General features: G+C 73.5%; 43 protein-coding genes (1 of these 43 only partly in view). 23 read left to right on the forward strand and 20 right to left on the reverse strand.

All coding sequences use genetic code 11. The annotated features are described in order from the left end of the window. On the reverse strand, positions 1-246 hold the start of the coding sequence (locus ACFVU7_RS30440) for a MerR family transcriptional regulator (RefSeq protein ID WP_387821215.1). It extends 621 nt beyond the left edge of the window; only the first 246 of its 867 coding nucleotides appear in the window; the start codon lies at positions 244-246; the stop codon falls past the left edge of the window. A 296-nt stretch (positions 247-542) separates the two neighbouring features. Between ACFVU7_RS30440 and ACFVU7_RS30445 the strand changes: the two genes are divergently transcribed. Further along, positions 543-4400, forward strand: coding sequence for a phosphodiester glycosidase family protein (locus ACFVU7_RS30445; RefSeq protein ID WP_388048263.1), 3858 nt, complete (start codon positions 543-545; stop codon positions 4398-4400). A gap of 80 nt (positions 4401-4480) precedes the next feature. On the opposite strand, the gene ACFVU7_RS30450 is transcribed toward ACFVU7_RS30445, so the two are convergent. Beyond that, positions 4481-5266, reverse strand: coding sequence for a pyridoxamine 5'-phosphate oxidase family protein (locus tag ACFVU7_RS30450; RefSeq protein ID WP_388048265.1), 786 nt, complete (start codon positions 5264-5266; stop codon positions 4481-4483). Positions 5267-5749: 483 nt separating this feature from the next. Here ACFVU7_RS30450 and ACFVU7_RS30455 point away from each other — a divergent pair, with 483 nt between their 5' ends. The 3 genes from ACFVU7_RS30455 (at position 5750) to ACFVU7_RS30465 (ending at position 10519) form a co-directional block, all read left to right on the forward strand. Beyond that, the gene (locus ACFVU7_RS30455; protein ID WP_388048267.1) at positions 5750-7003 is read left to right on the forward strand and encodes a phosphatidylserine decarboxylase; all 1254 of its coding nucleotides are present in this window, start codon (positions 5750-5752) and stop codon (positions 7001-7003) included. Between the two features lie 53 nt (positions 7004-7056). Next, a complete protein-coding gene (locus ACFVU7_RS30460) occupies positions 7057-8418 on the forward strand; it encodes a hypothetical protein (protein ID WP_388048269.1) in 1362 nt (453 codons plus the stop codon). Between the two features lie 250 nt (positions 8419-8668). Beyond that, positions 8669-10519: a serine/threonine protein kinase gene (locus tag ACFVU7_RS30465; RefSeq protein ID WP_388048271.1), complete on the forward strand. Its 1851-nt coding sequence runs from the start codon at positions 8669-8671 to the stop codon at positions 10517-10519. Positions 10520-10669: 150 nt separating this feature from the next. Here the strand turns inward: ACFVU7_RS30465 and ACFVU7_RS30470 are convergent, their stop codons facing one another. Then, positions 10670-11227 carry a hypothetical protein gene (locus tag ACFVU7_RS30470; protein ID WP_388048272.1) on the reverse strand — a complete coding sequence of 186 codons (558 nt, stop codon included), beginning with the start codon at positions 11225-11227 and terminating at the stop codon, positions 10670-10672. A gap of 134 nt (positions 11228-11361) precedes the next feature. Next, entirely contained in the window at positions 11362-14385 is a 3024-nt protein-coding gene (locus tag ACFVU7_RS30475; RefSeq protein ID WP_388048274.1) for a BTAD domain-containing putative transcriptional regulator, read from the reverse strand. 142 nt (positions 14386-14527) lie between these two features. On the opposite strand from ACFVU7_RS30475, the gene ACFVU7_RS30480 reads away from it, so the two are divergent. Beyond that, positions 14528-15310, forward strand: a complete 783-nt coding sequence (locus tag ACFVU7_RS30480; protein WP_388048276.1) for an alpha/beta fold hydrolase — start codon at positions 14528-14530, stop codon at positions 15308-15310. Between the two features lie 109 nt (positions 15311-15419). Next, positions 15420-15725 carry a hypothetical protein gene (locus ACFVU7_RS30485; protein WP_117485076.1) on the forward strand — a complete coding sequence of 102 codons (306 nt, stop codon included), beginning with the start codon at positions 15420-15422 and terminating at the stop codon, positions 15723-15725. A 176-nt stretch (positions 15726-15901) separates the two neighbouring features. Here ACFVU7_RS30485 and ACFVU7_RS30490 read toward each other — a convergent pair whose 3' ends face one another. Both ACFVU7_RS30490 and ACFVU7_RS30495 read right to left on the reverse strand, forming a co-directional pair. Further along, entirely contained in the window at positions 15902-16804 is a 903-nt protein-coding gene (locus ACFVU7_RS30490; RefSeq protein ID WP_074005327.1) for a hypothetical protein, read from the reverse strand. 340 nt (positions 16805-17144) lie between these two features. Next, positions 17145-18092 carry a D-alanine--D-alanine ligase gene (locus ACFVU7_RS30495; protein WP_074005328.1) on the reverse strand — a complete coding sequence of 316 codons (948 nt, stop codon included), beginning with the start codon at positions 18090-18092 and terminating at the stop codon, positions 17145-17147. A 131-nt stretch (positions 18093-18223) separates the two neighbouring features. On the opposite strand from ACFVU7_RS30495, the gene murF reads away from it, so the two are divergent. After that, positions 18224-19621 (forward strand): UDP-N-acetylmuramoyl-tripeptide--D-alanyl-D-alanine ligase, encoded by a 1398-nt coding sequence (gene murF, locus ACFVU7_RS30500; RefSeq protein ID WP_049653214.1) that lies wholly within the window; start codon positions 18224-18226, stop codon positions 19619-19621. Here the strand turns inward: murF and murC are convergent, their stop codons facing one another. After that, positions 19622-21049 carry a UDP-N-acetylmuramate--L-alanine ligase gene (gene murC / locus ACFVU7_RS30505; RefSeq protein ID WP_074005329.1) on the reverse strand — a complete coding sequence of 476 codons (1428 nt, stop codon included), beginning with the start codon at positions 21047-21049 and terminating at the stop codon, positions 19622-19624. It lies immediately after the preceding gene. A gap of 363 nt (positions 21050-21412) precedes the next feature. On the opposite strand from murC, the gene ACFVU7_RS30510 reads away from it, so the two are divergent. From ACFVU7_RS30510 to ACFVU7_RS30530, 5 genes are all read left to right on the forward strand, one after another. Then, complete coding sequence (locus tag ACFVU7_RS30510; RefSeq protein ID WP_049653211.1) at positions 21413-22384, forward strand: helix-turn-helix domain-containing protein; 972 nt, start codon at positions 21413-21415, stop codon at positions 22382-22384. Continuing rightward, positions 22381-22944 (forward strand): peptide deformylase, encoded by a 564-nt coding sequence (locus ACFVU7_RS30515; RefSeq protein ID WP_074005331.1) that lies wholly within the window; start codon positions 22381-22383, stop codon positions 22942-22944. Before ACFVU7_RS30510 ends, ACFVU7_RS30515 begins: the two co-directional genes overlap by 4 nt. A gap of 425 nt (positions 22945-23369) precedes the next feature. Further along, positions 23370-23804: a hypothetical protein gene (locus ACFVU7_RS30520; protein ID WP_049653206.1), complete on the forward strand. Its 435-nt coding sequence runs from the start codon at positions 23370-23372 to the stop codon at positions 23802-23804. A 2-nt stretch (positions 23805-23806) separates the two neighbouring features. After that, positions 23807-25861: a hypothetical protein gene (locus tag ACFVU7_RS30525; RefSeq protein ID WP_074005332.1), complete on the forward strand. Its 2055-nt coding sequence runs from the start codon at positions 23807-23809 to the stop codon at positions 25859-25861. Next, positions 25858-26679, forward strand: coding sequence for a hypothetical protein (locus tag ACFVU7_RS30530; protein ID WP_049653200.1), 822 nt, complete (start codon positions 25858-25860; stop codon positions 26677-26679). The genes ACFVU7_RS30525 and ACFVU7_RS30530 overlap by 4 nt, the downstream gene beginning before the upstream one ends. A gap of 345 nt (positions 26680-27024) precedes the next feature. Here the strand turns inward: ACFVU7_RS30530 and ACFVU7_RS30535 are convergent, their stop codons facing one another. Beyond that, positions 27025-27471, reverse strand: a complete 447-nt coding sequence (locus tag ACFVU7_RS30535; RefSeq protein WP_049653198.1) for a hypothetical protein — start codon at positions 27469-27471, stop codon at positions 27025-27027. 359 nt (positions 27472-27830) lie between these two features. Between ACFVU7_RS30535 and ACFVU7_RS30540 the strand changes: the two genes are divergently transcribed. From ACFVU7_RS30540 to ACFVU7_RS30555, 4 genes are all read left to right on the forward strand, one after another. After that, complete coding sequence (locus ACFVU7_RS30540) at positions 27831-29210, forward strand: alpha/beta fold hydrolase (protein ID WP_388048279.1); 1380 nt, start codon at positions 27831-27833, stop codon at positions 29208-29210. A gap of 291 nt (positions 29211-29501) precedes the next feature. Beyond that, positions 29502-29930: a peptidase inhibitor family I36 protein gene (locus ACFVU7_RS30545; RefSeq protein ID WP_388048280.1), complete on the forward strand. Its 429-nt coding sequence runs from the start codon at positions 29502-29504 to the stop codon at positions 29928-29930. Between the two features lie 68 nt (positions 29931-29998). Then, the gene (locus ACFVU7_RS30550; RefSeq protein WP_074005336.1) at positions 29999-30439 is read left to right on the forward strand and encodes a peptidase inhibitor family I36 protein; all 441 of its coding nucleotides are present in this window, start codon (positions 29999-30001) and stop codon (positions 30437-30439) included. A 56-nt stretch (positions 30440-30495) separates the two neighbouring features. Further along, positions 30496-30930, forward strand: coding sequence for a peptidase inhibitor family I36 protein (locus ACFVU7_RS30555; RefSeq protein ID WP_387821283.1), 435 nt, complete (start codon positions 30496-30498; stop codon positions 30928-30930). A gap of 97 nt (positions 30931-31027) precedes the next feature. Here the strand turns inward: ACFVU7_RS30555 and ACFVU7_RS30560 are convergent, their stop codons facing one another. The 4 genes from ACFVU7_RS30560 to ACFVU7_RS30575 all read right to left on the reverse strand — a co-directional run bounded on the left by ACFVU7_RS30560 (position 31028) and on the right by ACFVU7_RS30575 (position 36473). Next, positions 31028-32197 (reverse strand): hypothetical protein, encoded by a 1170-nt coding sequence (locus tag ACFVU7_RS30560; protein ID WP_388048282.1) that lies wholly within the window; start codon positions 32195-32197, stop codon positions 31028-31030. A 206-nt stretch (positions 32198-32403) separates the two neighbouring features. Then, complete coding sequence (locus ACFVU7_RS30565) at positions 32404-33132, reverse strand: heparin lyase I family protein (RefSeq protein ID WP_388048284.1); 729 nt, start codon at positions 33130-33132, stop codon at positions 32404-32406. A gap of 154 nt (positions 33133-33286) precedes the next feature. After that, positions 33287-34717: a uracil-xanthine permease family protein gene (locus ACFVU7_RS30570; RefSeq protein WP_388048286.1), complete on the reverse strand. Its 1431-nt coding sequence runs from the start codon at positions 34715-34717 to the stop codon at positions 33287-33289. 226 nt (positions 34718-34943) lie between these two features. After that, positions 34944-36473, reverse strand: a complete 1530-nt coding sequence (locus tag ACFVU7_RS30575; protein ID WP_388048288.1) for a helix-turn-helix domain-containing protein — start codon at positions 36471-36473, stop codon at positions 34944-34946. 181 nt (positions 36474-36654) lie between these two features. Here ACFVU7_RS30575 and ACFVU7_RS30580 point away from each other — a divergent pair, with 181 nt between their 5' ends. The 4 genes from ACFVU7_RS30580 to ACFVU7_RS30595 all read left to right on the forward strand — a co-directional run bounded on the left by ACFVU7_RS30580 (position 36655) and on the right by ACFVU7_RS30595 (position 41515). After that, positions 36655-37401 (forward strand): DUF4232 domain-containing protein, encoded by a 747-nt coding sequence (locus ACFVU7_RS30580; RefSeq protein WP_388048290.1) that lies wholly within the window; start codon positions 36655-36657, stop codon positions 37399-37401. Between the two features lie 148 nt (positions 37402-37549). After that, the gene (locus ACFVU7_RS30585; RefSeq protein ID WP_388048292.1) at positions 37550-40582 is read left to right on the forward strand and encodes a BTAD domain-containing putative transcriptional regulator; all 3033 of its coding nucleotides are present in this window, start codon (positions 37550-37552) and stop codon (positions 40580-40582) included. 148 nt (positions 40583-40730) lie between these two features. Next, complete coding sequence (locus ACFVU7_RS30590) at positions 40731-41216, forward strand: hypothetical protein (protein WP_053112619.1); 486 nt, start codon at positions 40731-40733, stop codon at positions 41214-41216. After that, on the forward strand, positions 41213-41515 hold the full coding sequence (locus ACFVU7_RS30595) for a hypothetical protein (protein ID WP_074005344.1): 303 nt from the start codon (positions 41213-41215) through the stop codon (positions 41513-41515). Before ACFVU7_RS30590 ends, ACFVU7_RS30595 begins: the two co-directional genes overlap by 4 nt. A 97-nt stretch (positions 41516-41612) precedes the next feature. Here the strand turns inward: ACFVU7_RS30595 and ACFVU7_RS30600 are convergent, their stop codons facing one another. Continuing rightward, complete coding sequence (locus tag ACFVU7_RS30600) at positions 41613-42263, reverse strand: CatB-related O-acetyltransferase (RefSeq protein WP_387975193.1); 651 nt, start codon at positions 42261-42263, stop codon at positions 41613-41615. A gap of 280 nt (positions 42264-42543) precedes the next feature. Between ACFVU7_RS30600 and ACFVU7_RS30605 the strand changes: the two genes are divergently transcribed. From ACFVU7_RS30605 to ACFVU7_RS30615, 3 genes are all read left to right on the forward strand, one after another. Continuing rightward, positions 42544-45663, forward strand: a complete 3120-nt coding sequence (locus tag ACFVU7_RS30605; protein WP_388048294.1) for a phosphocholine-specific phospholipase C — start codon at positions 42544-42546, stop codon at positions 45661-45663. 126 nt (positions 45664-45789) lie between these two features. Next, positions 45790-47124: a M14 family zinc carboxypeptidase gene (locus tag ACFVU7_RS30610; protein WP_388048296.1), complete on the forward strand. Its 1335-nt coding sequence runs from the start codon at positions 45790-45792 to the stop codon at positions 47122-47124. 211 nt (positions 47125-47335) lie between these two features. Next, positions 47336-48379, forward strand: a complete 1044-nt coding sequence (locus tag ACFVU7_RS30615) for a hypothetical protein (RefSeq protein ID WP_388048298.1) — start codon at positions 47336-47338, stop codon at positions 48377-48379. Between the two features lie 63 nt (positions 48380-48442). On the opposite strand, the gene ACFVU7_RS30620 is transcribed toward ACFVU7_RS30615, so the two are convergent. The 7 genes from ACFVU7_RS30620 to ACFVU7_RS30650 all read right to left on the reverse strand — a co-directional run bounded on the left by ACFVU7_RS30620 (position 48443) and on the right by ACFVU7_RS30650 (position 57403). After that, positions 48443-50677: an MMPL family transporter gene (locus tag ACFVU7_RS30620; RefSeq protein WP_388048300.1), complete on the reverse strand. Its 2235-nt coding sequence runs from the start codon at positions 50675-50677 to the stop codon at positions 48443-48445. 218 nt (positions 50678-50895) lie between these two features. After that, on the reverse strand, positions 50896-52884 hold the full coding sequence (locus ACFVU7_RS30625; protein ID WP_388048302.1) for an NHL repeat-containing protein: 1989 nt from the start codon (positions 52882-52884) through the stop codon (positions 50896-50898). 144 nt (positions 52885-53028) lie between these two features. Next, the gene (locus tag ACFVU7_RS30630) at positions 53029-54048 is read right to left on the reverse strand and encodes a TIGR03571 family LLM class oxidoreductase (protein ID WP_074005349.1); all 1020 of its coding nucleotides are present in this window, start codon (positions 54046-54048) and stop codon (positions 53029-53031) included. A gap of 71 nt (positions 54049-54119) precedes the next feature. Continuing rightward, positions 54120-54956 carry an aldo/keto reductase gene (locus tag ACFVU7_RS30635; protein ID WP_074005350.1) on the reverse strand — a complete coding sequence of 279 codons (837 nt, stop codon included), beginning with the start codon at positions 54954-54956 and terminating at the stop codon, positions 54120-54122. A 50-nt stretch (positions 54957-55006) separates the two neighbouring features. Further along, on the reverse strand, positions 55007-55441 hold the full coding sequence (locus tag ACFVU7_RS30640) for a heme-binding protein (RefSeq protein ID WP_375876209.1): 435 nt from the start codon (positions 55439-55441) through the stop codon (positions 55007-55009). A 73-nt stretch (positions 55442-55514) separates the two neighbouring features. After that, a complete protein-coding gene (locus tag ACFVU7_RS30645) occupies positions 55515-56717 on the reverse strand; it encodes an MFS transporter (protein WP_049659333.1) in 1203 nt (400 codons plus the stop codon). A gap of 218 nt (positions 56718-56935) precedes the next feature. Next, positions 56936-57403, reverse strand: a complete 468-nt coding sequence (locus ACFVU7_RS30650; protein WP_049659084.1) for a MarR family winged helix-turn-helix transcriptional regulator — start codon at positions 57401-57403, stop codon at positions 56936-56938. Between the last annotated feature and the right edge of the window lie 268 nt (positions 57404-57671).

Below are 57671 nucleotides of genomic sequence, written 5' to 3' on the forward strand. Positions count from 1 at the left end.
CGCGTCGCCGTCCGACTCGGCCGCGTCCAGCACCGCCGCGATCCGCGCCAGTGGCAGCCCGGCGGCGCGCAGCAGCGCGATCCGCCGGGCCCGCTGGACCTGCGCCGGGCCGTACCGCCGCACGCCGGTGCGCGGGTCGACCAGGGCGGGCGGCAGCAGCCCCCGCGCGCCGTAGAGCCGCAGGGCCTTGAGGCTGAGCCTGGTCCGGGCGGCGAGTTCGCCGATGGTGATCGTGTCGTCCTGCACGCCCGCCACTGTGCCCCCTGCCCCAGGGGGAGGGGCAAACGGCCGAACGCCGAGGGGGCGAGCCGCACCCCCTTTATGGCGGTACGTCAGCCTTCCCACCGGATCCGCCCGCCTGTTCGCGGCGCCGAGCGGGCCGGTTCACCGGCGCGTGAACTGGAGGCCGTCCGTGCACGGTTGACTTCCCGCGGCCTGGGAGGAAACGCCCCCGGGCCGCACCGTCCGCAGGCGAACGGCACTTCCGGCGCCCCGCACGCCGCCGGAGACGCCCGAGCCCGCCGCCGCACGAGGAGACCCCCATGCCACCCCCGCCCGCCGGCACCCGCACCCGCACCCGCCGCCGCGCCCTGGGCGCGCTCGCGCTGGCCACCGCGCTGGCCGCCGGCCTGCCCGGCCTCGCCGCACCCGCCTGGGCCGCCCCCGCCCCCACCGACGCCCCCGCGCCGAGCCGGGCGCAAGCCGACCCCGGCCTGGTCCTGGACCGCCCCGGGGAGTCGGTGGTCACCCGCCGCGAGGTCACCCCCATCGCCCCCGGCCTGACCATGACCTCCTTCGACCGCCTCGGCGGCCCGGGCTGGATCCGCGGCAAGGTCCTCGTCGCCGACCTGGACACCGAGGGCCTGAGCGTCGACTACCTGTCCTCCGGCAAGGTGACCACCCGCCAGAGCGTCACCGACATGGCCCGCGGCGCCGGAGCCGTCGCCGCGATCAACGGCGACTACTTCGACATGAACGCCTCCGAGGCCCCCCTCGGCGTCGGCGTCTCCCGCAAGGACGGCCTGGTCCAGGCCCCCGTCGAGGGCTGGAACCAGGCCGTCACCGTCGGCACCGACGGCCTCGCCCGGATGGCCCAGGTCTTCCTGGAGGGCCACGCGAGCCTGCCCGGCGGCCGCGAGCTGACGCTGAACGGCGTCAACACCTACGGCCTGCCCGCCGACGGCGTCGGCGTCTTCACCCCCGCCTGGGGCGACGCCACCCGCGGCAACGTCGCCAACGGCTCCGCCGAGGTCGCCGAGGTCGAACTGCGCGACGGCCGGGTCACCGCCGTCCGCGACACGCTCGGCGCCGCCGTCCCCGAGGGCGCCACCGTCCTGGTCGGCCGCGAGGCCGGCGCCCGCGCCCTGCGCGACCTCGGGCCCGGCGACCGGGTCTCCGTCGGCTACCGTCCGCGCGCCTCCTTCGGCGAGGTCGCCGTCGCGGTCGGCGGCTACCAGGTCCTGGTCGCCGACGGCGTCGCCCAGCGCTCCGGCGAGAACGACGGCAACGAGCTCAACGCCCGTACGGCCGTGGGCTTCTCGGCCGACAACCGGCGCATGTACCTGGTCACCGTCGACGGCCGGCAGGCCGACAGCCCCGGCATCAGCCTGCCCGACCTCGCCGTCCTGCTGCGCGACATGGGCGCCCACAACGCGCTCAACATGGACGGCGGCGGCTCCGCCGCGATGGCCGCCCGCCTGCCCGGCGCCGAGCGGGCCGGCACCGTCAGCAGCCCCTCCGACAACGGCGGGGAGCGCGCCGTCGCCAACGGCCTCGGCCTGTTCTCCACCCCCGGATCCGGCCAGGCCAAGGGCTTCCGGCTGCGCCCGGCCCCGGCCGTGGACACCGCTGCCCGCCTCTTCCCCGGCCTGCACCGCACCGTGCGCGCCCTGCCCCACGACGAGGCGTACGGCGCCGTCACCGCGACGCCGCCCGCCACCGCGTGGTCCACCGCCACCGGCGCCACCGTGAGCGTCGAGGGCCTCGGCCCGGACGCCGTCGTCACCGGCCGCGCCCCCGGCGCCGCCGAGGTCGCCGTCACCGCCACCGGCGCCGCGAAGGCCGTCCTGCCGCTGACCGTGCTCGGCCCGGCGGTACGCGTCAGCGCCGGCAGCGCGCCGATCGCCCTCGAAGGCGCCGGCGCCACCGCCCGCCTCACCGTCACCGGCTACGACGCGCTCGGCCACACCGCACCCGTCGAGGCCGCCGACGTCAAGGTCACCGGCGGCGAGGGCGTGGTCGAGACGAGCGCCGCCCCCGACGGCACCATCGCCCTCAAGGCCCTGGCCGACGGGAAGTCCGCCACCCTCCACCTGGCCGTCGGCACCCTGGAGAGCGCCGTCGCCGTCACCGTCGGCATGACCGAGAAGCCGTTCGCCGACTTCTCCGACGCCGCCGCCTGGAAGTCCGGCAACGACCGCGCCCCCGGCGGCTCGACGGCCCCCGCCCCCGGCCCCGACGGCACCCACGGCCTGCGCCTGGCCTACGACTTCACCCACTCCACCGGCACCCGCGGCCAGTACGCCATCGCCCCCGAGGGCATCGTGCTGCCCGGCCAGCCCCGCTCGATCACGATGTGGATCGAGGGCGACGGCAACGGCGCCTGGCCGCGCGTCCAGTACCGCACCGCCGCCGGCGTCACCGCCAACCTCGACGCCCCGATGGTCACCTGGACCGGCTGGCGCAAGGTCGAGTTCCCCGTCCCCGCCGGCGTCCAGTACCCGCTCACCTTCCAGCGCTTCCGCCTGATGGAGACCAGCGCCGCCCGCTCCTACACCGGCGCCCTCACCCTCGCCGACCTGCGCGTCAAGGTCGCCCCCGACGTCGAACTGCCCGTCCAGCCCAAGGTCACCGACCCCGTCGTGCTCACCAACGGCACCGTCGACGGCCGCCCGCTGCGCGTCGCCGTCATGTCCGACGCCCAGTTCATCGCCCGCAGCCCCGACAGCGACATCGTCCAGGCCGCCCGCCGCACCCTGCGCGACATCGCCGCCGCCAAGCCCGAACTCCTCGTCATCGACGGCGACTTCGTCGACGAGGCCGCCCCCGCCGACTTCGCCCTCGCCCGCACGCTCCTCGACGAGTTCGACCAGCTCACCGGCCACACCGTCCCCTGGCACTACGTGCCCGGCAACCACGAGGTCATGGGCCCCGGCACCATCGACAACTTCAAGGCCGCCTTCGGCGACACCACCCAGGTCTTCGACGTCAAGGGCACCCGCTTCGTCACCCTCAACAGCTCGCTCGGCACCCTGCGCGGCAGCGGCTTCGACCAGATCGCCACCCTGCGCACCGCCCTCGACGGCGCCGCCCAGGACCCGTCCGTCACCGGCCTGCTGCTCTTCGAGCACCACCCCACCCGCGACCCGCTGCCCGACCAGGGCAGCCAACTCGGCGACCGCAAGGAGGCCGCCCTCGTCGAGCAGTGGCTCGCCGACTTCCGCACCAAGGGCAAGTCCGCCGCCATGGTCACCGGCCACGTCGGCGCCTTCCACGCCCAGAGCATCGACGGCGTCCCGCACCTGATCAACGGCAACTCCGGCAAGGGCCCCGCCGCCGAACCCGACCGCGGCGGCTTCACCGGCTGGACGATGCTCGGCGTCAACCCCGCCGCCGGCCGCGTCACCGACCCCTACGCCACCGCCGACGACGCCTCCGCCTGGCTGCGCGCCGAGGTCCGCGCCCGCGCCGACACCGTCGACCTCCAGGCCCCCACCGCCCTCGGCCTGCTCGAAACCGCCCCCGTCCACGCCACCTTCACCCAGGACGGCGAGCGCACCGTGCCCGTCGCCTGGCCCGTCACCGCCCAGTGGGGCGGCACCGCCGTGCACATCGGCACCGCCGCGAGCGCCCCGCGCACCGCCGTCGCCGCCTACGACCCGGCCACCGCCACCCTGACCGGGCTGCGCCCCGGCAGCGGGACGCTGAGCGTCACCGTCGGCGGGGTGAAGGCCGAACAGCCGCTCACCGTCGGCGCGTTGCCCGCCTGCACCACCACCGTGCGCGGCCGGCACTCCTCGCTCGCCGTCACCTCGGGCGTCACCTGCCTCCAGGGCGCCGCCGTCGACGGCCCGGTCCTGGTGCAGCCCGGAGCCTCCCTGGTCGCGCTGGACTCCACCCTGTCCGGCCCGCTCTCCGCCCGCGGCGCGACCACCCTGGTGCTGAGCGACACCACCGTGAACGGCCCGGTCGCCGTCAGCGGCACCACCGGCACCACGGCGATCCTGCGCGCCACCCTGTCCGGCCCGCTCCACCTCGCGCTCAACCGGGGCGCCACCCTGCTGGCCGGCACCACCGTGCGCGGCCCGCTGGACTGCTCCGGCAACACCCCGGCCCCGGTGAACGGCGGCCTCGCCAACACGGCGAGCGGCCCGAAGGGCGGCCAGTGCGCGAAGCTGTGACCGACCGTCGGTGATACGCCGTCAGTGACCCACCGCAGGCCCGGACCGTGACGCACGGTCCGGGCCTGCGGTGCCGTGTCCTACGTGGCCCGGTGGCGCTTGACGAGGTCCTGCACGGACGTGGGGACGGGGGTGCCCGGCGGGACGTGCTTGTCGGGGACGGGATCGCCGTACGTCTGGCGCACGGTGAGGACGCCGCCCCAGGCGTGGGGGTAGTCCAAGTCCCGCTGGGTCTCGTGTTCGGGCCCCTCGGGGTGGGTCGCGATCTTGGCGTGGACGGTCGTCTCCTTCTCGTCGAGGTCGACGGAGAGGACCCCGATGGTGGGGTGATTCTGCCCGTCCGTGTTCAGGTCGGTGTCGTCGATGGGGCGCAGCTCGCTCCAGCGATTGGGGATGACCTGGTCGCTCAGCGCGTGGAAGGTCTTCGCGCGGGCGGAGGGGTCGACCTTCCTGGCGACGCCGTTGACGACGACGGAGCGGTAGTCGAGGGAGGTGCTGATGGCCGCGCGTCCGACGACGAGGCCGTCGACGACGGTGGCGGTCAGGCTGACGGACACGCCGTCATCGCTCCACAGGTGCTTCAGTGAGACCGGGATCCAGTCCGGGTAGTAGATGGACCCGTGCAGGTAGAGGAGCCTCCTGCCGTCTTCCTCGTGGTAGGCGTAGACCATGGGGACGCATCGGGGCCTGATCGTCAGCTGGCCGTCCAGGGTGGTGATCTCGAGGTGCGCGACGGTGCAGACGAAGCCCGCCTTGAGGATGGGGACCCAGTCGTTCGGGTCGGTGCTCACCTGAGTCCTCTTGGCGAACGCCGCGGCGTCCGACGACCCTGTGACGGTGCCCGGTTCCTGGGACATGGCGGACATGGCGGTTCCTTCGCGACGGGGGGCGGGGGAGGGGCCCGGCTCCGCGGGTGACGGGAGCGGGCCCGGGACACGGGTCATGCCTACGGCACGGCGGGCGCTCGACGGGCCCCAACGTGCGCACGGCGGTGGCGGATCACCCCGCCAGAGCAACGGCCCCCGCCGGTCGCGACCGCGGGACGCCGGGGCGTTCCGATGCGCCATCCGGCCGTCCGCCGTTGGAGCGGGAGCGCCCCGCGGCCGTGGCCGGCGGCTTCGGCCGGTCGGCTGACGGGGGCCGGTCGAGGCGGCCGGAAGAACGTTTCGGCTTTTCCGATCGATTGCGGGAGGGGTAATTCCTCATACCGGCAAGGGGATTCACGGACCGGTGACGCCCATGCGTGTCCGGTCGGCGGCGGGCCGGGGCAGAACCATACTCGTGGACGCCGAGACCGGAGAGGCGATCCGAAAGGGGACGCCTCCGCGGCGGATGCGAAAGGGAGAGTCATGCCGGACAACGACGAGTACCCGAAGCCCCTCAAAGATTTCCTCGACAGGATCGACGACTGGTACCGCACCAATCACGAGGGCTTCAAGACCCTGTTCGACGCGACGATCGCCAACGTGGTGAAGTGTCCGGCCGACCCGACCGATCCCGATGGAAAGAAGGTGTACTACGACTGGCGGGGGAAGGGCATCGAGGATCTGAAGAAGTTCTTCGCGGAGTGGTACACCAACTGGACCACGACGAAGCCCAACGACGGCCTGGACTACATCGAGAAGTTCAGCTGGCTCACCTACGAGAACGACTACGGGATGGTCTTCGTGACCTGCGGTCCCGGCCTGGAGATGACCAAGGACTTCACCAACCTGCAGGGCGACCAGATGGACGACACGGGGAAGGACGGGCAGAAGCTCATCAAGCTCTGGGAGAGCGAACTCGGCACGAGGATGGAGGACTTCGAGGACGGCCCCTGGGCCACCTTCAACCAGTTCTTCATCCGGGAGCTGAAGGACGGCAAGCGCCCGATCGACGCCCAGGACGACAACAGTGTGGTGGTCGCCCCGACCGACTGCGTCATCAACATGATCGTCGACGACCTGGCCGAGGAGACGCCGATCCCGGTCAAGACGGTCACCATGAACGTCAAGCAGCTGCTCGCCGGTTCCGAGTACTACAAGAAGTTCGTCCCCAAAGAGGAGGACGGCAGGACGGTGCCCGGGGGCACCGCCGTGTCGTGCATCCTGATGCCCGACACGTACCACTGGTACCACGCGCCGGTGGAGGGCGAGGTCGTGGAGTCCCACGACGACGTCCACGGAATCTACTACGGGATGCGGGACTTCCCCGAGCTCCTCAACAAGGGGAACGTCGGCTACGGGTTCGACTACGAGATGTTCGACACCTTCCGCCGCGGTTACCTCGTCTTCAGGACGAAATTCACCGATCCCCAGATGCGGGAGCACGAGACGTTCGTGGCGATGGTGACGGTCGGCCTCAACTCGATCGGCTCCGTGCAGTACGAAGCGGAGTTCAAGAACCCCAAGAAGCCCGTCCCGGTGACGAAGGGGCAGAAGATCGGGAACTTCCAGTACGGCGGCTCCCTGAACATCCTGCTGTTCGAGCACGGCCGCTTCCCGGCCCTGCAGCTGCACATGGGTCAGCGCATCGGAACCCTCGAGGCCCCGGAGCGGACGAAGGGCCTCTTCAGCCACCCCCACCACGCGCAGTCCCGCCGGGGCATCCCGTTCGCCCGGTGATCCTGCTGATCCCGTCGATCCCGTTGATCCGCTCCCGAACGAAGGACTGAACCATGGACCCGGACGATCTCGTCACGTCGATCCCGGCGAACCTCCTCGACACCAAGAGCCTCGAGCTGGGGATCCGCTCCTACGCGGGGCGCGTACAGCTCGACGGCACGGGCACCGCGAAGAACAACCTCTTCTACTGGTTCTTCGAGAGCCAGACCTGCAGCCCCCACGTGCCCGTCGCCGACCAGCAGGACCTGATCAGCGCCACACCGCTGGTGATCTGGCTCAACGGAGGCCCCGGCGCCTCCTCGCTGATCGGGCTCTTCCTGGAGAACGGCCCGCTGACCATCACCGAGGACACCGTCGGGACCGTGTCGCTGACCACCACCAGCTGGAACCAGGAGGCGCACCTCCTCTACTGGGACCAGCCCCTGGGCGCCGGGTACAGCCACTCCGACGACCCCAAGCACGACGAGTACGTCGAGGACGAGGCCGAACTCGGCCACATGTTCTGGCAGGCGCTCCAGAAGTTCTTCCAGCTGCACCCCGAGTACGCGAAGTGCCCGCTGTACGTCTGCGGCGAGAGCTACGCCGGCAAGTACGTGCCGGCGATCGCCCTGGAGATCGACAAGCAGAACGGGCGGAAGGCGGGACAGCACATCGACCTGCGCGGGATCGCGGTGGGCAACGGCTGGATCACCCCCGAGCTCTCGCTGGGCCTCATGATCGACTACGTCTACACCACCGGGTTCATCGGCCTCGGCCAGCGCGAGGAACTGCTCCGGGACTACGCGAAGGTCCAGGCCGAGATCAAGGAAGGCAGCATGGTCCAGGCCACCAAGGACGGCAACGCCCTGGTGGACAAGACCCTGGCCTACGGCGGGAACTTCGACATCTACGACGCCCGGGGCTGGAAGGGCCTGCCCTGGGAGACGCTGAAGGCGTACCTGAACACCGATCCCGTCAGGAAGGCCCTGCACGTGCCGCTCGGGCTCGAGTGGACGTGCGAGGACAACAGCGGCCCGGTGGCTGATGCCCTGGTAGAGGACAACATGGCGGACGCGTCCGACAAGTACGGCGCGCTCATCGACAGGAGCGACGGGGGCATCAAGCGCTACAAGGTGCTGCTCTACACCGGGAACTTCGACACCGCCTGCGGCTTCCGGAGCACCGAGGAGATCCTCGACAGGCTCATGCGGGACCGCGACCCGGAGTGGCACGGCGCGCCCCGTCTGATCTGGCAGCAGCCGCCGGGCGACCCCAAGGGCTTCGTCCGTCAGCGCGGCAACCTGACGCAGGTGTCCATCCCCGACTCCGGTCACGAGGTGCCGGCGTACCAGCCGGAGAGCTGCCGGGAGATGCTCTACAACTGGCTCTTCGAGCGTCCCTTCCACGGGCACGACCCGCAGGGGCCGCTCGTGTAGCGGACCGGCGACGGCGCCGGGGAGTTGATCGGACGGCGGGGCGGCACTGCGGTGCCGCCCCGCCGTTCGTGGTGCCGCGGGCGCGGGGTGGTGATGGCCCGAGCTGAACATCATTCATATGATGGCAAGTCAGTAACTATCAGCCGGTGCCACGATCCTCGGAGGGCGTCCCGGACCAGGGCGCGCCCAGGGGACCGGGCCGGCCCCCGGATCCGCTCCGGCCCCCTCGGGCTCGATTCAGGGAGAAGCATTGCGCGGCACCGTGCTCGCCGACCGCTACCGGCTGGTGGACTGGCTCGGCGGCGGGTCGATGGGCGACGTGTGGCTCGCCGAGGACGAGGTCCTGGGCCGCCGGGTGGCGGTCAAGGTGGTGAAGCCGGCCCTGCTGGACGAGCCCGGCTTCGCCGAGCGCTTCCACGCCGAGGCCCGCGTCATGGCCCGGCTGCGGCACCCGGGCATCGTCGGCGTGTACGACTACGGGCACAGCGGCGGCGACGGGGCCGGCGGCGACGCGCACGGCGACGGGCACGGCGGTGCGTACGGGCGGCGCCCGGTCGGCTACCTGGTGATGGAGCTGATCGACGGTCAGCCGCTGAGCGCCGTCCTGGAGCGGCGCGGAGCCCTGCCGGTGGCCGAGGCGCTGCGGCTGGCCCTCCAGGTGCTGGAGGCGCTGGAGGCCGCGCACGCGTCCGGGGTGGTCCACCAGGACATCAAACCCGCCAACCTGATGGTCAACGGCGACCGGACGGTGATCGCGGACTTCGGCATCGCCGGCCCCGCCTGCGACCCCCGGTTCACCGTACCCGGGGTGGTGCTGGGCACCGCCGCCTACCAGGCACCGGAACAGGCCTCCACCGGGACGGTCACCGCCTCGGCGGACCTCTACGCGCTCGGCGTGGTCCTCTACGAGTGCCTCGCCGGTCGGCTCCCGTACGACGGGGAGACCGCCCTCGAACTGATCCTCAAGCACCTGACGGAGCCCGTCCCGTCGCTGCCCGGGGACGTGCCCGCGCCGGTGCGCGCGGTGGTCGAGCGGGCGATGGCCAAGGACCCCGGCGAGCGCTGGCCCGACGCGGCGACGATGGCCGCGGCGCTGCGCCAGGCCCTCGCGGCGGGCGAGGCGGCGCCGCCGTCGGGTCCGGAGCGGCCCGTCGCCCGGCCCGCCGCCCGGCAGGCGCCGAGGGCCCGGCGCATACCCCGCCCCGGGCGCCGCCTGCGGGCGCTGGCCGGGGTGACGGCGCTGACGCTGCTCTGCGTGGCCGGGGCCGCCGGGGCGACGGTGGTACGGCCCGGCCGGGACGCCACGCCGCCCGGCGCCGCCGTCGCCGGGCCCGCGGCCGGGTCCGCGGTGGCAGGGGCCGCCGCCCTCGTCGAGGCCGGCCGCCCGCCCGCCGGACAGCCGTCCGCCCCCGCGCAGGCCCCCGTACCGTCGGGCGGACCGGGCACCGGCGAGAGCCCCGCGCCCGCCGCCGGGCCCGGACCGGCCACCGCCCCGCCGTACGCCACGTCCGCAGCCCCGCCGCCCGCGCCGGTCCCCGCCGCGCCCGCCGCCCCGGCCCCCGCCCCCGCCGCGGGCCAGAGCCCGGCCGCGCCCGCGCCGACCTCCGCCGCCCCCGACCGCCCCGCCCCCGGCGAAACGGCCACCCCCACGACGCCCGCGACCCCGACGCAGTCCGCCCAGCCCACGCCGCAGCCCAAACCGCAACTGCCCGCCGAGGCGCGGATCACCGGCACCAACGGCGCGCTGGACAACTACTCCTCCAACGACCAGGACGGCAACACCGTCGGCACCTACTTCGCCAACGGCACGGCGGCGCAGCTCTGGCGGCTGGACCGGGTCGCCGACGGGATGTACTACCTGCGCAACGCCTCCAGCAACTTCACCAAGGTGCTGGACCAGGACCGCAGGAGCGGACTGGTGCAGATCTGGACGAGCCCGCCGGCCGACTGGAACCAGGTCTGGGCCATCGCGCAGGTCCCGGGCGGCTACCGGATCGCCAACGTCGCCACCCAGCTGTGCCTGACGTCCGAGGGCATCGGCGTCGGGACCCACGTGGCGGCCTGCACGGGCGCGCAGAACCAGGTGTGGACGTTCAACTGAGCCGCCGGGAGCCGACTGCCCGGCTCCGACCGGAGACCGCCGTCGACCGGGGCCGCGACGGCGAGCTGTACGACTACGACGCGGACGACGCCGGGTTCGTCCGGGATCCGGGGGCCGGGGCGGCGCTGTGGGCGGTGCCACGGCCCCGGGTCACCACGGGGCCATCACCAGCTCGCCGATCACCTGGAGGCCGACTCGTGCCGCCAGCCACGGGGCGCGTTCGGCCTCGACATGCTTGACGTGCACGAACACCGTGTGGTCGGCCGCCGGCTCCGTCAGGTCGAGGTCCCGGGCATGCGCGCAGACCGTCACGTAGGCGCCCCTGGGACCTCCGGCACCGAGGCCGATGTCGGGAGCCTCCGGCCAGCCGGAGAAGTCCCAGCGGACCGACACCGGGCATGCCCCCGCCGCCGCCAGGACCGGCCGCACCACGTCCGCGGACATGCCCCAGCCCATCAACCGGACCGGGAGGTGGGCCGACGGCGGGTCACCCCTGTCGGAGGCGCCGTGTCCGGCGCCGTCGGCCCACCACTCGGCACCCGGCAGGAGGCCCAGGAGCCGTTCGAGGGCCCGCGCGTCGGGAACGCGCGCGTCGAAGTCGACCTCGAGCTCCCGGGTGTCGGCGAGATCCAGCAACCGCCCGGCGGCCCGCAGGGCCTCGTCGAGGTCCGCCGTCCTCAGGACCGGTCGCGCGTAGGAGTTGGCCATGGCGGGGAGTCTGCCAGGGCGCCCGCACTCGGAGATACCGGTTTTGTCCGCGCCCTGGACCTGCCGGCGTCCCCCTGTCCTCCCTCGGAGGCGCCCCCAGGTCGGCTCGCCGGACCGGGCGGACCTCCGGCGGGTCACGCCGGCAGCCAGGACGGCCACTGCCGGCGCGGCCGGACGGCGGGCCGGGCCGGGCCGATCAGCTCGCGCAGCCGGGCGGCCTCGGGGGAGCCGATGGAGGCCAGGATGTCGTAGGCCTCCGACCGGTGCGCCCGGGCCGCCTCCCCGGCGGCATCCCCGGCGGCGTTCCCGTCGGTGCCCTCGTCGGCCGCGCGGTCGGCGAGCGCGTCGCCGAGCGCCGCCAGGGCCAGCCCCCGCCCCCGGCGGTCGCCGTCGAGCGTCAGCACCTCCACCGCCCGCCCGGCCGCCGCCACCGCCTCCTCGCCGCGGCCGACGGCGCGCAGCGACTCGGCGAGCCGCAGCAGCGTACGGCCGGTGCGGCGCCGGTCGTCCGGCCGCAGCAGGGCCAGGGCGTTGCGGTGGTGGCGCAGGGCCTGCTCGTACTCGCCGCGGTCGTGGGCGATCGTCCCCAACGAGTCCAGGGCGAGCGCCTGGAGTTCGTGGTCGGCGAGCTCGTGGCAGATCAGCAGCGACTGGTCGACGACGCGCACCGCCGCCTCGGACCGGCCGAGCCCGGTGAACGCGCCCGCCAGGTTGAGCAGTTCGGCCGCCACCGAGCGCCGGTCGCCGAGCCGCTCCCACACCGAGATCGCCGCCGTGAAGCCGTCGACGGCGTCGCCCGGTCGGCCGACCTGGGCGAACAGGGCGGCCAGCGAGGCGTGGGCCAGGGCGAGCAGCGGCCCCGGCAGGTCGTGGGCGGTGCACAGGTCGCGGGCCCTGAACAGCTCGGCGAGGGCCGCGGGTTCGGAGCCGACCTCGGTCAGCAGCCGTCCGAGCACCAGCCGGGCCCTGACCTCGCCCGTCCGGTCGCCCGCGCGGACGGCGGCGTGGAGCAGCACCTTGGCCGCGTGCCCGAGCGGCCGGGCGGCCTGGCCGGTCTCGCACAACAGGACGTAGCCGAGCAGCAGTTCGGCCGCCAGGTCGAGCCGGGGCGGCTCGGGGAGGGCGGCGTACTGGCCGACCAGCGCGCCGATGCCGCGGTAGTCGCCGCGGCCGTGGGCCGCCGCCGTACCGCAGCCACCGCCACGGGCGGCGGCACCGGTGAAGGGCAGGGCGGCGCGGGCGGCGGCCGGGCCGAGGGCCGCGACGGTCTCGCCGTGGTGACGGGCCACCAGGCGGGTGAGGACGGCGGCCGGCCGGTCCCCCTCCGCCTCCCCCTCCGGGGCGAGCTGCAGGGCGAAGGCGCGCAGCAGGTCGTGGTACCGGTAGCGGTCCGGCGGCGCCGTCTCCAGCATCGAGCAGTCGACCAGCGACTCGGCCAGCTCCTCGGCCTCCCGCTCGGGCAGGCCGAGCACCGCCGCGACCGCCCCCGGCGACAGGTCGGGCACCTCCGGCACCGCCAACAGGCGGAAGGCCCGGGCCTGTTCGGGCGTCAGCTGGTCGTAGCCGAAGCGGAACGCCGACTCGACGGCGAGGTCCCCGGCGCGCAGCACGTCCAGCCGCCGGCGGTCCCCGGCCAGCTTGTCGAGCAGCCGGGCCATCGACCAGCCCGGCCGGCAGGCGAGGCGCGCGGCGAGGATCCGTACGGCCAGCGGGAGGTGGCCGCAGAGCCGCACGAGCTCCCCGGCGGTGTCCGCCTCGGCCCGCAGCCGCTGCCCGCCGACCACCCGTTCGAGCAGGCCCAGGGCCTCCTGCGGGGCGAACGCGGTCAGCTCGACGACGTGCGCGTTGGGAAGCGAACCGAGCCTGGCCCGGCTGGTGACGAGCACGGCGCAGCCCGCCCGGCCGGGCAGCAGCGGCCTGATCTGCTCGGCGTCCCGGGCGTTGTCGAGGACCACCAGCACCCGCCGGCCCGAGAGCAACGAGCGGAACTGGGCGGAGCGTTCGGCGAGCCCGGGCGCCAGCCCATCCGGCGGCACGCCCAGGGACCGCAGGAAGGCGCCCACCGCCTCCTCGGGCCGGGTCGGGCGGCCGTCGGCCCCGTGCAGGTCCAGGTAGAGCTGGCCGTCGGGGAAGTCGGCGGCCAGCGTGTGCGCGACGTGGACGGCCAGCGCCGTCTTGCCCACGCCGCCCAGCCCCGACACCGTCGCCACGGGCATGGTGCCGGGGGAGAGCAGGACGGCCCGCAGCGCCTCGGTCTGCGCCTCGCGACCGGTGAAGTCGGCGAGGTCGGCGGGGACTTGGGTCGGCCGGACGGCCGGCGGGTACGGCGCACGGGCCGCGGCGGCGGGCCGGGCCGTCGTCGGTGCGGGCGAGGAGGTGGGCGTGGCCGAGGGCGAGGACGTGGGCGCGGGTGCCACGAGCGCGGCGTCGGCCACCAGGATCCGGCGCTGCAACTCGCGCAACCCGGGCCCGGCCGAGACGCCGAGCTGCGCCCGCAGCCGCCGGTCCGCCGCGCGGTACACGCCCAGGGCCTCCGCCTGCCGGCCGGTCCGGTAGAGGGCGAGCATCAGCAGTTCGGAGAACCGCTCCCGGAGCGGGTACTCGGCCACCACGGCGGCCAGTTCGGCGACGGCCTCGCCGGACGGCCCGGCCTCGACCTCGGCCTCCAGACAGGACTCCAGGACGGTCACCCGGCGTTCGGCCCACTCGCCGCGCTGCCGCTCGGCGTACGGGCCGGGCAGCCCGGTCATCGGCTCGCCCTGCCACAGCGCCAGCGCCGAGCGGAGCACGGCGGCGGCGCGGGCGTGCTGCCCGCCGACGCGCAGCCCCCTCGCCTCGCCGAGGAGTTCCTCGATCCGGTGGGTGTCCAGCCCGCCGGCGTCCAGGGCGAACAGGTAGCCCCCGCTGAGCGTGGTCGGTGCGGCGGGCCCCAGGACGCGGCGCAGGCGGTGGACGTACGTCCGGATCACGGCGGAGGGCTTGGCGGGCGGATCATCGCCCCACAGGTCGTCGACCAACTGACCGGTCGACACCGGGTGGTTGGCCCTCAACAGCAGCGCGAGCAACAGGCTCCGCTGCTGCGGCGATCCGAGCACGAGCTCGCCGCCGTCCCGCCACCCCCGCAGCGGCCCCAGCACCGTGAACCGTAAACCACCCACCGGCCAATCCCCCTCCGCCCGCACACGATCCCCCGGGCGCGCATTTTACCGACCGCATCACCCCTGGTCAGGGACGAGGCCCCGGGCCCGTCCGGGAGTACGGGGATACCCTGGCCGCCGGCCCGGGAACGAGGGGGAGACCATGACGCGCGCGACGGCACCGGACGGCACCCGGATCGCCTACCAGTTGCGCGGCGAAGGGGCGCCACTGGTCCTGCTGGCCGGCCAGGCCAACGACCACCACTGGTGGGACGCGGTCCGCGCCGACTTCCACCCCGCCCGCGCCACCCTCACCCTCGACCACCGCGGCACCGGCGGCAGCGACAAGCCCGACACCCCGTACAGCACCGAACAGTTCGCCCGGGACGTCGTCGCCGTCCTCGACGACCTCGGCATCGACCGGGCCGACGTCTACGGCACGTCCATGGGCGGACGGGTGGCCCAGCAGCTCGCCGCCCGCCACCCGCACCGGGTGCGCGCCCTGGTCCTCGGCTGCACCTCACCCGGCGGCCCGCACGGCGTCGAACGCGGCGCCGACGTCCGCCGCGCCCTGGCGCAACCCGACCCCGAGGCCGCGCGACAGGCCCTGCTGGAGCTGATGTACACCCCCCGGTGGCTCGACTCCCACCCCGGCCCGCACCACACCCTCGGCGACCCCGCCATGCCCGCCCACGCCCGCCGCCGCCACCTCGCGGCCAGCAACCGGCACGACGCCTGGGACCTCCTGCCGGCCATCGGCGCCCCCACCCTGGTCGTCCACGGCGCCGACGACCGGCTCAACCCCGCCGCCAACGCCCCCCTGCTCGCCGCCCGCATCCCCGGCGCCCGTGCGCACCTGCTCCCCGGCGCCCGGCACGCCTACTTCGAGGAGTTCCGCACCACCGCGAGCCCCCTCGTTCTGGACTTCCTCACCACCGCCCAGTAGACAAGCGGAAGGACCGGTTTCGGCCAGTCGTGTCGCCGGTGGATACAACCGATCACATCTTCGGCATGCTGACCGCTCACGTTGTCCGGACACGACAAAGGAGAAGGCCATGCGTCGAATCGCGGCTCTGGGGGCGGGTGCGGCACTGCTGGTGGCCGCCGGTGTGATGGCGGCGCCGAGCGCCTCGGCGACCTCGTACTGCAGCACCACCCAGGGGACGAACTGGGGCTCGGTGAGCTGCCAGACCACCGCCACGAAGAACCACTGGCAGCTGGTGCTGGTCTGCAACAACGACAACGTCAAGGGCAGCCAGGCGACCGTCAACGGCCTCTGGCACATGGGCAACGGCAGCGACACCCTTTACTGCCCGACCGGCTACAGCGCGGCGTACACCAAGGTCAACAACGACAACTGACCCTCCGGCCCCGGGAGTCGGCCCCCGCCGAATCGCGGCGGGGGCCGACTCCTTGGGGAAGACCGGTCACGGCAGGACCCGGACGAGCGGGCCCGAAGTCTTCGGGTGCGTGAAAGCGGGCCGGAGCGCCTCCCCGGGGCTCGGTCGCCCCGGGGAGGCTGAGCGGGCAGCGTCCGTCACCGGTTGCGGCGGCGTGCCTCGTTCAGGGCCTCGGTCGCCCGAAGAACCTCCCTGGCGGCTTCCTTGATTTCCTGCGAGGCTTCCTTGAGTTCCCAGGACTGGCCTTCCAGGTTCCCCAGCTTGTTCGCGGCGCTCGCCAGCATGCTCGCGATGCTCTCCAGGCCCCGCAGCCGTTGGGCGGCCGCCGCGAGCGCCGCCGCGTTGCCTTCCAGGCCCTTCAGCCCGTCTGCGGCATCCGCCAGGGTGCAAGCGCTGTCCTCCAAACCCTTCAGGTCGCGTGCCGCCCGGCTGAGCGTGTTGGCGTTGTCCTCCAGCCCGTGCAGCGAGCGGGCGGCATCCTGCAGGAGCATGGCGGTGTCTTCGGAAACGCCGCCGCGGTGGTTGCGCAGCTCCGCGAACTCGGAGGTGGCCAGCTTGAGGACGGAGGCGAGTTCTGGGGCCGACTTCGCGAACTCGTCGAGGGCCGGGCCGAGGCGTTCGGCGAACTCGGCCTGGGCCTCACGGATGAGCTCGCCGAGGTCGGCCTTGGTGAGGTCCCCGAGCCCTTCGAGCGCGTCGACCCCGTCGGCCTCGCGAGCCTTCTTCCAGTCGAGAAGCAACTCGACCGAGAACGCCCCGCTGCGAGGGCCGTCGATCACCTTGTGGTGGACGGTGCAGAGCAGGATCAGGTTGGAGAAATGGTTGCGCTCGGCTTCCGACCAGGTGGGCTCGGCGCGGGGGCCGTTGTCCTCCAGTGCACGGATGTGGGCGATCTGAAGGTTCTGGATGGGATCGCCCTCGACCATACGGACGGTGGGCTCCTTGCATTCGGGCCAGTAGCAGCCGCCGCGGGCCAGGGTGAGGAGCCCGGCGACGGTGCCGCTGCTGTAGTTGCGGCGTGGCTTCTTCGGCGAAGTCATGTTCTTCTCCTATCGATTGACTGTGTCTCGGTAACCGTAGGAGTCACCACTGACACTCAAAGTGTCCATGGCGTCACGCTTGGTGCCTGGCTGAGTGGTTGTCACACGAAACCGGTCCGCACGGGTGCGCCGGCCGGTGCCGTCGGAGCGGGCCGTTCGGCGCGCCGGGGGCCGGAAGCATCCCGGCTCCACTCCGACCGGCCGCGATGCTGCACAGGAAGTCGGTGAGGTCGACTTCCTGTGCGGGAGTCAGGGGCGGGGTGGTGTTGGCGGTGTGGGTGCGGGCACGGCGAAGCGGCCGCGTGGATGTCGGCTGCCGACAGCGGCAGGTCGGCGGTGTTCACGGTCGGTACCCGTTCGCCCGGGCAGCGGCGAGCATGGTCTGGATCAGGGTGTCGTAGCTGATCCCGGCGGCTGCGGCCATGGTGGCGAGGTTGCCGTGGGTGGAGAGTCCGGGGAGCGTGTTGATCTCCAACCAGTGGACCTCGCCGTCGGGGGTGACGAGGAAGTCCGAGCGCGAGTGGCCCGAGCAGTGCAGCACCTGGTGGGCGCGGACGGCCGCGCGGGAGATGGTGGCGAGGGCGGCGTCCGGGAGTTGGGCGGGGCAGCGGTAGCGGTGGCCGGCGGGGTCGCGCTTGGCCTTGTGGTCGTAGAACTCGGCGGTGGTGGGGACGGTCTCCAGCGGCGGGAGCACGACCAGGGCGCCGTCCTTCTCCAGGACGCCGCAGGTTACGGCGCTGCCTTCCTTGAACGGTTCGACGAACCACTCGCCGCCGCGGGTGTCGTGGGTGAGCGTGGCGGTGAGCGAGTTGAGGTCCCTGAAGACGCGCATGCCGATCGATCCGCCCTCCGAGGTGGGCTTGAGGATGACCGGCAGGCCCAGCTCCTCCACGCACGCCCGGGCGGTTTCCTCGGGGTCGTCGTGGCCCCGGAACGGGATGTGCGGCAGCACGGTGACGCCGCCGGCGAGGACGAGGGTCTTGGCGGTGGGCTTGTGCATCGCCATCGCGCTGGCCAGGACCCCGGAGCCCGTGTAGGGGACGCCGAGGCTGTCCAGGAGGCCCTGGAGCTTGCCGTCCTCGGCCCATTGGCCGGCGAGGGCGAGGAACGCGACGTCGGCTTCGCGGACGCGGTCGGCGAAGTCCTCGTCGGTGGGGTTGAGGACGAAGTGCGGCAGGCCCTGGCGGGCCAGGGACTCACGTACGGCCTCGCCGGAGATCAGCGAGCGGTCGCGTTCGCCGGAGCGGCCGCCGGTGACGAGAGCGATACGACGTTCAGCTGCAGACATGCTCATCTTCCTTTTGTCGCAGTCTGGTTCGGAATGCGCCGGATGACGGGAGGGGCGTCGGGGAGCCGCTAGCGTCGAGGGCAGGCCGCCCCGGGACGAGCGGGCGGGTGCGTCGACGGATCGGAGCCACCATGGTCCCCATGACCCTGCAAGAGATCGCCGAGGCTGTCGGGGGCGCTCCGCACGACGCCCCCGATCCGGGTGCCGTGGTGGACCGGCCCGGGGTGATCGACTCGCGGCTGGTGGAGCCGGGGGCGCTGTTCATCGCGCTGCCGGGCGAGCACACGGACGGGCACCGGTTCGCCGAGGCCGCCGTCCGCGCCGGGGCGACGGCGGTGCTGGCGGCCCGGCCGGTCGGGGTGCCGGCGATCGTGGTGCCGGACGTCCAGGACGCGATGGGCGCGCTGGCCCGCGCGGTGCTGGACCGGCTGAAGGCGCCGACGGTGATCGGGCTGACCGGCTCGGCCGGGAAGACCAGCACCAAGGACCTGCTGGCCCAGGTGCTGGAGACCATGGACACCACCGTGGCCACGCCGCTGTCGTTCAACGGCGAGATCGGCCTGCCGCTGACCGTCTTCCGGGCGGACGAGAGCACCCGCCTGCTGGTGCTGGAGATGGGCTCGCGCGGCGCCGGGCACATCAAGTACCTGACGGGGATCGTCCCGCCGAAGGTCGGCCTGGTGCTGAACGTCGGGACCGCGCACGTGGGCGAGTTCGGCGGCGGGAAGGAGTCGATCGCCGTCGCGAAGGGCGAACTCGTCGAGGCCTTGCCCGTCGACGGCTTGGCGGTGCTGAACGCCGACGACCCGTACGTCATGTCGATGGCGCCGCGTACGGTCGCGCCGGTCCTGACGTTCGGGGCGCGGGCCGGGGACGTGCGGGCCGTCGACATCGAGCTGGACGGAGCGGGCCGGCCCTCGTTCACCCTCACGTACAGGGGCGAGAGCGCCCCGGTGAAGCTGGGGCTGTACGGCGCCCACCACGTGTCCAACGCGACGGCCGCCGCCGCGGTGGCGATCGGGCTGGGTGCGAGCGTGCGGCAGGCGGCGGAGGCGCTGACCGGTGCCCGGCAGCTGACGCCGGGCCGGATGGACGTCACCGAGCGGCCGGACGGCGTGACGGTGATCAACGACGCGTTCAACGCGAACCCCGAATCGATGGCCGTGGCCTTGTCCGCGCTCACCGCCATGGCCGGCGGCGGACGCAGGACGGTGGCGGTGCTGGGCGAGATGCGGGAGTTGGGCGAGGAGTCCGACGCCCACCACGCGGAGCTGGGCCGCATGGTGGCCCGGAACGGTGTCACGGACCTGATCGCGGTCGGCGGCGCGGAGGCCGCCCTGGTTCACGCGAGCGCGGTCGACGGCGGAGTGACGGCGACGCTGGTCCCGGACCGCGACGCCGCCCTCGACCTGCTGCTGACCTACCTCAAGCCCGGAGACGTGGTGCTGGTGAAGGGCTCCCACAGCGTCGGGCTTGAGGACGCCGCGATGCGGCTCGCCAAACCCGACGCCATGGGACTCACCGGCTGACTACGCGGCCCGGACCGTCGCCGGGGCCTCGGCCAACCGCAGCAGTACCGCCCTGCCGACGCGGCCGGCGGTCCCGGTGCCCATCGTCACCACCAGGTCGCCGGGCCCGGCCAGCTCGGCGACCACATCCGCCGCATCGCGCCCGTCACCCGCGGTGTGGGCCCGGCCGCCGCAGGCGACGACCTGCGCGGCCATCGGCGCGGTGCTGACCCCGGTGAGCGGGGACTCGACCGAAGCGTGCACGTCCAGGAGGACGACCTCGTCGGCCGCCGCGAGCCGACGCCCCATCTCCTCGCCGAGGGCGGCGGTACGGGTCCAGCCGGTGGGCTCGAACACCGCGATCACCCGGCCCTCGGTGAGCATCCGGGCGGTGGCCAGGTCGGCGGTGATCTCACTCGGGTGGTGGGCGTAGGAGTCCAGCACCGTCACCCCGGCGTGGGTGCCGGTGGTGGTGAGCCTGCGCTTGATGCCCTGGAAGGCGTTGATGCCGGCCACCAGGTCGGCGGGTTCGGTGCCGAGCACCCGGCCGGTAGCGAACGCGGCGGCGGCGTTCAGCGCGTTGTGCCGCCCGGGGACGGCCACGGTGAACTCGTGCCACGACCCGTCCGTGTCCTGCACGGTGACGTGGCTGGCGGCCCCGTCCCACAGCACGCGCAGCACCCGCACGTCGGCGTCCTTGGCCTCGCCGACCGTGACCACGCGCGGGCCGGGCGCCGCCTGCAGGCGCTCGATCAGCAGCCGGGCGCCCGGGTCGTCGGAGGAGACGACCAGGATGGAGCTGTTGCGGGCCAGTCGCTCGAAGACGTCCAGGACGTCGTTCAGGTCGACGTACTGCTCGGGGTGGTCGTCGTCCACGTTCAGGACGACGGCGACCTGCGGGTGGTAGCGGCCGGCGGTGCGGTCGCTCTCGTCCGCCTCGGCGACCAGGAGGCCGCCGAAGCCCTGGTGGGCGTTGGGGTGGTCGACCGGGGTGCCGCCGATGGCGTACGAGGGGTCGAGGTGGGCCAGGGCGGCGCTGAGGATGCCGGTGGTCATGGTCTTGCCGTGGGTGCCTGCCACGGCGACGGACTGCTCGGCGGCGGCGATCACGCGGGCCAGCACGTCCGAGCGGTGCACCACCGGGATGCCGGAGCGGCGGGCAGCGGCGACCTCGGGGTTGCCCGGGGTCACCGCGCTGGACCACACGAGGACGGTGGCGTCGGCGGGGAGGTTGCCGGCGGTGTGGCCGATGGCGACCGAGGCACCGGCGTCCTCCAGCTCGCGCAGGGCGGTGGTGTCGTCGGTGTCGGAGCCGGACACCCGGCTACCGCTTTCCAGCAGGAGGCGGGCGAGGGCCGACATGCCGGCGCCGCCGACGCCCACGAAGTGCGGGCGGGTCAAGTCGATGGGGCCGTCGTGGACGGGGACGATCACGTTCCTGGTTTCCATGCTGTGCGCTCCAGTTCGGAGTCCAGCCCGTGAAGGGCGATGAGTGGAAGGGCGCTGCGCGCAGGTGCCGCCGTCCCGCGCCGAGTCGGCCGCCGGGTGAGCACCGAGTCGGGCCGAATCGAAGTCGTCGTGCACGATGACGCCGAGGACCGCGCCGGCCGGATCGCGATGCTGACCTCGGTGGCGGGACGGGGCTCGTACACGGCCAACCCCTCTCGGCAGAACGGAAGGTGGGCGGTTGGTACTGGTCAGGCGCTTGAAGTGCGGGCCCGATGGGGCAATGACAACCGGAGGCAGGACCGTGACGGGATGGTGAGCTAAGGTCACTCACGGTTCATTCATCACTCACTGGGGGCGGAGCGGATGGAACCGACGGCCAGCCACGACGCGGTCGACCAGGCCATGGAGGCGTTCGCCGCCGAAGTCGCCCACTGGCGCGAGGTGCGCGGCCTCTCCAAACGCGCGCTGGCCGGGAAGATGGGCTTCGACCCCTCGTACGTCAGCCACGTGGAGTCCGGCCGCCACAAGCCGACCGAGGAGTTCGCCCGCCTCGCCGACGAGACCCTCAATGCCGGGAAAGCCGTTTGGCGGCGCTGGCTCGACTACGACGCAGCCCGCTCCCGAAGCCGCACCCCGACCGCCCCGCCGACACCTCGCCGAGCCGATCAGCCCTACGCCTCCGGGGCCGCGATCGTGGTCGAACATGACGAGGCCGCACTCCAATTCGACGGCTCCACCTACCGGTTGACCATGCGCCGCCGCCTACGGAACACGGGCGCCGAGCCCATCACCCGCTACCTCATCCGCATCGCCGTCGACCGCTACCCCGGCGAACCCGAGCGCTCCAACGCCCACTACCGTGGGCACCCACTGACCTGGGACGAACTGGCGCTCAGCGCCTCGTGCCAGGGCGAGGACATGCGGTGGCAGGCCAAGCACGACCGCGACGCCTTCAAGGAGGTCTGGCTCCTGTTCGACAACGAGCACGGCCGCTTCCCGCTCTACCCGGGCGACGCGACCTGGATCGAGTACGCCTACAGCGTCGGCGCCGACAAGTGGGGCCACTGGTTCCAGCGCGCCGTCCGCCTGCCCACCGAACACCTCGCCGTCCGCCTCGACTTCCCCAGCGCCCTCGACCCGGTCGTGTGGGGCACCGAGACCTCCATGACCGCCGAGGCCGTTCCCCTGCGCACCGCCGTCAGCCGCCATGACGACGGCGAGCGCCGGCACTTCGCCTGGGCCACAGACGACCCACCGCTGCACGCCCGCTTCCGCCTCGAATGGCGCTTCCGCGCCACCGCCGACAACCAGCAACAGACCAAGGAGACCAGGTGATCGAGGTGCGGCCAAGCCAGCAGATGCAGTCCCTCGGCGTGATCCAGCAAGGCACCCCCATCCTCAACCACCCCGCCCAGCCCTTCGACCTACCGGCCGAACGCACCGCCGCCCAGGACGTCATCGACGAACTGTTCACCGCCGTCGACCGCATCGGCCGCGTCCACTCCTTCGCCAAGGGCATGGGGCTCGCCGCCCCACAGATCGGCATCCCCCGCGCCGCCGCCCTCGTCCTTCCCCCGACCGCCGACGCCGACCCGATCATCCTGCTCAACCCCAAGGTCACCGCCGTCTCCGACGAGACCGACGAACAGTACGAGGGCTGCCTCAGCTTCTTCGACGTCCGCGGCATGGTCCCCCGCCCGCTGCGCATGGACGTCGCCGCCGCCACCCTCGACGGTGCCATCACCACAGCCACCTACGAGTTCGGCCTCGCCCGCCTCATCGCCCACGAGATCGACCACCTCGACGGCCTCCTCTACACCGACCGCATGCGCCCCGATGTCCACCCGATTCCGGTCGAGGAGTACCGGGGAACCGGCTCAACCTGGGCCTACTGACCAATGCCGCTGCAGCGCCCCGGGCTGCGTCACGGCCTGCCGGTCGGAAGAGTGGCAGCGTACCCCTTCGAGCCGGGGGGCGAGGAGGCGCCTGTGTCTCGGGGCCTGTCGGAGCCTTGGTATAGCTGGTTCGGTGGAGCTCTCCAGTCTGACGGCGAATTCACGCCAGCCTGAGCTCGCCGTTCGGTCGTGGTTGGGGACGCGCTAGTCGAACAGCATCCGCCTGGCGCCCATCGAAGACTGTGTGAGTGTCGGGAAGTGTGCCGTGTGCAGGATTCGAACGAGTGCGGGCCGCCCACTCGGCACGCTGGAGCCTCCAAGGACGGGATCCAGTCGATGTGCACGTTCCGCTTGTGTGATGTCACGCTCCGTTCGCATTCTTTCGGGATGTGGCCCATCGTCTCGGGCCGGATGAGAGGTGAGCGATGAGTGCTGCCGAGATCGACATGATGGACCTGGCGACGCGTGCGTCCGAGGCGCTGGCTGCGGAGGTGGCTCGATCCGGGTGGGGCTTGGTCCGGGAAAAGATCGCCCGTTTCCTGCGACGTGATGAACCAGCGGTGGTGGAGCGGCAGTTGGCAGAACTGGACGTCGCCGGCGAGAGATGCGGCCCGAACGGTGACGGGGACCCGGAGGCGCTGAGGGCGCAGTGCTTCTGGCAACTTGGAATGTATCTGCAGCGTAACCCCGACGCGGTTGAAGAGCTGGAGCAACTGCTTACTGACCTGGGAGTTGGGGGCAGGGCTGCGGGCGCGGTGATGAACGCGAACGGGAACACCAACAGCGTGGTCATTCAGGCTGGTGGCAACGTGAGTACGGGGAAGGGCTCCATCACCGCTTCCACGCGGCCCAGGAGGTAACAGTGGAGCGGCTGATGGAGGAGCCCGGCCTTGAGTCCTTCGGGGGCCAACGAGCTGATGGCAATCACCGGTCGGTGGTCGTCCAGGCCCAGGCTGCCGACGGGGCCAACGCGGTCGCCGTGGTCAACATCCATGAGAAGGAACTGCTGCCCGTCCACTCCGTCGAGCCATCGGTGATCTCGGTGGTGCGGCAGGCATGGGTCAGGATCGATCGCGATGGTGAAGAGGTCCTCGCCGCAGAAGCCGTCCGTGACGTGCTCCTTCGTGGAGGCGGGCTGGCAGTTGTGGCCGGCGACGAAGGCACTGGCCGTTATGCCACCGCTGTCCGGGCCCTGACCATGATGGACAAGCCTCGTCGGAGCGAGGGCAGGCCCTCGCTGGAGCTTTGGCAGATCACGCCGGACTGGGACCCGCCGGACAGCAGCCTGCTCCCGATCGGGGAGAACTGCGGATATCTCTTGAACGTCTCCGCCGAGATCGCCGACTGGTCGAAGGAGATGCCGTCGAAGCTGAGCGGCCACGGCCGTCGGCTCGCGGAGATCGGATCCTGCCTGATCGTGATCGCCGGCCGCGACGGCTGGCCCACCATGGGACATGAAGCGGCCGCCGTAGTCCAGGCTCGACCGCCCGCACCCCGACACCTGGTCAGCTCGCACCTCAGCTTGTTTCACCGTCGTACGGAACTCGTCGAGCGGCTGCAGTCCGGATACGAGCCCAAGGAGAACCAGCAGGACCTTGCCCAGCTGGTGACTGACGGCATGCACCCGGCAGATGCCGCCGAACTCGCCCGGCTGCTCGCAGGCGCAGCCGACAGCGAGCAGGAGCTCGCAGCGGCAGTCGAACGGTTCACCGGATGGCGCGACTACGTCACCGGGTTCTTCGGGCGGACCGTCGAACGACCGGAGGACCGCGCCCTGCTCCTGGCAGCGGTGCTCTTGGAAGGGGCCAGCCCCTCCCAAGTGCACCAAGCCGCCCGAGATCTACTCGGAGAGAAAGTCGACGACAGCGTGCGCAACGCCCTGTCGGGTCTGGATTTGGGAAGCCGTCTGCGTGACGCAGGAGCAAAGGTCAGCGACAATAAGGTGACCTTCACCCACCGGCCCGGCTACGGCTATGCGGTGCTCAGGCACATCTGGACCGAACTTGCCGACGCACAGAGCCACATCAGAAAGTGGATCGCGCGGATCACGGCCAAGGGAGAGATCGGGGCTGACCGGCTCGACACCATTGCCGAGCTGCTGGCGAAACTGGCAGCCGAGCACAATGACAGCACTGTCCTGCCCAGCCCGGCCACCCGGAGTGCTCCAGCGGCGCTCAGCCGTGGCGACGCCGCTGCCCGGATGCTCTCCTCCGCAGCGCAGCATCCGGTTCTCGGTGCGACGGTGCGCAAGCAACTGCGGGAGAACTGGGCGCAGAGCAAAGACCAAGAGGTCGCCAGAGTCGCCGCCCTGGTGTGCCAGGGCACGTTCGCCGCGAGATTTCCCGGTCAAGCTCTGGTACGCCTCCGGCACATCCTCGCTCGGGACGCTGACGATCAGGCCAACGGCGAGGCGGGAAGGGCGCTGCGCGCGTTGGTGAGCGAGCACGGCAAGCTGGCCTTGACCTGGGCAGCCGTCAATGACTGGATCGGACCACCGGACAGCAGCACACCCGGCAGGGCCAGCAGGTCACGCGCTGGCCGACGGGCCTTCCTCGCCCTGGCAGACCTGACCGCCGATCCGTACCCGACGGAGCTCCTGCTTGCCGCAGCGCGCCACGACGAGTCCGTCACTGACAAGATCGTCGCAGGATGGAATGACACCCTGCCAGACAAGGCCCTCGCTCATACCTGTGAGAGCACCCTCGCGGCCTGGGCCGAGGCCAGTATCGACGGCTCTCTGCCGGGCGAGCAGGTTCTCGACCTCGTGGAGCGGATTGTCAGCGGTCGCATCGGACTCGATCCGGTTGCGGCCATCGTCGTTGGCCGTGAGATCGATGCCGAGACGAAGGCCATGCGTGAGTTCCGCCGGCGGTTGATCAGCCGGCGCTTCCCGGCCGCCCGGCCGGAGCCATCGTGAGCCAGCCCGGCGCGACCCGTGCGCAGCGGCGGGCACTGCGGCGTGAGGTGACCGCGTTCCCTGCCGTCCTGCCCACCTGCTACCCGGACATCGCCTTCACTGCGGAGATCACTGCCACCGCGTACCCCGACCACCTGCCGGGATACGACAGACCGGCCCTCGCACGGCTCATCCGCACTTCGCTTCGTAGAGCGGCAGTGGATGCCGCCGCTCAGCTGGATCCGGCCGACCTGCCAGGTGCGAGGGATGCCCTGGCCGACCATCTGGCAGGTCCGCGTCCGTTGGCCGGATACCCAGATCACGTCCTGAGGGCCGAGGCCACCGTGGTTCTGGACCGCGCCGCCACCGAAGCTACTGCTGCAGTGATGCGCGCCCGCCAGAATCAGGGAGTGGAGGACGCCGTCTTCCTCCAGGCGGCCAGAGCTCGCGCCCTCGCGCTTGCCGACCCGGCGATCCTGGCCGCAGCTCTGACCATGCCCGACACGGGAACGTGGGCGGATCATCTCAAAGACTTCAAGTTGACCGATGAGGATTCCAGGACCCACTTCACCAAGGCTCTGGCCGGTCTGTCGCAGTTGCTCGCGACCGCCCGCAAACCGTCCACTGATCCGACCGATCTCCAAGTTCTGGAGATCTTGCGCACGTTCTTCTCCCGTTTCGACCAGCTGCATCAGCGGAGGCTGCTCGTCACCTTCACGTCCGACTACATGAGGACTGCCGGCCACGGCGACCTTGCGACCGAGCTTGAAGAGGCCCTCGACATCCACGACGGTGCCGAGTCGGCGGAGGAGGCCGACCGGCCGGAGCCGGCGAGATGAGAACCACCCTCCTGCGCTGGTTGCTCGCCCCACGGACTAGCTGGTGCGCCTGGCGCCTCACCCGGGCGGCCTCCGAGCAGATCGATTTCGATACCGCCTGGCGAGCTGCCCGGGTGCGATTGCACCGTGACGAGCTTGAGTTCCGAGCTCACGGGCACCGGTCGCCCGGGAAACCAGGAGGCCGAGTCGAGCGGTCGGCGACGCCACACAGCCTCGACTGACGGTTCCCGTCGACCCCGTGCGCGTGGCCTCGGAGCAACTGTTCATAGACGAGGCCGTGGAACTCGCTCATGAGCGGCGTTGCCGACTCATGCCGGCTCCTGGCCTGCCAGTGGGCGGCACGGATCAGGCGTGGTCGGCCGCGGAGTATGCGGCCCGGAACTCCTGGGTGGTCACGAAGGCCGAACCGCGTACCGCATGCGGCCGGCCGGTGGCGACGAGCTGCCAGGCCGCCTCGGCGGCGGCTCGCTGCTTGTCCAGCCGGTGCCGTTCGACGACGGTTGTGAACTCCTCGGGTATCTGTCGCTCATCGACGACACCAGCCAGCGCCATGTCGCCCGTGGGGCCCATGCCGTAGGTCTGCAGCTTTGACCAGCCAAGTTCGCGCGCTGCCTTGCGCATTGCCGATCGGATGAGGGGGACGCCGCCGAGTTCCTCGGCCTCCTGGGCGGTCAGGCGCAGCTCGTACGACCCGCCGTAGCCGCCGGCATCTGCCGGGCACGTGCGGCGCAGGAGGGGGATCAGGACAGCGACCAGCTTCTGGTGCAGCGGGTCATTCGTATAGGAAGCCATGTCGGGAGCGTAGCCGCGGCCTCTGACACGGCGAGTCTCGTCGGCGGTGGGTCGCGCTCGCCGGACGGAAGTCATACACGGCCGATAATGTCATGATTTGTAATAATTTAAGAAAAGATCTTCCCAGGTGCAGGCGTGGGTGGTGGTGAGGGGGAGGACGGGCATCCGGGGGTCATGCCGGTCCGTTGACCAGTTGACAGGTGTGGCGTCAGGGCTGATCGGCAACAGGGGGCCGTCCGGGGACTTCCGGCTCGCTCCCCGGGCGAATCCCGCTCGGGTGCTCGCCTTCGCCGCCGTCCCGGGCGCAGGCTGCTTCCGTGACCGCGTCGCACGGGCGCGGTGCGAGCGGAAGGACTCACATGACGAGCACGCGCGGCCGCATCGCCGCTCTGCTGGGCGCCGTCGCGGTGGTCGCCGGCACCACCCTGGCCACCCCCGCAGCCGCCACGGACCGGCCAGGCGGCGGGATCACCGGGCAGGCACCCTGCCCGGACGCGCCCGAGTTCACCTGCGGGACCCTCACCGTCCCGCTGGACCACAGCGGCGCCGTCCCCGGCACCCTCGACCTCCAGGTGGCCGTCAGCGGCAACACCAAGGCCCCCAAGGGCGACCTGCTGTTCCTCTCCGGCGGCCCCGGCCAGGCCAGCGTCCCGACGGTGCGGCAGATGGCGGGCAAGCTGGAGCCCGTCCTCAAGGACTACCGCCTGGTGATGTACGACCAGCGCGGCACCGGCCGGGGCGCACTCCAGTGCCCCGGCCTCCAGGAGGACATGGGCTCCTCCGACCTCGCCGTGCCGCGCAAGCAGTCGATCGCCGAGTGCGCCGCCGCCCTCGGTCCGAACGCCCGCTTCTACAGCACCGCCGACACCGTCGCCGACATCGACCTGCTGCGCCGTGCCCTCGGCGCCCGGCGCCTCACCCTGGACGGCGTCTCGTACGGCACCATCGTCGCCGAGCGGTACGCGCTCGCCCACCCGTCCCGCGTAGCCAGGCTGGTGCTCGACTCGGTGGCGCCGCCAGGGGGTTTCGACCCCCTCGACCTGGCGGCGATGCCCGCGACCGCCCGGGTGCTGCGGGCCGCCTGCCAGGCCACCGGCTGCACCACCGACCCGGCCGCGGACCTCGCCGCCACCGTCCGCCGCTACGGCAACGGGGTGCAGGTCCTGAGCGCGCTCACCGGCTACGAGTTCATCGACCCGGACTTCGGCGGGGTCCCGGAGGCGCTGCACGAGGCCGCCGCCGGGCAGCCCGCCAAGCTCCAGGGCCTCTTCGACCTCGTCCACCAGGTGGTCGACGCCGCCCCGGCGGAGGACCTCAGCCAGGGCCTGCACTCCGCCACCGTCTGCGCGGACGCGCGCTTCCCGTGGGGCAGCACCGACACCCCCGTCGAGGGCCGGGCGGCGGCGCTGGAGCGCACCCGGCAGCGGCTGACCGCCGAGCAGACCTGGCCGTACGACCCGGCGACCGCGACCGGGCTCGGCAGCCTCCTGGTCTGCCTGGACTGGCCGCGCGAGCCAGTGCCGCCGGTCCCGCCGGCCCACCGCAAGCTGCCGAACGTGCCGGTGCTGCTGCTCGGCGGTGACCGCGACATCGCCACGCCGTACGAACTGCTCTACGAACAGGCGAAGTTGGCGCACAACCCGCAGATCGTGATCGTCCCCGGGGCGGCGCACTCGGTGCAGAACCGGGCGGCGAACCCGGCCGGACGGCAGGCGGTGTACGACTTCCTGCTGAAGTAGCCGAAGCAGCCGGGGAACGGAAAGCCCGGGGCCCGGACCGCGGCCACCGCGGTCCGGGCCCCGTCGGCGTCCGCGGGCCACGCTACCTATGCCTCCGGACGCCTACGGTCCGGCCAGGTCGCCGACTTAGGTCGCCGACTGGGTCACCGGCGCCGGTTCCCCGTGCAGTCGGATGACCGATGCGTCCCGCCTGCCCTCGCCGCCACAGTGGTGCTGCTCCGCGAACGAACGTCGGAGCGCCCCCTGGGCAGTTGAAGAGCAGAGGAGAGCATCATGATGAACCTGCGGCGAATGGCGACGAGGCTCGCGGTTGGTGCCGCCACGGTGGCCGGGGTGATCGCCGCCACGACGACGACGGCGAGCGCCGACATCCTCACCTCGATCGAGACCGGTCCCGGCAAGTGCCCCGCCAACTGGGTGTGCCTGTGGAGCGAGAACAACTACATCGTGGGGAACCCGAAGGGCGGGGTCGACTACGGGGCCGTGGGCGCGAACGAGAACATCGCGGACCTGGCGTCGTTCAAGTTCGAGAGCAAGCTCTGGCGCTGGAAGGGCATGGCGGACGAGGCCTCCTCGGTCGTGAACAACACCGGGAGCAGCATCTGCTTCTACGAGCACAGCAACTACGGCGGCCTGGAGTTCAAGATCGGCCCCCGGGAGAAGTGGGCCTCCGTCCCGTCGTGGATCAACGACAAGATCAGCTCCTTCAAGTTCTGCTGACCTGCCCCCTCCCTCCCCTTCCTTCCTCCCTTCCCTCCTTCCCCTTTCCTCGACCTGAACGGATCGTCATGAAGCTCTCCAGGAACCTGGCCAAGCTGGGCCTGTCCGCCGCCGCCGCCGTCGGCCTGATCGTCACCGGGGCGACCTCCGCGAGTGCCACCAACGTCTACGACATCGGCCACGGGGCCGGGTCGTGCCCCGACGGCTACGTCTGCCTGTGGTCGGAGGCCAACTTCATCCGGGGCGGGACCATCAACGACGCGAAGTTCGGCTCCTTCGCGTCGAACCAGGACACCGGCGACATGGGCAAGCTCCAGAAGCGCAGCTCCGGTGGGGACAAGGGCATGCAGGACATCACCTCGTCGGTGCTGAACAACACCGGGAGCAGCATCTGCTTCTACGAGAACAACTGGTACACCGGCCTGGAGTTCAAGATCGGCCCTGGGGAGCACTGGCCCTACGTCCCATCGTGGATCAACGACAAGATCAGCTCCTTCAAGTACTGCTGACCCCTCATCGCCTCGACCCCCACCTCGACTCCCCACCTCGACCTGAACGGATCGTCATGAAGCTTTCCCAGAAGATGACCAGGCTCGGCCTGTGCGCGGCCGCCGCCGTCGGACTGGTCGTGACCGTGTCGGGCTCCGCCAGCGCCAACACGATCCTCGGCATCGGTCAGGGCGCCGGCGCGTGCCCCACCAACTACGTCTGCCTGTGGACCGAGAACAGCTACGTCGGCAACACGGGCTCCACCGGCAAGTTCGCGGCGATCGCCTCGGACCAGAACATCAGCGACATGGGCAAGCTGGAACGGAAGGGCGGCCTGTGGACGGGGATGCAGGACGTCACGTCGTCGGTGGTGAACAACACCGGGAGCAGCATCTGCTTCTACGAGAACAACGACTACGGCGGCCTGGAGTTCAGGATCGGCCCCTGGGAGCGGTGGCCCTCCCTTCCGTCGTGGATCAACGACAAGATCAGCTCCTTCAAGTACTGCTGATCCGCCGCAGGACCCGGCCGACCCCCGCGGCCGTGTGAAGCCGCGGGCCCGGACCGCATCCACGGCGGTCCGGGCCCGCGGTCCGGAGCGGGATCCCTCAGTCCGTCGGTGGCCGCTCGGTCAGCTTCTGCTGCCGCCTGGCCTGCTTGGCGGCCTTGCGGTCGGCCTTGGTCATCGCGCCGGAATCCGTGCCGGCGGGGGCGTCGACGGCCGCCGGGACGGTGCCGGCGGGGCTCGCCGGCTGCGCCGGGGGCTCGGCCTTGGGCTTGCGCAGACTCTTGGCGACCCTCTCCAGGGTCCGTCCGATCTCCCGGAGGCGCTCCCACTCCCCGGATTCGAAGTCGTCCGCGTGTTCCTTCCGGTAGCGGCCCAGTACCTGCGTGAACTGGGCCGCTTTCTTCAGGCCCTGGTGGATGAGATCGTCGTTGTCCGCGTTCTCGGCCAGGACGTCCGCCAGGTCCCCTCCGGCGGTGATCTGCGGGTAGAGGGACAGCAGGTCACGGGCGTCCCGCTGCCGCTTCTCCGCCAGGACCTCTCCCTCCTTCTCCTTGCGCATGGCGAAGGCGGTCACCTTGTCCGTGAACAGGCGCAGCGGCGCCACGACGGTCAGGGGAACCCGGGCGGAGCTCTCGTGCACCTGCATGCTCCGCGTCTCCGTGGGCACTTTGCCCAGCGTGACGCTGACCTCGGCCCCGCCGAACGTGCCCTTCACCGTCGTGCCGCTGGGGTCCGTGCCCGCTTCGTCCTGCAGCAGGGCTTCGAGGTACGTGATGACCTCCCGGCGCAGCTGCGGGTCCTGGCCCTCGGGGTCGGAGATGTGGAGCCGCAGATCGAGGTCCTGGACGGGCCGTGCGGCTTTCAGGGCCGCCACCCCGCCTCCGCCGCCGATGCTCAGGTGCAGCCCGCTGACTCCCAGCCGGTCCTTGACGTCGTCGTTGATGGTCCGTTCCAGCGCGGCCGCGACGCCCAGCCGGAACTCGGATTCGGCGTCGGTGTCCGATCCGCCCTCAACGCGCTGGACGGCGGCCGGAGGACGGGCCGGGACGTGGCCGACGGTGTGTCGGTGCTGTTCGGACCGGGCCTGGGAGTGGCCGACCTGGGAGTGGCCGGTCTGGGATCGGCCGGTCTGGCGGAGCATCTGGACGACCGCGGCGTTGCCGACCGTGGCCTGGAGGCCGAGCAGCCGCGTGGGCGGGGCGGGGCTGGGCTTGCGGGCAGGGGTACGGCCGCCTGTCTCGGTGGCTCTGGTGGTCTCGTGATCGTGCAAGGAAGGCTCTCCACGGGCGCGGGGCGGTCGACTCCTCCTTGATACTGGGCGGGGGCGAACCAGTGCCAGGTACGGGCGGGCAGCAAAGGTTGCCCGGGCGGGCAACGCGCCGGTACGTGCGCGAACCCGCCTGCGGGGCAGGCGGCCACGACTCCGCCGGACAGCGGGCCCGGACCGCGTCCGGCGTGGTCCGGGCCCACGGCTGTTCACGAGCCGGCGGTCGCCGCCTCCAGGGTGGTCGCCATGACCGGGCTGGTGAAGGTGTTCGTCGCGTCGCCCGTGGAGGGGTGGTAGGAGCCCCACTTGAGGTAGTTGCGGTCGCCGTCCCAGGTGGTGCCCTTGAACGTGCCCGAGCCCGTGGTGAAGGTCTGCTTCACGCCGTCGAACCAGAAGTCGATGGTGCCGTCCGTGCGGCCCAGGCGGATCTTGAGCGCGTACGAGTGCCAGGTGTTGCCGGCCGTCTGCGCGGTCCACAGGGAGTGCGCCACGTGGGCGGTGTCCCACTCCTGGAGGCGGACGCGCCCGTTGACGATGTCGATCTCGATCGGGTGGTTGGCCGTGCCGGTGCTCGGCGAGCACTTCAGCTGGAACACGTACCGGCTGTTGGTGTCCTTGATGTCCACCTTGGACGACCAGCCCAGGTAGAAGGTGTCGCCCTCCTTCAGGTCCGGGCTCAGCGTCTCGCAGCGCTCCTCGCCGGCGGCCTGGAAGGCCCGCCACACGCTGCCCTTCACGGGGTCCTTCACCACCTTGAAGTTGTTCGCCGCGCACTGGACGGCCTTGAAGGAGGACGGGCCCGTGCTGGTGCTCGGCGTCCACAGGACCTTGCCCGCGGCGGCGGGGCTGCTGGCGGAGGCCTGGCCGCAGGTGAGCGCCAGCGTGGCGAGGGCGGCGGCCGCGGCGGCGGCCTTGCGGCGGTGCGTCAGAACGGACATGCCTCTCCCGGGGGGATGAGTGGCCGATATGAGCGAGCAGTGATTCGACCAGCAAACCGCCCCGCCCGGCCAGACGAAACGGCCGACGGAAGGTCCTTTTCGGACACTTCCGCCGGCCGTCCTCCGGGTTGAACCCCGGCCCCGCCCCCGTCCGTTACGGGGTGCGCGGCGCCCTGGTTCCCCCGGTGCTGCCGGTCCCCCCGGTGCCCTCAGCGTCCTCGTCGTACGAGGAGGTGCCCTCGTCCAGCAGCGGCTCCTGCGTCTTCAGGTGCGCCGGGGCCATGGCCCGCAGCGCGTGGTAGCCGGTGATGACGACCAGGCTGCCGAGCGCGATGCCGCTGATGCTGAAGGTGTCGGTGAACTTCAGCGACACGTTGCCGATGCCGATGATGATGCCCGCCGCGGCCGGCACCAGGTTCAGCGGGTTGCGCAGGTCGACCTGGGCCCTGGTCCAGATCTGCGCGCCGAGCAGGCCGATCATGCCGTAGAGGATCACGGTGATGCCGCCGAGCACCCCGCCGGGGATCGCGGCGACGATCGCGCCGAACTTCGGGCACAGGCCGAACAGCAGGGCGAAGCCGGCGGCGCACCAGTAGGCGGCCGTCGAGTAGACCCGGGTGGCGGCCATGACGCCGATGTTCTCCGAGTACGTGGTGTTCGGCGGGCCGCCGACGGCGGTGGAGAGCATGGAGCCGATGCCGTCCGCCGAGATCGCGGTGCCCAGCTTGTCGTCCAGGTTCGTCCCGGTCATCTCGCCGACCGCCTTGACGTGCCCGGCGTTCTCGGCGACCAGCGCGATCACCACGGGCAGCGCGACCAGGATCGCCGACCACTGGAAGGACGGGCCGTGGAAGGTCGGCAGGCCGATCCAGTCCGCCTTGCCGACGCCCGACAGGTCCAGGCGCCAGTGGTCGGTCATGTGCCCGCCGCCGTCCACCGAGTGGATCTTCCCGAAGACCCGGTCGAACAGCCAGGAGATCCCGTACCCGAACAGCAGCCCCAGGAAGATCGCCACCCGCGACCAGAAGCCGCGCAGGCACACCACGGCCAGACCGGTGAACAGCATCACCAGCAGCGCCGTCCACTGGTCCTGCGGCCAGTACGTCGAGGCGGTCACCGGGGCGAGGTTGAAGCCGATCAGCATGACCACCGCGCCGGTGACGATCGGCGGCATCGTGGCGTGGATGATCCGCGCCCCGAACCGCTGGACCGCCACCCCGACCAGGAACAGCACCACGCCCACCACGAACACCGCGCCGGTCACCGTCGCGCTGGTGCCGCCCTGCGCCCGGATCACCGCCGCCACACCCACGAAGGACAGCGAGCAGCCCAGGTAGCTGGGCACCCGGCCCTTGGTGGCCAGCAGGAAGATCACGGTTGCCACGCCGGACATCATGATCGCGAGGTTCGGGTCGAGCCCCATCAGGACGGGCGCCACGAAGCTCGCCCCGAACATCGCCACCACGTGCTGGGCGCCGAGGCCTACCGTGCGGGGCCAGGAGAGCCGTTCGTCGGGACGGACCACCGCCCCCGGCGCGGGCGTACGCCCGTCACCGTGCAGCTTCCAGCGCACGCCGAGATCCATGGGTGTTTCGCTTTCTCTGTACTTCCGAAGAACTGTCCGCACCATTGTGGTGGCCGCCGGGTGCCCTGGCGATCACACGGCCCCGCGCGTGAGCTGCGCGGACGTGTGGTAACAGCCCTCGGAGTCGGTTCCTCCGCTTGGTCCCGGCCCGCCCGGCCCGTCCGGCTCGGCTGGCCCGTCCGGCGCGGGCGGTTCGTCCGGCCCGCCCGGCCCGGCGTCCAAGGGCTCAGCGCGGCCGGCGCTCCCACTCGCTGCCGCCCAGCGGGTAGTCGTAGCCCGGCCGCCCGGTGGCCCCGCTGGTACGGAACGGCGTGTTGCCCGCGGCGACGCGCATCGTGCCCTTGCGCCCGCCGCTGGACCAGTCCAGGGTCAGCTCCCAGCGCACGTCGTGCGCCCGGGTATGCGCGGTCACGTAGAAGACCTCGGGGTCGGACTCGCTGACCTTGCGCGGGAAGGAGCGCTGCCCGCCCCGGGCGGTGACCGTCGGACTGCCGCTGTCCAGGTCGATGTCGAAGGAGGCGCTCTCCACCCCGCCGCCGCAGCCCACCCCCATCGCGTAGTCGTTCCAGGGGAGCGGCGCGCCCTTGGTCACGACCCGTACGTGCAGCGCCTCCAGGACGACGGTGTCCTTCCCGGTGCCCTGGACGGTCAGCGCGACCCGCTGCTCCCCGGAGGCGACCGCGCCGTACGCGGCGGCCCAGCGCGGCGCCTCCGGCTCGTTGGCGGGCGGGCCGACCTGCTGGGGCGGGCTGTCGACGAGGAAGTGCTGGTAGCACGGGTTCTCGTAGACGTAGGGGCGGGTCGCGATCCTCAGCGGCGACGGGTCGGCGGTGGCGGTGGCGCTGGGGGAGGCGCCGGCCGGGGAGCCGCTCGCGGAGACGCCGGGGCCGTCGGTGGCGGCGTCGGCCGGGTCGGAGCTGGTGAGGCCGGGACCGGCTGCGGTGCCGGGCGCGGAGGCGGAGGACGAGGGGGCGACGGCGGGTGCCTGGCCCGCCTCGCCCGGGGGCGTGGACGCGGAGGCGCCCGGCGTCGAGGGCCCGGACCCGTCCGGCTGCCCGGCGTCGGTGGCGGCCGCCTCGGCGGCGCCGACCGGGCGCTGGTCGGCGGCCGCGTCCGCGCTCCCGCTGCCGCTCCCGTTCCCGTGCCCGCCGGAGGGGACGAGGCTGAACGCCACCGCCCCCAGCACGGCCGCCGCCGTGACGGCGGCCAGCAGCACTCCGCGCCGGCCCCGCCACGGCGCGGGCTCCCCGGACGGCACGTCCCCCCCGGACAGCACGCCGACGGCGACCGGCTCGTCCTCCCCGCCCTCCGGCGGCCCGGACAGCGGCGGCCCGGACAGCGCCGGCTCGGACGGCGCCGGGCCGGCGTCCGCCTCCCGTACGGGCTCCGGTGCGGCGGCAGCGGGCACGTCGGCCGCGGGCGCGGCACCGGCCGCGGGCGCGGCACCGGCGGCGGGCACAGAAGCCCCCGCCTCCTGCCCCGGCCGGGCCCGGCGCGCCCCGTCGGCCAGGATCCAGCGCCGGTGCAGTTCCATCAGCTCCTGCGGCGTCGCCCGGCAGAGCCGCGCCAGGCGGTCCAGCGGCGCGAACTCGGGCGGCACCACGGCGCCGATGCAGTAGCGGTGCAGCGTCGAGGTGCTCAGGTGCAGGCGCTTGGCGAGCGTCCCGTAGCTGAGCCCCGAACGCTCCTTCAGTTCCCCCAGCAGTGCCGCGAGATCGTCCGCCGCCGGGCTCCCCGTCGCGTGCGGCATTCCCATCGTCCAACCCCCATGTCTCATCCCCGTGTTCCAGGGCCCCGGCATCCCCCCTGCTCAGGGCCCCTCCCAGTGTCCCAGCGTCCCTGACCGGCCGTCGACCGTGGCGGCTGGGACGGGCCACCGGGCAGGCTCCGGTCATCCAAGCACCACACCGAACGATCTTCGAAGAGGCCACGCCCACATGTCCGGCATCCGCACCGCCCGTACCTCCCGCACCCGCCTCCTGGCCGCCGTCGCGGCCGCCGCGCTCGCCGCGCTCACCCTGACGGCGTGCAACGACGACGCGGCGGACGCGGGCGGCAAGGGGACCTCCGCGAACTCCCCGGCGCCCACCGCCCCGCCCGCCGCGAGCGCCCCCGCCCCGGCGGCCCCCGCCCCCGCACCCGCCACCGGAGCCCCCGCCCAGACCGGCGCCCCGGCCCAGACCGGCTCGCCCGCCTCCGCCAAGCCCTCCGCGAAGGCCCCCGCCGCCCCGAAGCCCCCGAGCCCCGCGGACGGCAAGGCCGTCACCTGCGAGGGTTCCGTCACCAAGACCGTCGCGGCCCCGCTGACCCGCCCGGTCAACCACCTGCTGCTGACCGTCACCAACACCGGCAGCGCCCCCTGCTACCTCTACGGCTACCCGGCCGTGCGCTTCGGCGAGGCCCAGTCGGTGCCGCCGGTCATCGAGGACTCCAAGCCGCAGGCCGTCGTCACGCTCAAGCCCGGCGAGTCCGGCTACGCCTCGGTGAACCTGTCCGCCACCGACGGCAGCGGCGCCCACGGCCGCACCGAGACCTCGCTGGCCGTCTACTTCCACGGCCCCTCCGGCAACGAGAGCGTCGGCGCGGGAAGCAACCCTTCGCTGCCCGCCAAGGGTCTGTACATCGACGACTCGCTCAAGGTGGGCTACTGGCAGCAGTCCATGGACGACGCCGTCACCTCGTAGTCCCCGGACCGGGCGGGGCGGCGGGGCCGGTGCCCGCCGCCCTGCCGTCCGCGGTGCGCCGCCCCGCCCGTTCGTGGGCGACGCTCCGCGACCGACGGATCGCGTGCTGTCATATGCTTGTCATATACATCTGATCCAAGGGGGGTGCGTGGAGTTCCGACTGCTGGGCTCGGTGGCCGTGGTGGCCGCGGACGGCCGCGAGCTTCCGGCCGGATCGGCCAAGCGCCGCAGCCTGCTGGCCATGCTCCTGCTGAACCCCGGAGCACCGGTCACGGTCGAGCGGCTCACCGAGACCCTCTGGGACGAGGAACCGCCCCGGCACTCGCGCACCGTCATCCACAACCACGTCTCCGGGCTGCGCTCCCTGCTCACCGCCCACGACGCCCCCGCCGCCGGCGTCGAACTCGTCACCGACAACGGCGCCTACCGGCTGCGGACACCCGACCAGGCCGTGGACACCGTACGGTTCGACCGCCTGGTGGCCCGCGCCCGCTCCCTGGACGACGCCGCCCGGGCCGCCGCCGACCTGCGCGAGGCACTCGCCCTGTGGCGGGGCCCCGCCCTGGCCGGCACCACCGCCGGCCTGCCGCTGCAGTCCGCCGCCCGGGCCCTGGAGGAACGGCGGCTGGCCGCCGTCGAGGACCTGGCCCGCGTCCACGGCCGGCTCGGCGACCACTGCGCGGCCGCCGGCCTGCTGCACACCGAGGCCACCGCCGACCCGCTGCGCGAACCGCTGGTCGCCCACCTCATGCACGCGCTCGGCCGCGCGGGGCGCCGCTCCGAGGCCCTCGACTGGTTCCACCGCACCCGCCGGGCCCTGGCCGAGGAACTCGGCATCGACCCCGGACCGGAACTCACCGACGCCTACGCCCGCCTGCTGCGCACCGACACCCCGCCGAGCCGCCCCGACGCCGCCCCGCGCCCCGCCCTGCCGCCGGGCCGCTCCGACCGGGTGCCGCCCGCCCGGCACCCGAGCGACCAGGACCCGCCGGACCGCCTGGCCTTCGACCGGCCGGCGTCCGACCGCCTGGCCTTCGACCCCGTCCCGCCCACGCGGGTCCCCACCGTCGGCGGCCTGGCCTCCGTCCCCGACCAGCGGCCCGCCCCCGCAGCCGTACCCGTCTCTGCCCTCGCGCCGGCCCCCGCCCGCGCCCCGGCAGCACCCGCCGCCACCGCCGCGCAGCACACCCCCTGGCCCTTCCCCCGCCGCCCGCGCGGCTTCGCCGGCCGGGAGGACGAACTGGCCGCGCTCGACCGGGCCACCGCCGCCCCCGGCGCCGTCGCCCTGCTCACCGGCGGCGCCGGCGTCGGCAAGACCACCCTCGCCCTGTCCTGGGCGCACCGCCGCCACCAGGACTTCCCCGACGGCCGGCTCTTCGTCGACCTGTGCGGCCACAGCCCGCTGCCGGAACGCGACACCGCCGCCGTCCTGCGCGAACTGCTGCTCGCCCTGGGCCTGCCCGTCGAGCGGATGCCCGCCACCGCCGAGGCGATGGGCGCCCGCTACCGCGAACTGACCGCCGGGCGCCGGATGCTGATCGTCCTGGACAACGCCCGCCGCTCCGACCAGGTGCGCCCGCTGCTGCCCGACGGCGACGACTGCGTCACCCTGGTCACCAGCCGCGACCGGCTCGGCGGCCTGGTCGCCTCCGACGCCGCCCGCCCCGTGCCGCTCGCCGAACTCTCCTCCCCGCAGGCCGTCACCCTGCTCGCCGCGACCCTCGGCCCCGACCTGGTCACCGCCGAACCCGAGGCCGCCGCCCGCCTGGCCGACCTGTGCGACGGCCTGCCGCTGGCCCTGCGGCTGGCCGCCGCCCGCCTCGCCACCGGCCCGGCCCGCGCGCTGGCCGCCCTCGCCGACGAACTCGCCGACGAGCAGGACCGCCTGGACCTCCTCGACGTCGAGGACACCAGCGTCGCCGCCGCGCTCGCCCTGACCGTCCAGCACCTGGGCGAACCCGCCCGCCGGACGTTCCGCAGCCTCGGCGCCCACACCGGCGCCACCCTCGACAGCCGCACCGCCGCCGCCCTGGCCGGCTGCCGCCCCGACGAGGCCGCCGCCGCCCTGGCCCAACTGGCCACCGCCCACCTGATCGTGCAGATCGGCCGGGACGCCTACACCCTGCACGACCTGGTCCGCCTCTACGCCCGCAGCCTGCCCGGCGACACCGACACCCAGGTGCTGCCCCGCCTGCTCGACCACCTGCTCAACACCCTCCTCACCGCCTGCGCCGCCGCCGAACCGGGCAGCGAACCGTGCTGCGCCCTGCCGCCCGGCACCCGCCGCCCCGCCGAGGTCCGCCCCTTCCCCGACCGGGCGAGCGCCCTCGCCTGGTACGCCGCCGAACGCGACACCCTGCGCGGCGCCGTCGAGGCGGCCGTCGCCGCCGGACTGCACGACCGCGCCTGGCGCCTGGTGCTGCTCCAGTGGCCGCTGATCGTCTGGCAGGTCCGGGACGGCTGGGCACCGCTGCTCGAACACGGCCTGGCCGCCGCCGAGGCCGACCGCGACCCCGGCGCCCAGTCCCGCGCCCGGGCCCTGCTCGGCTGGGTCCTGCTGGAGGAGGGCCGCCCCGACCAGGCCCTCGACCACCTGGAACGCGCCCCCGACCTCGCCGCCCGGGCCGGCGACGGCTGCGCCCAGGCCGTCGCCCTGGTCAACCACGCCGTCGCGCTCGCCCGCCACGGCGACCACGCCGGCCGGGCCCGGGTGCACGGCCTGCTGCTGAAGGCCCTGTCCCTGGCCGAACGGGCCGGCCGCGCCGACCTCGTCGGCCTCGCCCGCCAGCACCTGGCCCACGAGTGCCTGGCCGCCGGCGCCCACGAGGAGGCCGCCCAGCACGCCGCCCGCGGCCTGGCCGTCGCCGAACCGCCCTTCCCGGTCACCCGCCGGGTGGTCCTGCAGACCCTCTACGGCCGCGCCCTGGCCGCCACCGGCCACCCCGAGGAGGCCGCCCGCCACCTCGGCGCCGCGCTGCGCACCGCCCGCGCCCACCAGTACGGGGAGGGCGAGGCGGAGGCGGGCGCCGCGCTGCGCGCCCTGTCGGACGGCGGCGCCGCCGTGGCCGGCGCCGTCGCGCCCGCCGTCGCGCCGCCCGCCGCCGTCGCGCCCGGCACGGCCGTGTCCGCCACCGCCCCCGGCGGCCCGGCGTACGCGCGGCCGTCGACCTACCCGCGCTGACCGGACCCGCGCTGACCGGACCCACCGCCGGCGGCCGGGCACCCCCGCGCAGCACTGGCGGGCCCGCCCGAAGGGAAGGATGGACACAACGGGGGAAGCCCGGGCAGCGGGCGAAGCCGACACACCACCTGCCCGAGGGGGATGCGCGATGACCACGCCGCCGGAGCCGAACCGTCGGTCCGAACTGCTGGAGCTGTACCTGCTCGCCGTGGAGATGGCCGACCGGGTCTCGGCCCGCCGGGGCAGCGCCAACACCTTCTTCCTGTCCGTGCAGACCGCGCTGGTCACCCTGATCGGCTTCGGCATACCGAAGTTGTCCGAGTCCCCGTGGTGGGTGCCGACCGCCGTCGCGCTGGCCGGCATCACCCTGTCCGGCGCCTGGTGGATGCAGCTGCGCAGCTACCGGGACCTCAACGGCGCCAAGTTCCAGGTCATCAACAGCCTGGAGGAGAAGCTGTCCGCGCGGATCTACACCGACGAGTGGGACGCCCTCAGGAACACCGCGGCGGCCGGCCGGCGCCACCGGCACTACACCGAACTCGGCACCACGGAACGGCTCGTGCCGATGATATTCGCGGCGGCCCATCTGATCCTGCTCACCGGCACGCTCGTCAGCGGCACACTGGCCGTATGAGCCACCTCGACCCCATCGCCGACCTGATCCGCTCCTGCCTGCCCACGGAGGCCAGACCCCCCGAGGGCGCCGACGACCTGTTCCGCCTCTACGCCGTGCTGCTCCAGGCCAAGGGCGAGCAGGTCACCGACGAGGACGTCCACAACGCCTGGACGGCCTGGACCCAGACCACCGACGACACCCACCGGGCCCTGGTGCCCTTCCACGACCTCGACGCCCGCACCCGCGCCCTGGACGCCCCGTACACCCTCGCCATCCGCACCGCCGCCCGCCGGCTCCACCGACCCGCCACGGCCTGAGCACGGCCGCGGCCCGAGGACGGCCGCAGCCGGGGGACGGCGACGGGCCCGCGGCGGGGGAGCGGCCCCGGCCGCGGGCCCGGCACCGTACGCGGGATCAGGCGCCGGGCGTGCCGGGGGCGGCGGCCGCCAGCTCGTCGACGGTGCCGGACATGACGGTGCGCAGGTGGCGGGTGAGGTGCTCGGCGGGCCAGTGCCACCAGGCGAGGTCCAGCAGGCGGGCGATGTCGGCCTCGTCGTACCGCAGCCGGATCACCTTGGCCGGGTTGCCGCCGGCGACGGCGTAGTCGGGGATGTCGGAGGTGACGACGGATCCGGCGGCGACGACGGCGCCGTGGCCGATGCGCACCCCGGGCATGACGGTGACGCGGTAGCCGAGCCACACGTCGTGGCCGACGACGGTGTCGCCGCGCCCGGGCAGGCCGGTGATCAGGTCGAGGTGCTCGGCCCAGGAGCCGCCCATGATGGGGAAGGGGAAGGTGGAGGGCCCGTCCATCCGGTGGTTGGCGCCGTTCATGACGAACCGCACCCCGGTGGCGAAGGCGCAGAACCTCCCGATGACGAGCTTCTCCGGCCCGTAGTGGTAGAGCACGTTGCGGGTCTGGAAGGCCGTCGGGTCGTCCGGGTCGTCGTAGTACGAGTACTCGCCGACCTCGATCAGCGGCGAGGTGAGCAGCGGCTTGAGGAGCACCACCCGGGGCTGTTCGGGGAAGGGGTGCAGCACGGTCGGGTCGGGCACGGCGGGGATCACCAGGGGGCACCGCTCTCGTGTTGACGGGACATCAGGGGTTCCATGATCCATCGGACGGCGCGGCGGTCCGGCGGTTTTCCCCGCACCGGCCGCCTTCCTTGATCAAATGACGTCAAGTTGTCTGTACAGCTCGGAGCCTCCTGACGGTCATCGGCCGGTCATCGGACACCACGGCCGCGTCCACTTCGGTCTCGTACACATAACGGGTCCGGTCCGAACCGCGCGGCCGGCCCCCGTACCGAAGACCCGCGGTCCGTCAGCAAGGAGCCCCACCCCCATGAGTCCGAAGCCCGAACTGTCGCGCCGCAGCGTCCTCGGCGGCGCGGCGGCGGCCGCGGTGCTGTCCGCCCTCCCCATCAGCGTCCAGCAGGCCCTCGCCGCACCGGCCCGGCCCGGACGGCTGGCGGACATCCAGCACGTCGTGGTGTTCATGCAGGAGAACCGCGCCTTCGACCACTACTTCGGCACCCTGGCGGGCGTGCGCGGCTTCGGCGACCGCACCGCCGTACGCGGCGTCGACGGCCGCTCGGTGTTCCACCAGCCCGACCCCGGCCGCAAGGAGGGCTACCTGCTGCCCTTCGCGATGAACGCCGCCCACACCAGCGCCTACCAGCAGGGCGCGCCGTCCTTCGGCTACGGCGACTCGATGAGCGCCTGGAACGACGGGCGCGCCGACGGCTCCGTCACCCGCCGCTCCTCCGGCTGGCTCGGCCAGGGCTACTACGAGCCCGCCGACATGCCCTTCTACCACGCCCTCGCCTCGGTGTTCACGGTCTGCGACGCCTACTACTCCTCGACGCAGTGCAACACCAACACCAACCGCGACCACGCGATGACCGGCACCAGCGGCGGCACCGTGCGGGACACCCCGGTGACCGACAACACCGAGATCCCCGGCGGCTACGAGTGGACCACCTACGCCGAACGCCTGGAGAAGGCCGGCGTCAGCTGGAGGACCTACCAGGCCCTCGACAACTTCGACGACAACGCCCTCGCCTGGTTCACCCCCTTCGTCAAGGCCAAGCCCGGCGAGCCGCTGTACGAGCGCGGCATGCGCGCCGTCGGCGACCCGGCCAAGGCGAAGGACCCGTTCGCCATGGGCGACGCCCTCGTCGAGGCCTTCACCGCCGACGTCCAGGCCGACCGCCTCCCGCAGGTCTCCTGGATCGTCGCCCCCGCCGCCCTGTCCGAGCACGCCAACTACGCGCCGCCGAACGGCGAACACCTCACCGCCCGGCTGCTCTCCGCGCTCGCCGCCAAGCCCGAGGTGTTCCAGAAGACCGTCTTCATCCTCAACTACGACGAGCACGGCGGCTTCTTCGACCACCAGCTGCCGCCCGTCCCGCCGCTGGCCGACGGCCGCGGCAAGTCCAACGTCCCGGTCGACGGCGAGGTCGTCGTCCGCGTCGCCAAGGGCGGCTCCACCTACCACCGGGTGGTGGGCCAGGACGGGAAGTACCGGGTCAAGGCCGCCGACGGCACCCTCGGCTGGTCCGCCACCCTCCCCGCCGGCGAGACCCCGGTCTCCGGCCCCTACCCGATGGGCCTGGGCGTCCGGGTGCCGATGGTCGTCGTCTCCCCGTGGACCCGCGGCGGCGTCGTCGACTCCACCGTCTACGACCACACCTCCGTCCTGCGCTTCCTGGAACAGCGCTTCGGCGTCCAGGAACCCAACATCAGCCCCTGGCGGCGCGCCGTCTGCGGCGACCTCACCAACGTCTTCGACTTCTCCGGCCGCAACCCCGCCTGGCCGCAGCTGCCCGACACCAGCGGCAACCGCCGCAAGGTCGACGACACCGGCAAGCTCCCCGCCCCCACCGTGCCCAGCCCGCAGACCTTCCCCCAACAGCAGCGCGGCACCCGCTCCTCCCGCCCCGCCCCCTACAACCTGCTGGTCAAGCCCCGCCTCAAGGGCGACGAACTCACCCTCGACTTCGTCAACCAGGGCCGCCAGGGCGCCGTCTTCGCCGTCTACCCCGCCCCCGGCGAGGCCCCCAAGCACTACACCGTCGCCGCCCGGAGCCGCCTGTCCGACGTCTGGAAGGTCGGCCCGGCCGGCTACGACCTGCGCGTCCACGGCCCCGACGGCGCCCTGTGGCACCTGCGCGGCGACACCGCCTCCGGCTACGAGGTCTCGCTCTCCGAGGAGGGCGGCGGCAAGGTGCTGGAGGTCGACGTCATCAACCGCTCGCGCACCGCCCAGACCTTCCTCGTCGGCGACCTCGCCTACGGCGACGGCCTGCGCGAGGTACGGGTCGCGGCCGGCGACGACCGCACCGTCAACCTCAAGGTCGGCCCCGAGGGCTGGTACGACGTCGCCGTCGCCGTCCAGGGCGACCTCGCCTTCCGCCGCCGCATCGCCGGCCGCTTCCCCTGGGACGACCGCACCGTCACCGACCCCGCCCTCGGCCTGGCCGACCCCCTCACCGTCGACCTCGCCCTCGGCGCCGCCTCCACCACCATCGACGAACCCGTCCTGCTGCCCGGCCGCCCCGCCACCGTCACCGCCACCCTCACCGCCACCACCGCCCTCACCCGCCTGGAGACCCAGCCGCTGCTCCCGCCCGGCTGGACGGCCACCACCGTCACCGCCGCACCCGACAAGCTCGCCGCCGGCGCCACCGCCACCGCCGTCTGGCAGGTCACCCCGCCCGCCCAACTGCCCGCCGGCGCCACCCACCGCCTGCTGGTCACCGCCCGCGCCCAGGCCGACGGCCGCCTCGCCCTCGCCGACGGCGAACTCGCCGCCCGCCCCGCCCCGGCGATGACCGGCCACCTCCTCGACGAGGACTTCGAATCCCTCGCCGGCGCCCTCAAGCCGGAATCCGGCCTGCTCGGCTGGACCGCCCAGGCCCCCAAGGGCTGGACGGTCGTCAACGCCCCCGCCATGCCCCAGGGCACCGTCCGCCTCCAGGGCTGGACCTTCCACACCAAGCGCGAATGGGCCGCCCTCGGCGCCCAGGACCGCGGCAACTTCACCCGCGCCCTGGGCGTCGTCGCCGTCGCCGACCCCGACGACTGGGACGACACCGGCTCGCCCTCCCGCAAGGGCGTCTTCGACTCCACCCTGGTCTCGCCCGCCGTCGCCATCCCGGCCGGCACCGACACCCTCCACCTCGCCTTCGACTCCCACTACCGCCAGGAGGCCCCGCAGAAGGCCTCCGTCACCGCCGTCTTCGACAACGGCACCGAGACCCGCCTGCTCGCCTACAGCTCCGACGCCACCGGCAACGACAACGCCGGCAAGGACGTCCAGAACACCCGGATCACCCGCAGCCTCGCCGTCCCCGCCGGAGCCCGCTCGGTGACCCTCAGGTTCCGCATGTACGACGCCGGCAACAACTGGTACTGGGCCGTCGACCACATCCGCCTCGACACCCGCCCCGTCACCGACTGACCCCGCCGGCCCCTCCAGCCCGACCGGGCCCGCCCGAGCCACCGCGCCCGGGCGGGCCCGACCCGTACCGGCGGCCCCGCGTGCCAGGTAGAACTACTGCCACGACCACAGGGGAGGAAACCGAAGGTGACCGACACGACGACCCCGGCCGGCCGGGCCGCCCGACTCCACGACCGCTACCCGAGCCTCGACGAACTCACCGCCACCGCCCACCAGTTGGCCGCCCACCGGCCCGACCGCTGCCAGGTGCGCACCGTCGGCACCTCCCGCGCCGGACGCCCCCTGACCCTGCTGACCGTCGGCCCCGCCCCGCACGGAACCGGCCGCGCCCCGCACAACCTCCTCGTCGTCGCCGGCGCCCACGCCGACGAGTTCGCCGCCCGCGCCGCCGTCGACGACCTCGCCCACCACGCCCTCACGGCCCAACACCCTTACCTCGCCTGGCACTTCCTGCTCTGCCTCGACCCCGACGGCGCCCACCTCGCCGACGGCAGCCGCCACGCCCGCACCCTGCCCGACTACTTCGCCCACTACTACCGCCCCGCCGCCGAGGAACAGCCCGAATGGGCCCCCGCCGCCGGCGCCGACCTCCCCGAGAGCCGCGCCCTCCTCGACCTCATCGACGAACTGCGCCCTACCCTCCAGTTCTCCCTCCACAGCACCGACGTCGGCGGCACCTTCGTCCAGGCCACCGGCGACCCCGCCGCCCTCGCCCACCCCTTCGCCCGCTCCGCCGCCCACCACGGCATCCCCGTCGAGACCGGCAACTTCGACACCTTCCGCCTGCACGAATCCGGCCCCGGCGTCTACCTGATGACCCCCCACCACATCGACCGGCAGGAGACCACCACCGGCGTCCTCACCCCCCACCACGGTGCCGACGAAGCCCGCGCCGGCACCTGGTTCGCCCCCCAGCGCCACGGCGGCCAGACCGTCCTCGTCGAAGTCCCCGCCTTCACCAGCGCCCACCTCGGCGACAGCCGCCCCGCCACCGGCGTCCGCCCGCACCTGCGCACCTGCGCCGACCGCCTGCGCCACCGCGGCACACTCCTCACCGCACTCCTCGACGCCGCCCTGCCCTACGTGCGAAACCCCGACACCCCCCTGCTGCGCGCCGCCCGCACCCCGCTCACCGCCCTGCGTCAACTCGCCGACGCATGGGACCCGGACGGCCACGGCCAGGAGCTCCTACAGACCCCGATCACCCGCGCCCGCCTCACCGGCATCGACCTTTGGGCCCACCGCGTCCCGGTCCGCGCCGCCGCCCTGCTGCGCCGCGCCGTCCGCGTCGCCGGCGCCCCCGCCGCACCCCAGGCCGCCCGCCTCGACCACCTCCTGCGCGACTGGTGCGCCCAGTACCAGCGGACCTTCCAGCCCGTCTGGCTCCCCGTCGCCCGCCAGGCCGCCCACCAGGCCGCCACCGTCCGCGCCGCCGTCGCCCTGCGCCACCCGGAGCGGTAGGGGCCGTCCCCGGAGCCGGCCGCAGGGCCGTTCGCCGCCCAGGGGAAACCCGAACGGACGTGCCCGGCGGCGCGTGACCGGGAGACGCCGCCCATCACCCGAACGGGGGAATCAGGTCGGCCGCGAGGTGGCGGCGAGGGCCCGGACGGGAGACTCGGCGCGAACTCCCCTGCTCCGCAGGGGCTTTGACGTGCGCGGAAGGAAGTACGTGATGAACAGGACCCGTCTCGTCCTCGCGGGGGTGCTCGCGACAGGCACCGTGGTGGCGGGGCTGCCCTCGGCCTCGGCGGACAGCGCCCCGACGGTGAAGATCGTGGCCTCGGACTGGTCGAAGGGCGGGTGGATCGCGAAGGCGACCTGCCCGAGCGGCTACGGCCTGGTCGGCGGCGGCCAGGACGCCCGCCTCGACACCAACGCCTTCGGCGCGCTCAGCGACGCCGTCGAGGCCAACGCCCCCGACCCGAACAGCGCCAACACCTGGACGGTCCAGGCCAAGACCGGATCGGTCCGCGCCATCGCCATGTGCGCCAAGGACGCACCCGTGCCCACCGTCGTCGCCTCCGACTGGTCCCAGGACCACTGGATCGCCAAGGCGACCTGCCCCGCGGGCAAGCACCTGATCGGCGGCGGCCAGGACGCCCGCCTGCAGACCATGGTCACCGGCGACGTCGACGACGACGTCGAACTCAACGCCCCCGACGCGAACACCCCCGACACCTGGTCCGTCCAGGCCAAGAAGGGCCAGGCGCGCGCCATGGCCCTGTGCGCCACCGGAGCCCCCGCGGCGAAGGTCGTCGTCTCCGACTGGTCCAAGGACGGGTGGATCGCGAAGGCCACCTGCCCGAGCGGCTACGGCCTGGTCGGCGGCGGCCAGGACGCCCGCCTCGACACCAACGGCTTCGGCGCGCTCAGCGACGGCGTCGAGGCCAACGCCCCCGACCCGAACAGCGCCAACACCTGGATGGTCCAGGCCAAGAGCGGACCCGTACGCTCCTTCGCCATGTGCGTCACCGGAGCGCCCGTGCCCACCGTCGTCGCCTCCGACTGGTCCCAGGACGGCCGACAGGTCCGCGCCGCCTGCCCCCAGGGCACCCAGCTCGCCGGCGGCGGCCAGGACGCCCGCCTGCGGACCACGGCCACCGGCGACGTCGACGACGACGTCGAACTCAACGCCCCCGACCCCCAGAACCCCAACACCTGGACGGTCCGCGCCCACAGCGGCCAGAGCCGCGCCCTGGCCATGTGCACCCCCTGACCGTCTCCAGACCGTCGGCCCGCCCGCGGCCCCGGGTGACCGGGGCCGCCGGCAAGGCGCCGCCTAGGAGTTCACGCCCTCGGTGTCGATGTGCGGCAGCACCCGGTCCAGGAACCGCGGCGTCCACCAGGCCGCCGAGCCCAGCAGCGTCATCACCGCCGGCACCAGCAGCAGCCGCACCACCGTCGCGTCCACCAGCACGCTCACCGCCAGGCCCAGCCCCATCATCTTGATGACGACGTTGTCGCTGACGACGAACGCCGCGAACACGCTCACCATGATCAGCGCCGCGCAGGTGATCACCCGCGCGGTGATCTCCAGCGCGTGCGCCACCGCGTCCCGGCTGTGCCCCGTGCGCAGCCAGGCCTCGTGCACCCGGGAGAGCAGGAAGATCTCGTAGTCCATGCTCAGCCCGAAGACGATCGCGAACATCATCATCGGCACGTAGCTCTCGATCGGGACCTTCCCCGCCACCCCCAGCGCCGGCCCGCCCCAGCCCCACTGGAACACCGCCACCACCACCCCGTACGAGGCCGCGATCGACAGCAGGTTGAGCACCGCCGCCTTGACCGCGACCAGCACGCCGCGGAAGACCAGCAGGATGATCAGGAAGGCCAGCCCGACCACCACCGCGATGATCGGCACCAGCCGGCTCGACACGATGTCCAGGAAGTCGACCTGCGCCGCGGTGTTGCCGGTCACGTACGTCCGCGCGCCGCTGCCGGCCACCGCGTCGGGCAGCACCGTGTCCGCCAGCCGGTTCACCAGGTCGGTGGTCGCCCGGTCCTGCGGGGCGCCCGCCGGGACGACGGTGGCGAACAGCACCTCACCGTCCGGGCTGGTCTGCAGAGGGGTGCTGCTCGCGGCGCCGGGCAGGCCGGTGAGCGCCCGCTGCACCGAGGCCTGCACCCCCGCCCGCGCGTCGGCGGGCACCGCGCCCTGGTCGACCACCACCGTCAGCGGCGCGTTCGAACCCGGCCCGAAGGCCTGCGACATCAGGTCGTAGGCCCGCCGGTCGGTGAAGTCCGTGGAGTCCGCGCCGTCGCCGATGTGGCCCAGCTGGATGGAGAACAGCGGGACGGACAGCACCGCCAGCACCACCACCCCGGCCACCAGGTACCACCACGGCCGCGCCTCCACCCGCCGGGCGTAGCGGTGCCACGCCCCGCCCCGCCCGTCCCCGCCCCGCCCGTCCCCGCCCGCCTCGGCGACCGGACGGCGCACCGCGAACCGGTCCATCCGGCGCCCGATCAGCCCCATCAGCGCCGGCAGCAGGGTCAGCGCCCCCAGCACCGCCGACACCACCGTGACGGCCGCCGCCGCCCCCAGCTTGGCGATGAAGGAGATCCCCGACACCGACAGCCCGGACAGCGCGATGACCACCGTGCAGCCGGAGACCAGCACCGCCCGCCCACTGGTGGCCACCGCCTGCCCGGCCGAGGCCACCGGATCCACCCCGTCCATCAGGTTCTGCCGGTGACGGGTCAGCAGGAACAGCGCGTAGTCGATCCCCACCCCGATGCCGATCATCGTCGCCAGCGTCGGCGCCACGGTCGCGAACGTCGACAGCGCCGCCACCAGCCCCAGCACCCCCAGCCCGACCACCACCGCGACCAGCGCCGTCAGCAGCGGCAGCCCCGCCGCGATCGCACTGCCGAACCCCACCAGCAGCACCACCACCGCCACCGCGAAACCGATCACCTCACTGGACCGGTCGTCCGCCGCCGGCCGGGCCAGCTCGCCCAGCGGCCCCCCGTACTCCACCTGCACCCCGGCCGCCCGCAGCGGCGCCACCGCCGCGTCCACCCCCGGCAGGTAGTCCTTGCCCAGCAGCGTCGGATTGGTGTCGAACCGCACGGTCAGGTACCCGGTCAGCCCGTCGGCGGACAGCGGCCCGCCCGGCACCGGGCCCTGCCCCGGCGGCGGCAGCGGACTCTGCACCGACAGCACGTGCGGCAGCTGCTGCAGCGCCGCCACCGCCCCGGCGATCTGCGGCTGGAAGCCCGTCAGCTGCGCCGCGTCGTGCAGCACCACCTGGGAACTGGTGCCCGCCGCGGCCGGCTCGTGCGCCTGCAGCACGCTCCGGCCCTGCTGCGCCTGGGTGCCGGGCAGCGAGAAGTCGTCCGAGTAGGAGCCGCCGACGGCCCGGTTGGCGGCCTGGACGCCGGCCAGGGCGACGAGCCACAGCAGGACGACGGTCAGCCAGTGGCGCGCGCACCACTCGCCCAGGCGGCGCAGCGCCGAGCGCCGGGCCGCTGGCGCGGTGGCCGAGGGGGCGGGGCGGGCGGACGGCGGCATGGAAGGCTCCCGGGTCTCCTGCACGGCGGTGCGCCGATTCGGCGCAGTGTCCCCGACGGCCCGCGGCCCGCCACGGGTACCGGCGGGTAGTCGCCCCTACGGCCCCGGGGGCCCGGGGCCGACGGCCCGACGGTCCCGCGACCTGCGGCCCCAACCCGAAACCCCCGACGGCCCCGGCCCGTAGGCCCGCGCCGCCGGGCGAAGGGGCGGCCTCCCGGTCAGGGCCGGGCGGCGGCCCCGCCGAGCCCCGGGGCCGGCACGGGCGCGGCGGCGCCGACCAGGACGACGAGTTCGTGGCCGCCCGGGTTGGTCTGCAGGGGCAGGGTGCGCCAGTTGTTGGCGAGCCAGACGTTGCCGGACGGGTCGATCTGCAGGCCGGTGTTGCGCTCCAGCCCGTCGCTCGGGTAGCCGGTGTCGGGCGGGGACAGCGGTTGGCCGGTGGTGAAGCCGGGCGGGCAGGCGGCGAGGTCGACGCCGCACAGCCGGGCGACGCGGTGGCCGCCGAAGTTGGCGATCCAGACGGTGTCCTCGCCGTCGACGGCGACGCCCCAGGGCAGGAACAGGCCGCCGCCGGTGAAGGGTTCGGGGGCCGGGGTGCCGTCGGAGCGGATCAGGGTGACGGAGGCGCCCGGGCGCGGGCCCGTGTCGCCCGCGACGGCGGCGTCCGCGAGGTCCCCGGCGGTGGTGTCGCCGCAGGGCACCGGCAGGATGCCGCTGTTGGCGACCCAGGCGTTGCCCCGGCTGTCGGTGGCGATGCCGAGCGGGCGGCGCAGCCCGCCGCCGGTCACCGCCCGTTCCAGGGTGCCGTCGGGGCCCAGGACCTGCACGCTGTCGCTGCCGTTGCCGCTGACCCACAGCCGCCCCGCCGGGTCGACGGCGGCGCCGAAGGGCTTGTGCAGCGCGGGGGTGGGGACCTCCCGGGCGCGGGTGGCGTCGCCGTCGGGGACGCGGGTCACGCTGTCCGCGCCGCAGCCGGCCGCCCATACGGTGCCGGAGCGGTCGGCGGCCAGGCCCTGGGGCTGGACGATGCCGTCGGCGCGCCAGCCCTCGGGCGGGGAGAGCGGGGTGCCGTCCGGGGCGAACTGCGAGAGGCTGCGCTCCAGCGGGGCCGGGTCGATCGGGCAACCATGGCCCTGGAAGCCGAAGTTGGCGACCCAGGCGGAGCCCCGGGCGTCGACGGTGACGCCGAACCCGGCGCCGTACAGGCCGCCGCCCCGGTAGGGGGCGCCGGGGGCGTCCCGGCCGTCCGGGGTGAACTTGAGGACGGTGTCGCCGCCGCAGACCGGCACGGTGGGGTCGGCGCCGTAGCGGTAGTTGTTGCTGACCCAGGCGTTGCCGTCGGCGTCGAAGGCGATGTTGCCGGGGCCGTCGAGCTCGTGGCCGTTGCCGTCGTAGCGCAGGGCCACGGTCCAGGCCTCGGGGGCGGCGGGCAGGGCGGGCCGGTAGCGGGGGGCGGTGGCGGCGAGGGCGAACAGCTCGGCGGCGTTGTGGCCCGGGTCGTGGGCGATGTCCACGGCGGCCCGCAGGGTGTCGCGGGGCCGCTCCCGGCCGGGGCGCCGGGCCAGGTCGAGCAGCCGGTCGCAGGAGTCGCCGCCGGCGCCGTCGACGCAGGCGGCGAGCAGGTTGGCGAGGGTGTTGAACTCGGCCAGGGTCGAGGTGAGCGCGCCGTTGGGCGGGGCGGCGAGCGGGGCGGCGATGCCGCCGGTGCCGGTGTCGGCCAGGTTGTGGGCGACGGCGGCGGCGTTGCGCAGCCCGGGGTCGGGGCCGGCCACGCCGTCGGGGCCGGTGAAGCGGGCCAGGGCGTAGGCGACGGCCACGGTGGTGCGCTCGTTGACGACGAGTTCGGGCGGCGCCCCGGCCCCGCTCAGGACGGCGGCGAGCACCGCCGGCCCGCCGGCGCCGCGCGCGCCCCCGGGCCCGGGCAGGCCGGCCAGCACGTACAGCACGGCGCGCGGGTCCTCGGGGCGGCGGTAGTCCAGGACGAAGCGCCCGTCCCGCGCGCTGCGGGTGCGGGCCAGCACCCGGGGCGCGGCGCCCGCGCCGTCCCCGGCCTGGTAGAGCGTCACCTCGGCGCCGCCCAGCGGGGTGTCGCCGCTGCGCACCACCCCGCACTGGCCGGTCGGGGCGGGTGCCGTGGCGTGGGAGGGTCCGGCGGCGAGCTGGGCCAGGAGGGCGGCGGTCAGCAGGACGCCGCGGCGTCGGCGCATGGGGGCTCCGTTTCGGCGGTAGGGGGACGAACGGCGGTTCGTCCCCCTACCTGCCACACCGGCCGGCCGCCCGGGCGCATCCGGCCACGGGACGCGGCGGAAATTGCCCGGTACGGGCGAGCCGGCGCGGGGCCCGTCCCCGGCTCAGCCGCGCCGGCCGGCCGCCGCGGCGGAGGGGACGGCGGCGGGGGCGGCGAAGCGGGGCAGGACCTCCTCGGCGAGCTCCTGGAGCAGCTCGTCGACGGGGCGGTCGTTGGGGCGCAGGTTGAAGGAGACGTGGGCGACGCCGAGTTCGGCCATCAGCTCCAGGTGCTCGATCAGGGCGGTGCGCCCGGTGCTGAGGCCGAGCCGGATGGGGCGCGGCGCGGCGGCCGGGTCCTCGGCGAGGGTGAGGACCATCGGCGTCAGGTAGGGCTTGTCGCCGGCGAGGTCGCGCCACTGGCGCAGCCGCGTGCGCAGCGCGTCCGGGTCGCGGGGGTAGTTGAGGGAGGCGTCGGCGTGCTCGGCGATCCACTCGGGGCTCTGCTGGGCGCCGCCGGCGACGGCGATCGGGATGCCCCCGGGGTGGACGGGCCGGGGCAGGACCTCCAGCTGCTGCTCGGCGCCGAGGCCGGCGGCGGGCAGTTCCAGCGGGCCGGGGCGCCAGGCGGCGCGCAGGGTCTCGACGCCGGTGCGGAAGGCGGCGCCGCGGCCGTGGAAGTCGCGGTCGAACAGCGGGTACTCGACGGGGCGGTCGCCGCTGGCGAGGCCGAGCAGCAGGCGCCCGCCGGAGAGCACGTCGACGGTGGCGGCGGCCTTGGCGACGAGCAGCGGTTCGCGCAGCGGCAGGACGACCGCGCCGGTGGCGAGGACCGCGTCGCGGGTGAGGGCGGCGAGGTGGCCGAGGTGGGTGAAGGTCTCGAAGACGCTGCCGGCGTCGCCGAACCGGACGGGGTCGTAGAGCGGGACGTCGCGCACCCACAGGGCGGCGAAGCCGAGGCGGTCGGCGAGGGCGGCGAGGCGGGCGTGCCCGGCGAGGTCGGGGACGCCGAAGGGGCGGCCGGCCGCGCGGTCGGCCCGGCCGCGGTCCTGGCCCCAGTCGTTGTCCAGGGGCAGTTCCAGGCCGATGGTCAGCCGGCCGTCGGCGGGGGCCAGTCGGGCGAGTGCGGGGTGGGACGGGGCCATGGCGGGTCCTTCACAAAAGATCCCGTCCCGGGCGGCGGTGCGACCGCCCGGGACGGGAGAGTGGGGCGGGGTCAGCTCGCGTTGAACTGGTCCGGGTGCGGGCCGGTGCGCAGGTCGCGGTCGCCGGCGGCGATCGCGGCCATGTCCTGCTCGGTCAGCTCGAAGTCGAAGACGTCGAGGTTCTGCCGGATGCGGGCCGGGGTGACGGACTTGGGGATGACGATGTTGCCGAGCTGCAGGTGCCAGCGCAGGACGACCTGGGCGGGGGACTTGCCGGTGCGCTCGGCGATCGCGGTGATCGCCGGGTCGTCCAGGACGGCGCCCTGGGCGAGCGGGCTCCAGGCCTCGGTGGCGATGCCGTGCTCGGCGTGGAAGGCGCGCAGCTCGGCCTGCTGGAGGCCGGGGTGCAGCTCGACCTGGTTGACGGCGGGCACCAGCGCGCTGGTGTCCAGCAGGCGCTGGAGGTGGGCGGGCTGGAAGTTGGACACGCCGGCGGCGCGGACGCGGCCCTCCTCGACGAGGCGCTCCAGGGCGCGCCAGGTGTCGAGGTAGAGGTCGCGGGCCGGGGTGGGCCAGTGGATGAGGTAGAGGTCGACGTGGTCCAGGCCGAGCTTGGCGAGGCTGGCGTCGAAGGCGCGCAGGGTGGCGTCGTAGCCCTGGTCGGCGTTCCACAGCTTGGTGGTGACGAACAGGTCCTCGCGGGCCACGCCGGAGGCGGCCAGGGCGCGGCCGACGCCGGTCTCGTTGCCGTAGATGGCGGCGGTGTCGATGCTGCGGTAGCCGGCCTCCAGGGCGGCGGCGACGGCGGCGGTGGTCTGGTCGTCGGGGACCTGGAAGACGCCGAAGCCGAGCTGGGGGATCTCGACGCCGTTGTTCAGCTTCACGGTGGGGACGGTGGGGGTGGTCATGTGCTGGTCTCCTTCGGAGGGTGTGGTCGGTGGGGTGGGGCGGAGGGTGCTCACCGGGCGAGCTGGGCGAGCCGGTCGAGGGCGGCGGCGGCGAAGGAGTGGTCCTGCGCGGGGGCGCCGCCGCCGACGCCGAGGGCGCCGACCAGCCGGCCGTCGCGGTGGACGGGGATGCCGCCGGCGATGAACAGCAGCGGGCGGTCCAGCGCGGTGGGCAGGGTGTGGAACGGCCCGTCGGGCTTGACCAGGTCGACCAGGTCGGCGGTGGGGGCGTTCAGCTGGAGGGCGGTGTAGGCCTTGCGGGTGCTGGTCTCGCCGGAGATCAGCACGGCGCGGTCGTCGCGGCGGAAGGCGAGCAGGTGGCCGCCGGCGTCCAGGACGGTGACGCTGACCGGCACGCCCGCGGCCTCGGCGGCGCTGCGGGCCGCGTCGACCAGGAGCTCGGCGTCGGCGGTGGTCAGCGGGGCGACTGCGGTGGTGGTGCTCATGGTGGTGCTTCTCCCGGGGTGGGGTGGGTTCCGGTCGGGGCGGTGGCCGGTGGTGTGCCGGTGGTGTCGATGGTCAGTGCTGCAGGGCCGCGTGGCGGGGAGCCGCGCTCGTGGTGGCGGCCTCCCGGGTGCGGTCGCGGCGCTCCAGGGCGGCGGACCAGAAGGCCAGCAGCAGGGCGGCCGCGGCGAGGACGGCGCCGACCCAGTTCGGGGCGGTGTAGCCGAGGCCGGCGCTGATCACCATGCCGCCGAGCCAGGCGGCCAGCGCGTTGCCGAGGTTGAAGGCGCCGATGTTGACGGCGGAGGCCAGGGTGGGGGCTCCGTGGGCCTGGTCCAGGACCCGCTTCTGCAGCGGGGGGACGGTGGCGAAGCCGAGGGCGCCGACCAGCAGGACGGTGACGGCGGCGGCGACCTTGTTGTGGGCGGTGAGGGTGAACAGGGCGAGCACCACGGCGAGGCCGCCGAGGGTGGTGTAGAGCATCGGCATCAGCTTGCGGTCGGCGTAGCGCCCGCCGAGCAGGTTGCCGAGGAACATGCCGACGCCGAACAGGACCAGCAGCCAGGTGACGGAGCCGTCGGCGTAGCCGGCGACGTTGGTCATCATCGGGGCGATGTAGGTGATCGCGGCGAAGACCCCGCCGAAGCCGAGCACGGTCATCGCCATGGCGAGCAGCACCTGGGGGTTGCGGAAGGCGGTCAGCTCGCGGCGCAGGTGGGCGCCCTCGGCGCGGGGCATGGCGGGCACGAGCTTGGCGATGCCGAGCAGGCCGACCACGCCGAGCGCGGCGACGCCGGCGAAGGTGGTGCGCCAGCCGACGGCCTGGCCGATGTAGGTGCCCAGCGGGACGCCGACGATGTTGGCGACGGTCAGCCCGGTGAACATGGTGGCGATGGCGCCGGCCTTCTTCTGCGGGGCGACGAGGTCGGCGGCGACGACGGAGCCGATGCCGAAGAAGGCGCCGTGGGCGAGGGAGGTCACGATGCGCCCGGCGAGCATCACGGGGAAGGACGGGGCGAACGCGGAGAGGAGGTTGCCGGCCACGAACAGGCCCATCAGCAGCATGAGCATGGTCTTGCGGCTGATCCTGGTGCCGAGGACGGTCATCAGCGGCGCGCCGATGACGACGCCGAGGGCGTAGCCGGTGACCAGCAGGCCCGCGTTGGGGATGGAGACGCCGTAGTCGCCGGCGATCTGGGGCAGGAGTCCCATGATCACGAACTCGGTGGTCCCGATCCCGAATGCGCCGATGGCCAGGGCGATGAGAGCGAGAGGCATGGGCCCGAACCCTTCTGTGATTGCTTGAGCTAGCGCCTTGCGTGCCCTAACAATAGTTGCAGACGCGCGATAAGTGCAAACGCGGATAGGTGGCACGCGCCATAGGGTCGGGGTCGGGAGGCCGGAAACGCGGCCGGGCCCGGCCCGTCCGGACCGCGTGTGCGGTTCGGACGGGTCGGGCCCGGGGGAGTGGCGTGGCGGCGCGGGGCCGGCCGGGGTCAGCGGGTGGGCGCGGCGGCGTCCACGGCCTCGACCGCCTGGACCAGCGAGGCCAGCGCGGGGGTGCGGGCGGCCTCGTCGAGCGCCTCGCGCAGCGCGGCGTCGTTGGTCGGCCGGGCCTGCTCCAGGAGCCTCAGGCCGTCCTCGCTCACGTTGGTGTAGATGCCGCGGCGGTCGGTCGGACACAGGTAGCGCGACAGCAGCCCGCGGTCCTCCAGCCGGGTGACCAGGCGGGTGGTGGCGCTCTGGCTGAGCACGACCGCGTCGGCGACCTGCTTCATCTGCAGGTGCCCGCCCTCGTCGTCGTGCTGGCGGCTGAGCACGTCGAGCAGCGAGTACTCGCGCACGCTCAGGTCGTGCTTCGCCTGCAGGGCGCGTTCGATGTGGGACTCGATCCTGCCGTGCAGGAGGGACAGGGCGCCCCAGCCGTTGGCGAGCGCGGTGAGCGCGGGGTCCGTGGCGGTCATGGGCCCCTCCTTCCGGGTATGGCTGGGTCCAGGATAAGCCATGAACAGAAATATCGGCCAGAGCTTGTATAGCGCTTGTGCAAATAATCTCCCCCGCGACTCGGGGGCGGGCGGGGCTGCGGGATGCCGGTCGGAGCCCAGTCATCACGCGGCTTTGGCGCAAATGGTTCAGACCATTGACGCGGAGGGAAGGCAGATCCTACGGTGTCGGGCAACCGGTCTGGCGCGGGCATGCCATGTCTCGGGCAGACCGCCGTGCGCACCCCCA

The sequence above is a fragment of the Kitasatospora sp. NPDC058046 genome, from assembly GCF_042885595.1.
Lineage (GTDB): Bacteria > Actinomycetota > Actinomycetes > Streptomycetales > Streptomycetaceae > Kitasatospora.

Bases quoted from the DNA above. Each gene is read 5' to 3' on its own strand.
- ACFVU7_RS30445 (WP_388048263.1), top strand. From the start codon at position 543: ATGCCACCCCCGCCCGCCGGCACCCGCACCCGCACCCGCCGCCGCGCC.
- ACFVU7_RS30450 (WP_388048265.1), bottom strand. From the start codon at position 5,266: ATGTCCGCCATGTCCCAGGAACCGGGCACCGTCACAGGGTCGTCGGAC.
- ACFVU7_RS30455 (WP_388048267.1), top strand. From the start codon at position 5,750: ATGCCGGACAACGACGAGTACCCGAAGCCCCTCAAAGATTTCCTCGAC.
- ACFVU7_RS30460 (WP_388048269.1), top strand. From the start codon at position 7,057: ATGGACCCGGACGATCTCGTCACGTCGATCCCGGCGAACCTCCTCGAC.
- ACFVU7_RS30470 (WP_388048272.1), bottom strand. From the start codon at position 11,227: ATGGCCAACTCCTACGCGCGACCGGTCCTGAGGACGGCGGACCTCGAC.
- ACFVU7_RS30480 (WP_388048276.1), top strand. From the start codon at position 14,528: ATGACGCGCGCGACGGCACCGGACGGCACCCGGATCGCCTACCAGTTG.
- ACFVU7_RS30485 (WP_117485076.1), top strand. From the start codon at position 15,420: ATGCGTCGAATCGCGGCTCTGGGGGCGGGTGCGGCACTGCTGGTGGCC.
- ACFVU7_RS30490 (WP_074005327.1), bottom strand. From the start codon at position 16,804: ATGACTTCGCCGAAGAAGCCACGCCGCAACTACAGCAGCGGCACCGTC.
- ACFVU7_RS30495 (WP_074005328.1), bottom strand. From the start codon at position 18,092: ATGTCTGCAGCTGAACGTCGTATCGCTCTCGTCACCGGCGGCCGCTCC.
- murF (WP_049653214.1), top strand. From the start codon at position 18,224: ATGGTCCCCATGACCCTGCAAGAGATCGCCGAGGCTGTCGGGGGCGCT.
- murC (WP_074005329.1), bottom strand. From the start codon at position 21,049: ATGGAAACCAGGAACGTGATCGTCCCCGTCCACGACGGCCCCATCGAC.
- ACFVU7_RS30510 (WP_049653211.1), top strand. From the start codon at position 21,413: ATGGAACCGACGGCCAGCCACGACGCGGTCGACCAGGCCATGGAGGCG.
- ACFVU7_RS30520 (WP_049653206.1), top strand. From the start codon at position 23,370: ATGAGTGCTGCCGAGATCGACATGATGGACCTGGCGACGCGTGCGTCC.
- ACFVU7_RS30535 (WP_049653198.1), bottom strand. From the start codon at position 27,471: ATGGCTTCCTATACGAATGACCCGCTGCACCAGAAGCTGGTCGCTGTC.
- ACFVU7_RS30540 (WP_388048279.1), top strand. From the start codon at position 27,831: ATGACGAGCACGCGCGGCCGCATCGCCGCTCTGCTGGGCGCCGTCGCG.
- ACFVU7_RS30545 (WP_388048280.1), top strand. From the start codon at position 29,502: ATGGCGACGAGGCTCGCGGTTGGTGCCGCCACGGTGGCCGGGGTGATC.
- ACFVU7_RS30550 (WP_074005336.1), top strand. From the start codon at position 29,999: ATGAAGCTCTCCAGGAACCTGGCCAAGCTGGGCCTGTCCGCCGCCGCC.
- ACFVU7_RS30555 (WP_387821283.1), top strand. From the start codon at position 30,496: ATGAAGCTTTCCCAGAAGATGACCAGGCTCGGCCTGTGCGCGGCCGCC.
- ACFVU7_RS30565 (WP_388048284.1), bottom strand. From the start codon at position 33,132: ATGTCCGTTCTGACGCACCGCCGCAAGGCCGCCGCCGCGGCCGCCGCC.
- ACFVU7_RS30570 (WP_388048286.1), bottom strand. From the start codon at position 34,717: ATGGATCTCGGCGTGCGCTGGAAGCTGCACGGTGACGGGCGTACGCCC.
- ACFVU7_RS30575 (WP_388048288.1), bottom strand. From the start codon at position 36,473: ATGGGAATGCCGCACGCGACGGGGAGCCCGGCGGCGGACGATCTCGCG.
- ACFVU7_RS30580 (WP_388048290.1), top strand. From the start codon at position 36,655: ATGTCCGGCATCCGCACCGCCCGTACCTCCCGCACCCGCCTCCTGGCC.
- ACFVU7_RS30590 (WP_053112619.1), top strand. From the start codon at position 40,731: ATGACCACGCCGCCGGAGCCGAACCGTCGGTCCGAACTGCTGGAGCTG.
- ACFVU7_RS30595 (WP_074005344.1), top strand. From the start codon at position 41,213: ATGAGCCACCTCGACCCCATCGCCGACCTGATCCGCTCCTGCCTGCCC.
- ACFVU7_RS30605 (WP_388048294.1), top strand. From the start codon at position 42,544: ATGAGTCCGAAGCCCGAACTGTCGCGCCGCAGCGTCCTCGGCGGCGCG.
- ACFVU7_RS30615 (WP_388048298.1), top strand. From the start codon at position 47,336: ATGAACAGGACCCGTCTCGTCCTCGCGGGGGTGCTCGCGACAGGCACC.
- ACFVU7_RS30620 (WP_388048300.1), bottom strand. From the start codon at position 50,677: ATGCCGCCGTCCGCCCGCCCCGCCCCCTCGGCCACCGCGCCAGCGGCC.
- ACFVU7_RS30625 (WP_388048302.1), bottom strand. From the start codon at position 52,884: ATGCGCCGACGCCGCGGCGTCCTGCTGACCGCCGCCCTCCTGGCCCAG.
- ACFVU7_RS30630 (WP_074005349.1), bottom strand. From the start codon at position 54,048: ATGGCCCCGTCCCACCCCGCACTCGCCCGACTGGCCCCCGCCGACGGC.
- ACFVU7_RS30635 (WP_074005350.1), bottom strand. From the start codon at position 54,956: ATGACCACCCCCACCGTCCCCACCGTGAAGCTGAACAACGGCGTCGAG.
- ACFVU7_RS30640 (WP_375876209.1), bottom strand. From the start codon at position 55,441: ATGAGCACCACCACCGCAGTCGCCCCGCTGACCACCGCCGACGCCGAG.
- ACFVU7_RS30645 (WP_049659333.1), bottom strand. From the start codon at position 56,717: ATGCCTCTCGCTCTCATCGCCCTGGCCATCGGCGCATTCGGGATCGGG.
- ACFVU7_RS30650 (WP_049659084.1), bottom strand. From the start codon at position 57,403: ATGACCGCCACGGACCCCGCGCTCACCGCGCTCGCCAACGGCTGGGGC.